At 71.5% G+C, this 55,888-nt stretch carries 50 protein-coding genes, 1 other RNA gene and 2 pseudogenes (1 of these 53 only partly in view); 29 read left to right on the top strand and 24 right to left on the bottom strand.

The window, feature by feature from the left end:
* Together HW837_RS26060 and HW837_RS26065 are read left to right on the top strand one after the other, a co-directional pair.
* A protein-coding gene (locus HW837_RS26060) for a hypothetical protein (protein WP_193382446.1) crosses the window boundary here: on the top strand, positions 1 to 959 show its 3' portion. The gene continues 4 nt to the left of window position 1, outside the view; only the last 959 of its 963 coding nucleotides appear in the window; its start codon lies off the left edge, out of view; its stop codon occupies positions 957 to 959.
* A 9-nt stretch (positions 960 to 968) separates the two neighbouring features.
* Entirely contained in the window at positions 969 to 1,436 is a 468-nt protein-coding gene (locus HW837_RS26065) for a hypothetical protein (RefSeq protein WP_045557971.1), read from the top strand.
* A 154-nt stretch (positions 1,437 to 1,590) separates the two neighbouring features.
* On the opposite strand, the gene HW837_RS26070 is transcribed toward HW837_RS26065, so the two are convergent.
* The 7 genes from HW837_RS26070 to HW837_RS26100 form a co-directional block, all read right to left on the bottom strand.
* Positions 1,591 to 2,319 carry a hypothetical protein gene (locus HW837_RS26070; RefSeq protein WP_045557972.1) on the bottom strand — a complete coding sequence of 243 codons (729 nt, stop codon included), beginning with the start codon at positions 2,317 to 2,319 and terminating at the stop codon, positions 1,591 to 1,593.
* A 287-nt stretch (positions 2,320 to 2,606) separates the two neighbouring features.
* Positions 2,607 to 3,056 (bottom strand): aggregation-promoting factor C-terminal-like domain-containing protein, encoded by a 450-nt coding sequence (locus HW837_RS26075; protein ID WP_193382447.1) that lies wholly within the window; start codon positions 3,054 to 3,056, stop codon positions 2,607 to 2,609.
* Between the two features lie 310 nt (positions 3,057 to 3,366).
* Entirely contained in the window at positions 3,367 to 4,203 is an 837-nt protein-coding gene (locus HW837_RS26080; protein WP_045557974.1) for an ECF transporter S component, read from the bottom strand.
* Entirely contained in the window at positions 4,200 to 5,951 is a 1,752-nt protein-coding gene (locus tag HW837_RS26085) for an ABC transporter ATP-binding protein (protein WP_193380013.1), read from the bottom strand. The genes HW837_RS26080 and HW837_RS26085 overlap by 4 nt, the downstream gene beginning before the upstream one ends.
* Positions 5,948 to 7,171 carry an energy-coupling factor transporter transmembrane component T gene (locus HW837_RS26090; RefSeq protein WP_193380012.1) on the bottom strand — a complete coding sequence of 408 codons (1,224 nt, stop codon included), beginning with the start codon at positions 7,169 to 7,171 and terminating at the stop codon, positions 5,948 to 5,950. Before HW837_RS26090 ends, HW837_RS26085 begins: the two co-directional genes overlap by 4 nt.
* Positions 7,172 to 7,180: 9 nt before the next feature.
* A complete protein-coding gene (locus HW837_RS26095; RefSeq protein WP_193380011.1) occupies positions 7,181 to 7,873 on the bottom strand; it encodes an SCO2322 family protein in 693 nt (230 codons plus the stop codon).
* A 74-nt stretch (positions 7,874 to 7,947) separates the two neighbouring features.
* Positions 7,948 to 9,270: a prenyltransferase/squalene oxidase repeat-containing protein gene (locus HW837_RS26100; RefSeq protein WP_193380010.1), complete on the bottom strand. Its 1,323-nt coding sequence runs from the start codon at positions 9,268 to 9,270 to the stop codon at positions 7,948 to 7,950.
* Positions 9,271 to 9,567: 297 nt separating this feature from the next.
* On the opposite strand from HW837_RS26100, the gene HW837_RS26105 reads away from it, so the two are divergent.
* Positions 9,568 to 10,392, top strand: a complete 825-nt coding sequence (locus HW837_RS26105; RefSeq protein ID WP_193380009.1) for a phosphotransferase — start codon at positions 9,568 to 9,570, stop codon at positions 10,390 to 10,392.
* A gap of 27 nt (positions 10,393 to 10,419) precedes the next feature.
* Here the strand turns inward: HW837_RS26105 and HW837_RS26110 are convergent, their stop codons facing one another.
* Positions 10,420 to 11,448 (bottom strand): MBL fold metallo-hydrolase, encoded by a 1,029-nt coding sequence (locus tag HW837_RS26110; RefSeq protein ID WP_193380008.1) that lies wholly within the window; start codon positions 11,446 to 11,448, stop codon positions 10,420 to 10,422.
* A gap of 164 nt (positions 11,449 to 11,612) precedes the next feature.
* Here HW837_RS26110 and HW837_RS26115 point away from each other — a divergent pair, with 164 nt between their 5' ends.
* From HW837_RS26115 to HW837_RS26125, 3 genes are read left to right on the top strand one after another with little or no spacing between them, the layout of a single operon-like run.
* Positions 11,613 to 13,103 carry an aldehyde dehydrogenase gene (locus HW837_RS26115; RefSeq protein ID WP_045558066.1) on the top strand — a complete coding sequence of 497 codons (1,491 nt, stop codon included), beginning with the start codon at positions 11,613 to 11,615 and terminating at the stop codon, positions 13,101 to 13,103.
* Complete coding sequence (locus tag HW837_RS26120) at positions 13,103 to 13,336, top strand: ferredoxin (RefSeq protein WP_045557981.1); 234 nt, start codon at positions 13,103 to 13,105, stop codon at positions 13,334 to 13,336. The genes HW837_RS26115 and HW837_RS26120 overlap by 1 nt, the downstream gene beginning before the upstream one ends.
* A 56-nt stretch (positions 13,337 to 13,392) precedes the next feature.
* Complete coding sequence (locus tag HW837_RS26125) at positions 13,393 to 14,259, top strand: tetratricopeptide repeat protein (protein WP_093789257.1); 867 nt, start codon at positions 13,393 to 13,395, stop codon at positions 14,257 to 14,259.
* A 297-nt stretch (positions 14,260 to 14,556) separates the two neighbouring features.
* Here HW837_RS26125 and HW837_RS26130 read toward each other — a convergent pair whose 3' ends face one another.
* Positions 14,557 to 15,219, bottom strand: coding sequence for a TetR family transcriptional regulator (locus tag HW837_RS26130; protein ID WP_045557983.1), 663 nt, complete (start codon positions 15,217 to 15,219; stop codon positions 14,557 to 14,559).
* A gap of 217 nt (positions 15,220 to 15,436) precedes the next feature.
* Here HW837_RS26130 and HW837_RS26135 point away from each other — a divergent pair, with 217 nt between their 5' ends.
* From HW837_RS26135 to HW837_RS26145, 3 genes are read left to right on the top strand one after another with little or no spacing between them, the layout of a single operon-like run.
* A complete protein-coding gene (locus HW837_RS26135) occupies positions 15,437 to 16,873 on the top strand; it encodes a glycosyltransferase family 4 protein (protein WP_045557984.1) in 1,437 nt (478 codons plus the stop codon).
* Positions 16,867 to 17,634, top strand: coding sequence for a class I SAM-dependent methyltransferase (locus HW837_RS26140; protein ID WP_045557985.1), 768 nt, complete (start codon positions 16,867 to 16,869; stop codon positions 17,632 to 17,634). The genes HW837_RS26135 and HW837_RS26140 overlap by 7 nt, the downstream gene beginning before the upstream one ends.
* A complete protein-coding gene (locus HW837_RS26145) occupies positions 17,631 to 18,698 on the top strand; it encodes a prenyltransferase/squalene oxidase repeat-containing protein (protein ID WP_045557986.1) in 1,068 nt (355 codons plus the stop codon). Before HW837_RS26140 ends, HW837_RS26145 begins: the two co-directional genes overlap by 4 nt.
* 127 nt (positions 18,699 to 18,825) lie before the next feature.
* On the opposite strand, the gene HW837_RS26150 is transcribed toward HW837_RS26145, so the two are convergent.
* The 4 genes from HW837_RS26150 to HW837_RS26165 all read right to left on the bottom strand — a co-directional run bounded on the left by HW837_RS26150 (position 18,826) and on the right by HW837_RS26165 (position 22,597).
* Complete coding sequence (locus tag HW837_RS26150; RefSeq protein WP_033527342.1) at positions 18,826 to 19,113, bottom strand: hypothetical protein; 288 nt, start codon at positions 19,111 to 19,113, stop codon at positions 18,826 to 18,828.
* A 76-nt stretch (positions 19,114 to 19,189) separates the two neighbouring features.
* A complete protein-coding gene (locus HW837_RS26155) occupies positions 19,190 to 20,200 on the bottom strand; it encodes an LLM class F420-dependent oxidoreductase (protein ID WP_193380007.1) in 1,011 nt (336 codons plus the stop codon).
* A 122-nt stretch (positions 20,201 to 20,322) separates the two neighbouring features.
* On the bottom strand, positions 20,323 to 21,162 hold the full coding sequence (locus HW837_RS26160) for a DUF5336 domain-containing protein (protein ID WP_177261776.1): 840 nt from the start codon (positions 21,160 to 21,162) through the stop codon (positions 20,323 to 20,325).
* A 436-nt stretch (positions 21,163 to 21,598) separates the two neighbouring features.
* Positions 21,599 to 22,597 (bottom strand): N-acetylmuramoyl-L-alanine amidase, encoded by a 999-nt coding sequence (locus tag HW837_RS26165; RefSeq protein ID WP_045557989.1) that lies wholly within the window; start codon positions 22,595 to 22,597, stop codon positions 21,599 to 21,601.
* A gap of 226 nt (positions 22,598 to 22,823) precedes the next feature.
* Here HW837_RS26165 and HW837_RS26170 point away from each other — a divergent pair, with 226 nt between their 5' ends.
* Positions 22,824 to 23,543 (top strand): hypothetical protein, encoded by a 720-nt coding sequence (locus tag HW837_RS26170; RefSeq protein WP_045557990.1) that lies wholly within the window; start codon positions 22,824 to 22,826, stop codon positions 23,541 to 23,543.
* 151 nt (positions 23,544 to 23,694) lie between these two features.
* Complete coding sequence (locus HW837_RS26175) at positions 23,695 to 25,854, top strand: restriction endonuclease (protein WP_177261777.1); 2,160 nt, start codon at positions 23,695 to 23,697, stop codon at positions 25,852 to 25,854.
* Positions 25,855 to 25,873: 19 nt separating this feature from the next.
* Here the strand turns inward: HW837_RS26175 and HW837_RS26180 are convergent, their stop codons facing one another.
* On the bottom strand, positions 25,874 to 26,551 hold the full coding sequence (locus HW837_RS26180; protein WP_107073717.1) for a class I SAM-dependent methyltransferase: 678 nt from the start codon (positions 26,549 to 26,551) through the stop codon (positions 25,874 to 25,876).
* A gap of 209 nt (positions 26,552 to 26,760) precedes the next feature.
* Positions 26,761 to 28,269, bottom strand: coding sequence for an MFS transporter (locus HW837_RS26185; protein ID WP_193380006.1), 1,509 nt, complete (start codon positions 28,267 to 28,269; stop codon positions 26,761 to 26,763).
* A 216-nt stretch (positions 28,270 to 28,485) separates the two neighbouring features.
* On the opposite strand from HW837_RS26185, the gene HW837_RS26190 reads away from it, so the two are divergent.
* The 5 genes from HW837_RS26190 (at position 28,486) to HW837_RS26210 (ending at position 33,371) form a co-directional block, all read left to right on the top strand.
* Complete coding sequence (locus tag HW837_RS26190) at positions 28,486 to 29,034, top strand: SigE family RNA polymerase sigma factor (protein ID WP_045557993.1); 549 nt, start codon at positions 28,486 to 28,488, stop codon at positions 29,032 to 29,034.
* Positions 29,035 to 29,066: 32 nt separating this feature from the next.
* A complete protein-coding gene (locus HW837_RS26195) occupies positions 29,067 to 30,116 on the top strand; it encodes a hypothetical protein (protein WP_313895585.1) in 1,050 nt (349 codons plus the stop codon).
* Between the two features lie 235 nt (positions 30,117 to 30,351).
* On the top strand, positions 30,352 to 31,212 hold the full coding sequence (locus HW837_RS26200) for a MaoC/PaaZ C-terminal domain-containing protein (protein ID WP_045557994.1): 861 nt from the start codon (positions 30,352 to 30,354) through the stop codon (positions 31,210 to 31,212).
* A gap of 45 nt (positions 31,213 to 31,257) precedes the next feature.
* Complete coding sequence (locus HW837_RS26205) at positions 31,258 to 32,334, top strand: Zn-dependent alcohol dehydrogenase (protein ID WP_045557995.1); 1,077 nt, start codon at positions 31,258 to 31,260, stop codon at positions 32,332 to 32,334.
* A 65-nt stretch (positions 32,335 to 32,399) separates the two neighbouring features.
* Positions 32,400 to 33,371: a 3-oxoacyl-ACP reductase gene (locus tag HW837_RS26210; RefSeq protein ID WP_093789263.1), complete on the top strand. Its 972-nt coding sequence runs from the start codon at positions 32,400 to 32,402 to the stop codon at positions 33,369 to 33,371.
* 157 nt (positions 33,372 to 33,528) lie between these two features.
* Here HW837_RS26210 and HW837_RS26215 read toward each other — a convergent pair whose 3' ends face one another.
* Both HW837_RS26215 and HW837_RS26220 read right to left on the bottom strand, forming a co-directional pair.
* Positions 33,529 to 33,693, bottom strand: coding sequence for a hypothetical protein (locus tag HW837_RS26215; RefSeq protein WP_086785424.1), 165 nt, complete (start codon positions 33,691 to 33,693; stop codon positions 33,529 to 33,531).
* Positions 33,694 to 33,822: 129 nt separating this feature from the next.
* Positions 33,823 to 35,310: a hypothetical protein gene (locus HW837_RS26220; protein WP_237270360.1), complete on the bottom strand. Its 1,488-nt coding sequence runs from the start codon at positions 35,308 to 35,310 to the stop codon at positions 33,823 to 33,825.
* 194 nt (positions 35,311 to 35,504) lie between these two features.
* Between HW837_RS26220 and HW837_RS26225 the strand changes: the two genes are divergently transcribed.
* The 3 genes from HW837_RS26225 to HW837_RS26235 are packed head-to-tail and all read left to right on the top strand — an operon-like array spanning position 35,505 to position 38,707.
* Positions 35,505 to 36,380, top strand: a complete 876-nt coding sequence (locus tag HW837_RS26225; RefSeq protein WP_045557998.1) for a Nif3-like dinuclear metal center hexameric protein — start codon at positions 35,505 to 35,507, stop codon at positions 36,378 to 36,380.
* A complete protein-coding gene (locus tag HW837_RS26230; RefSeq protein WP_086787321.1) occupies positions 36,377 to 37,120 on the top strand; it encodes a zinc ribbon domain-containing protein in 744 nt (247 codons plus the stop codon). Before HW837_RS26225 ends, HW837_RS26230 begins: the two co-directional genes overlap by 4 nt.
* 21 nt (positions 37,121 to 37,141) lie before the next feature.
* On the top strand, positions 37,142 to 38,707 hold the full coding sequence (locus HW837_RS26235) for a bifunctional RNase H/acid phosphatase (RefSeq protein WP_193380005.1): 1,566 nt from the start codon (positions 37,142 to 37,144) through the stop codon (positions 38,705 to 38,707).
* Here the strand turns inward: HW837_RS26235 and eda are convergent.
* Complete coding sequence (gene eda / locus HW837_RS26240) at positions 38,693 to 39,376, bottom strand: bifunctional 4-hydroxy-2-oxoglutarate aldolase/2-dehydro-3-deoxy-phosphogluconate aldolase (RefSeq protein WP_193380004.1); 684 nt, start codon at positions 39,374 to 39,376, stop codon at positions 38,693 to 38,695. The two genes, HW837_RS26235 and eda, sit on opposite strands and share 15 nt — an antisense overlap.
* An 81-nt stretch (positions 39,377 to 39,457) precedes the next feature.
* Positions 39,458 to 40,240, bottom strand: coding sequence for a peroxide stress protein YaaA (yaaA, locus tag HW837_RS26245; protein ID WP_193380003.1), 783 nt, complete (start codon positions 40,238 to 40,240; stop codon positions 39,458 to 39,460).
* A 290-nt stretch (positions 40,241 to 40,530) separates the two neighbouring features.
* Between yaaA and HW837_RS26250 the strand changes: the two genes are divergently transcribed.
* Positions 40,531 to 42,042 carry an RNB domain-containing ribonuclease gene (locus HW837_RS26250; protein ID WP_193382448.1) on the top strand — a complete coding sequence of 504 codons (1,512 nt, stop codon included), beginning with the start codon at positions 40,531 to 40,533 and terminating at the stop codon, positions 42,040 to 42,042.
* Here HW837_RS26250 and HW837_RS26255 read toward each other — a convergent pair.
* Together HW837_RS26255 and HW837_RS26260 are read right to left on the bottom strand one after the other, a co-directional pair.
* Positions 41,993 to 42,646 carry a hypothetical protein gene (locus tag HW837_RS26255; RefSeq protein WP_313895586.1) on the bottom strand — a complete coding sequence of 218 codons (654 nt, stop codon included), beginning with the start codon at positions 42,644 to 42,646 and terminating at the stop codon, positions 41,993 to 41,995. The genes HW837_RS26250 and HW837_RS26255 overlap by 50 nt on opposite strands.
* Positions 42,643 to 43,428 (bottom strand): MerR family transcriptional regulator, encoded by a 786-nt coding sequence (locus tag HW837_RS26260; protein ID WP_193380001.1) that lies wholly within the window; start codon positions 43,426 to 43,428, stop codon positions 42,643 to 42,645. Before HW837_RS26260 ends, HW837_RS26255 begins: the two co-directional genes overlap by 4 nt.
* A gap of 191 nt (positions 43,429 to 43,619) precedes the next feature.
* Here HW837_RS26260 and HW837_RS26265 point away from each other — a divergent pair, with 191 nt between their 5' ends.
* The 4 genes and pseudogenes from HW837_RS26265 (at position 43,620) to rnpB (ending at position 46,422) form a co-directional block, all read left to right on the top strand.
* Positions 43,620 to 44,198: a Uma2 family endonuclease gene (locus HW837_RS26265; protein WP_193380096.1), complete on the top strand. Its 579-nt coding sequence runs from the start codon at positions 43,620 to 43,622 to the stop codon at positions 44,196 to 44,198.
* Between the two features lie 68 nt (positions 44,199 to 44,266).
* A complete protein-coding gene (locus tag HW837_RS26270; protein ID WP_045558006.1) occupies positions 44,267 to 45,091 on the top strand; it encodes a helix-turn-helix domain-containing protein in 825 nt (274 codons plus the stop codon).
* Between the two features lie 82 nt (positions 45,092 to 45,173).
* Positions 45,174 to 45,890 (top strand): annotated as a pseudogene (locus HW837_RS50405) (DMT family transporter); the annotation flags it as partial.
* A gap of 127 nt (positions 45,891 to 46,017) precedes the next feature.
* Positions 46,018 to 46,422: RNase P RNA component class A (rnpB, locus tag HW837_RS26280), an RNA gene on the top strand.
* 245 nt (positions 46,423 to 46,667) lie between these two features.
* Here rnpB and HW837_RS26285 read toward each other — a convergent pair.
* Positions 46,668 to 47,852, bottom strand: coding sequence for a DUF6907 domain-containing protein (locus tag HW837_RS26285; RefSeq protein ID WP_193382449.1), 1,185 nt, complete (start codon positions 47,850 to 47,852; stop codon positions 46,668 to 46,670).
* A 473-nt stretch (positions 47,853 to 48,325) separates the two neighbouring features.
* On the opposite strand from HW837_RS26285, the gene HW837_RS26290 reads away from it, so the two are divergent.
* Genes HW837_RS26290 through HW837_RS26305 form a run of 4 tightly spaced genes read left to right on the top strand, consistent with a single transcriptional unit; the run spans position 48,326 to position 53,523 of the window.
* Positions 48,326 to 48,715 (top strand): DUF6507 family protein, encoded by a 390-nt coding sequence (locus tag HW837_RS26290; protein ID WP_193382450.1) that lies wholly within the window; start codon positions 48,326 to 48,328, stop codon positions 48,713 to 48,715.
* Positions 48,715 to 51,222: a hypothetical protein gene (locus HW837_RS26295; protein ID WP_193382451.1), complete on the top strand. Its 2,508-nt coding sequence runs from the start codon at positions 48,715 to 48,717 to the stop codon at positions 51,220 to 51,222. Before HW837_RS26290 ends, HW837_RS26295 begins: the two co-directional genes overlap by 1 nt.
* Before the next feature lie 13 nt (positions 51,223 to 51,235).
* Complete coding sequence (locus HW837_RS26300) at positions 51,236 to 52,102, top strand: immunity 49 family protein (protein ID WP_313895587.1); 867 nt, start codon at positions 51,236 to 51,238, stop codon at positions 52,100 to 52,102.
* Positions 52,099 to 53,523, top strand: coding sequence for a DUF6177 family protein (locus tag HW837_RS26305; protein ID WP_193382452.1), 1,425 nt, complete (start codon positions 52,099 to 52,101; stop codon positions 53,521 to 53,523). Before HW837_RS26300 ends, HW837_RS26305 begins: the two co-directional genes overlap by 4 nt.
* Positions 53,524 to 53,914: 391 nt before the next feature.
* On the opposite strand, the gene HW837_RS26310 is transcribed toward HW837_RS26305, so the two are convergent.
* Both HW837_RS26310 and HW837_RS26315 read right to left on the bottom strand, forming a co-directional pair.
* Positions 53,915 to 54,445: a proline dehydrogenase gene (locus HW837_RS26310; RefSeq protein WP_193382453.1), complete on the bottom strand. Its 531-nt coding sequence runs from the start codon at positions 54,443 to 54,445 to the stop codon at positions 53,915 to 53,917.
* 171 nt (positions 54,446 to 54,616) lie between these two features.
* On the bottom strand, positions 54,617 to 55,132 hold the full coding sequence (locus tag HW837_RS26315; protein WP_193382454.1) for a hypothetical protein: 516 nt from the start codon (positions 55,130 to 55,132) through the stop codon (positions 54,617 to 54,619).
* A gap of 331 nt (positions 55,133 to 55,463) precedes the next feature.
* On the opposite strand from HW837_RS26315, the pseudogene HW837_RS48885 reads away from it, so the two are divergent.
* Positions 55,464 to 55,730, top strand: a pseudogene (locus HW837_RS48885) (glutamate--tRNA ligase); the annotation flags it as partial.
* Positions 55,731 to 55,888: the final 158 nt, after the last annotated feature.

Here is a 55,888-nt window from a genome sequence, read left to right on the forward strand (position 1 = left end):
CCGACGCGTCCCGGTCCATGGTGCTCTTCGTCGAGGACGGCCGATTCGAGATCGACCCGACGGAGCCCGGCGCCGACGAGAGTCCCGAGATCGAGCCGCCGCTCGGCGAGGCGGTCAACGGGATCGTCGCGGTCACCCACGACGCGGGTGAGATCCGTACGGGGATCAGAAGGGGCAACGTCCATCTCGACGTCCGCCTCCTCGACGCGGAACCCGCCGACGGGACAGCCGGCGGGGACGACTGGGACGAGGTGGTGGACACCACCTTCGTGTCCACCACCGGTTACGCCCGTATCAGCTCCTACGAACACGCCCTGGACCTCAACATCGCCCACCAGGGCCCCGGAACCTACCGCCTCCGCCTGCATGCCAGGGGCCGCGACTCCCAGCCGGGCGCGGCCCTGCGCCGCCGGTCCAAGCCGACGGCCGAGCGGTACGAGTTCCACATCTGGCCGGCCGCGGCTGCCCCCGAGGTGGTGCACAAGGCGACGGACACGGTCGGCCACGAACTGCGCGTCCGGCTCGCGGCGATGGCCGAGCGCGGCGCCGAGTGGTCGCTGGACGACTGGGTGGGCCCGCTCACCGTGAAGGTCACCGACGGCACGTTCTCGCTGCGCGACCCCGACGCCGAGACCCCGCCGCAGCAGGGCGGCTTCCTGTCGACCGCGCGCGACTGGGCCCTGATCTCCACCGGCACCGTCTCCGGCACCGTCACGGTCACCCTGCACCCCGCCGACCGCGACCCCCGGCCCGACCCGCTGCCGTGGGACGAGATCGCCGAGGCCACCGTCCGCTCCACCACCGGAAGCCTCGTGCTGTGCACCGCCGACGGCCCCACGAAGGACGACGAGGACGTCGCCTTCCACGGCCCCCGTCAGTACGGCGTCCGTGTCCACGCCCGCCGTACGCCGCACGGCGAGGACTACCTCGTCCAGACCTGGATGCACGGAAAGAGGTAGGCGACGACCATGCCCCGACTTCTGGGCCCCTGGCCGGTCCGCGTGGACGAGGGCCAGTTCTATCTGGCGCCCGAGGGCGACTTCACCCACATCCCGGCGAAGCGCGCCGAACACGCCCTCGACCGCGCCTACGACGGCGACGGCCTCCTCGGCACCGCCGAGGACGTCGCCTGCGTCCTGACCGGCATCAACTCCGGTTCCGTCCTGCTCTCGGCACTCCTCGTCGACAAGGACCCCGGGCACGACCCCGGCACCTGGGACGACATCGCCACCTCCGAACTCGTCTCACCACGCGGCGACTTCCGCGACAGCGCCCTCATGGGCGAGCGCGGCGACATCAACCTCGCGCATGCCGGCCCCGGCACGTACGGGCTCCGCCTGCACGCCAGGGGGCGCGATGCCGACCCCGACGGCGTCCAGGACGAGGACGAGCCCATCACCGAGCGGTATCTGCTCCAGGTGTGGCCGTCCAGGTGACGAAGAAGGTCTCGATCTGCCCGACAGCGACGCGGTAGAGAGCCTCTGACCGACGTCCTACGGCTCAGGTGGCTCTCCGCTCCGGGCCGGCTGATGGCGAAGGCGGCGGTCCCGGGTGAGGGGACCGCCGCCCTCAGCTGTGCCGTGGCGGGTGTCAGCGCGAGCCGTTGCCGATCTGGGAGTGGTAGGTGCGGGCGCCCTTGCCGGTCACGACCTGGAGCTTCTTGACGGGCTTGGTGCCGGCGCTCCTGTACTTGGGGGTGGCGGTCCAGTTGGTCACACCGTCGAGCGCGTTGGCCTTGAGCTCGGTGCGGGACTTGGAGGGCTTGAGGGCGAAGGCGGCGTTGAAGTTGGTGCCGTAGTTCTTGATCTTCCGGCCCTCGCCGGTGATCCGGTTGCCTTTGGTCTCGTAGGTCAACACGGTCCGCATCCTGGTGACCGAGACGTTGAAGATGCGCTGTTCCGACCAGGTGTTCAGGGTGATGGTCTTACGGTCGTCGACGCCGGGAGCCCCGGCGGACGTCCGGATGGTGAAGGTGACGTCCTTCTTGTAGGTGACGGTCTTCCCGTAGGCGAGGCTGGGGATTCTGCCGTCGTGCGCGACGGCGAACGCCTTGAGCACCTTCGGGTCCTGCAGGTAGCCGACGAATTTCTTCTGCTGGGCCGCGGACAGCTTGTCGAACCCGTGGAGTGTGTCCTTGGCCTCCTCGCCCGGCGCCTTCTTCAGCCACTTCTTGTAGGCGTCCACCGTCAGCTTCGCGGGCGCGGTGGGCTTGGCGGACTCGGCGGCGGTCTGGCCGTCGGCGAAGGCCTGGCCGGTGCCGCCCAGCAGGGCGATGGCGGCGGCTGCGGCTATGGCGGATGCGGTGATGCCGTTGCGCACGGTGGTTCTCTCCTCGTCGCGCGATGCGGGGTGGATTCGCGGTTCCTTCTCGCTGTCGCGACGAAGCTACGGGCGCGCCGAGTCCGGGCGGAATTGTCTCTTGGGGCACTGCCCCGGCGGGCAGTGCCCCAGGAGACGGCTGCCGGCGCCGCACCGCTCGGCGGCGGGTACGGCGAAGGCGGCGGCCCGGGGATCGGGGGCCGTCGCCTTCAGCTGGGAGAGCCGTGCCGGCTGCTGATCAAGCACGAGCGCCGATCAGTATCAGTTCTGATCAGTACCGGTACCGATCAGTACCAGTTGTTGGCCTGCCAGAAGTTCCACGCGCCACAGGGGCTGCCGTAGCGGTCCTTCATGTAGTCCACGCCCCACTTGATCTGGGTGGCGGCGTTGGTCTTCCAGTCGGAGCCGGCCGAGGCCATCTTGGAGCCGGGGAGCGCCTGGACCAGGCCGTAGGCGCCGGAGGACGCGTTCGTCGCGTTGACGTCCCAGTCGCTCTCGTGGTCGACGATCTTGGAGAAGCACGTGTACTCCGCCGAGTCCCCGATCATCTTCTTCGCGACGGCCTGGGCCTGAGAGGCCTCCGACGCGGCCTGGGCGGGCGCGGCGGCGAGTACGGCACCGGTGGCGGCGACGGCCAGGGTGGCACCGGCGAGGGCCTTCTTCGGGGAGGCGATGCGACGGAGAGCGGAGAGGGTCACGGGGATCCTTTTCTTCGGGGACATGGTCGTCGCGGGCATGCCTTCACCACGTGGGGTGCGGTGGGGGCGTACGTCGGCGCCGAGGCCCGGGTGGGCTCGTCGGCGCCGTTGCGACTCATCCAGAGAAACAGCCGGAGCAGGCGTCCGCAATGACCCCTTTTGCTAGTTGCCGTCGTATCCGCACGCTCGGCCCCTTCTGTGACGTGGCTCTCAAAGCCCAGGTCAACGCCCATAAGGCCGTGCGCATGTCAACCACTTCGATCTACGAGCCCGGTTCGTATGTGACGTGCACCCTGTGGGGTGGTTCACGGCTCTCGCGACGGACCGTGCGCGGCGGGGTGCCGGAGAGTCACCGGGCGGGCGGGGTGAAGGTGACCGGGCTCTCGAAGGCGGCCCTGCGGGTGGCCCGGCGCAGTGCCTTGAGGACCGGGGTGCCGAGGGCGAGGGTCAGGACGGCCGTGACGACCGCGCGGCCCAGGTCCCAGCCGAGGGACGTGGCCAGGCAGTACGCGACGAAACGCGCGAGCTTGGCGGCCGGGGCCGCGTCCGCGTCGTAGGCGACGGCCGAGGCGAGGGTGTCGATGAAGGGCCAGCCGTACAGATTCATGACCGTGCCGTACGCGAAGGCGGCGACGAAGCCGTAGCCGGCGAGCAGGGCGAGCTCGGCGCGCCCGCGCAGCCGGTGGGCGCCCGGCAGCAGCCCGGCCCCCATCGCGAACCAGCCCATCGCCAGCATCTGGAACGGCATCCACGGGCCCACACCCCCCGTGAGCAGCGCGGACGAGAACATCGTCACCGCGCCGAGCGTGAAGCCGAAGCCCGGGCCGAGGACCCGCCCGCTGAGCACCATGAGGAAGAACATCGGCTCGATCCCGGCGGTCCCGGCCCCGATCGGGCGCAGCGCCGCGCCGACGGCGGCGAGCACCCCGAGCATCGCCACCGCCTTCGCCCCGAGCCCCGCCTCGGAGAGCGTCGCGCCGACGACCCCCACCAGCAGCACGAGCAACCCGGCGAACAGCCAGGGCGCGTCCTGCGCGTGCGCGGTCACCTGCGAACCGGGATCCGCGACGAAGGGCCAGCCGAACGCCGCGGCCCCGACGGCACTGACGAGGACGAGCGCGGCGACGGTACGGGGGGAGAGGGGGACCGGGCGGGGGCGGCGGGGCGGCGGGAGGCTGCTGCTCATGGGTGCTCCTCGGGGGCCGGTGCCGGGTCCGTCGCTCGCAGGGCGCGGCGTACCTGGGCCGTGGTCAGCCAGGGCTGCGGGGCGAGGATCTTCGTGACCTGCGGCGCGAAGGACGGGGAGCCGACGACCACCTCGGCGGTCGGCCCGTCGGCCACGACCTCCCCGTCGGCGAGGATCACCACACGGTGGGCCAGCTCGGCGGCCAGTTCCACGTCGTGCGTGGCCAGGACGATGGCGTGCCCGTCGGCCGCGAGGGCGCGCAGCTGCGTGACCAGGCGTGCCTTGGCCGCGTAGTCGAGGCCCCGGGTCGGTTCGTCGAGCAGGAGCAGCGGCGGGCGGGCCGTGAGGACCACCGCGAGCGCGAGGGCCAGCCGCTGCCCCTCCGACAGGTCGCGCGGGTGCGTGTCGTCCGCGATGCCGGGCAGCAGTTCGGCGGCGAGGGCCCGGCAGGTGCCCGGCCCGGCCCCGGCGTCCCGGTCCGCCGCCGCGCACTCCGCCGCGACCGTGTCCGTGTAGAGCAGGTCGCGGGGCTCCTGCGGTACGAGGCCCACGCGGCGTACGAGGTCCGGGGGCGCCGTCCGGTGCGGGTCCAGCCCGCCCACCCGCACCGATCCGGCCGCCGGCGCCACCAGCCCGACCAGCGCGGACAGCAGCGTGGACTTGCCGGCGCCGTTGCGGCCCATGAGGGCGATCGTCTCGCCCGGGGTGACGGTGAGGGTGACGCGGGTGAGGGCATGGACGCGGCCGTGGTGGACGGAGAGGGCGGTCACCGTCGCCGGGGCGGCGTGACGGGAGGGGGCGTCAGGGGTCGGGCGTCTGCTGAGGAGGCGCCGGAAGAGGGGGGAGCGTGGGGCCGGGGAGAGCTCGGGGGCTTCTGTTGTGTGCGGGGTGCGCGTGGTTCGTGGTCGATCGCGCAGTTCCCCGCGCCCCTTGAGGGCGAGGGTTTCTCGGAGTGGTTCCGCGCGACGGCGGGCGTCCCGGACCGTCAGGGGCAGCGGGGACCAGCCCGCCAGGCGGCCCAGGTCCACCACCGGCGGGAACACGGGAGAGACGGCCATCACCTCGGCCGGGGTGCCCAGGACCGGTGGCGCTCCCGGGGCCGGGAGGAGGACGATCCGGTCGGCGTACTGGACGACCCGCTCCAGGCGGTGCTCGGCCAGGAACACGGTCGTGCCCAGGTCGTGCACGAGCCGCTGGAGGACGGCCAGGACCTCCTCGGCGGCGGCCGGGTCCAGGGCGGAGGTCGGCTCGTCGAGGACCAGCACCCGGGGGTGCGGGGTGAGCACGGACCCGATCGCGACGCGCTGCCGCTGGCCGCCGGAGAGCGTGGCGATGGGCCGGTCGCGGAGGCCGGCCAGGCCCAGCAGGTCGAGCGTCTCCTCCACCCGACGCCGCATGACGTCCGGAGCGAGCCCCAACGACTCCATTCCGTAGGCGAGTTCGTCCTCGACCCGGTCCGTCACGAAGTGCGCCGCCGGATCCTGGCCCACCGTGCCGACCACGTCGGCGAGTTCACGCGGCTTGTGGGTACGGGTGTCCCGCCCGGCCACCGTCACCCGGCCGCTCAGGGTGCCGCCGGTGAAGTGCGGCACGAGCCCGTTCACCGCCCCGAGCACGGTCGACTTCCCGACCCCCGACGGCCCCACCAGCAGCACGAGTTCGCCCTCCGGGATCTCGAAGTCCACGCCGCGGACGGTCGGTTCGGCCGCCCCGTCGTACGTCACGGACACATCCTCGAAGCGGATCACGAGGTCTCCTCCTCGGACGGGGCGGCCGTCGGCGCGGGTACGGCGAACGCCGGGAGCAGGCCCAGCAGGATCGCGGCGGCGGGCAGCAGGGGCAGGTCGGGCGAGGTGAGGGGGACGACGACGGGGTGCAGGGCGGCGGGGTCGTACGCGGCGGAGCCGATCAGCAGCGCGGCGACGGCCACCCCGGACCCGGCCACCAGCCACGCCCGCGCGCCCCAGGCGTCGGGCCGGTACCGGGTGCGCGGCGAGCGACGGCCGCCCAGCCGCAGCCCGGCCAGCGCGGCGGCGACCCCCGCGAGCAGCACGGGGAGGCCGTAGCCGCCGCCCTCGGCGGTCAGCACGCCGTACGTTCCCGCGCAGACGCCGAGCAGCCCCCCGAGGGTGAGCGCGGCGGTCGTACGGCGGACGGGTGCCGGGACCTCGGCGGTACGGCCGTAGCCCCGCGCGTCCATCGCGGCGGCGAGCGCGACCGACCGCTCCAACGCGCCCTCCAGCACCGGGAGTCCGACGTGCAACAGCCCCCGCAGGCCCCGGTCGGGCCGGCCCCGCAGCCGCCGCGCCGCCCGCAACCGCTGTACGTCCGCCACCAGGTGCGGCGCGAACGTCATCGCCACCACCACGGCCACGCCGGCCTCGTACAGGGCGCCGGGGAGGGACTTGAGGAGGCGGGCCGGGTCGGCCAGGGCGTTCGCGGCGCCGACGCAGATCAACAGGGTGGCCAGCCGCAGCCCGTCGTACAGCGCGAACAGGAAGCCCTCCGCCGTGATCCGGCCGCCCAGCCGGATCCCCTGCGCCCAGGCGGGAAGCGGCACTTCGGGGAGCGTGAACAGGGTGTGCGTGCCGGGGACGGGCGACCCCAGCACGACCGCGAACACCAGCCGGACGCCCAGCACCACCAGCCCGAGCTTCACGAACGCGGTGTACGAGCGGGCCCAGGGGGCGTCGGTGCGGTGCGTGGCCACGACGTAGCCCGCCACCGCGACCAGCAGGGCGAGGAGCAGGGGGTTGGTCGTACGCGAGGCGGCGGTCCCGAGACCGAGCGCCCAGACCCACCAGGCGAGAGGGTGCACCGAGCCCTGGCGCGACCACGCGTCCAGCCGCGCCCCCGGGCCCCGCCGTGACCCCGCGCCGGGCCGGTGCGGCGCCGCCGAGTCGGGGGACCCGCCTCCGGCAGGCCCCGACCCCGGCCCCGACCCCGGGCGTCCTGTGAACCACCGCATCGCGCCGCCCTACCCCCGGCGCCGCCGCGCCCGCCACAGCGCGGCGGCCCCCAGCGCGGCGACCAGACCCGCGCCCACGAACAGCCCGACGGACGGCCCCGACCCGTCCTCGGAGGCACCCCCGGCCGACGAACTCGGGCCCCCCGTACGGCCGTCGGAGGCGGACCCGGCGTCGGCGTCGGACCCGGCGTCGGAGGCGACCGCCTCGCCGCATCCCCGGCCCGGATAGCCGCCGATCGCGCAGAGCAGCGCGTTCGTGTCGTACCGGAGCGGCTTCGCGACGGACGCCAACGCCTCGGCCGTGGTCGCCTCGTCCGGCACCCGCGCACAGGCCGTGCGCGCCGCCGGAGGCGTCTCACCCTCCGGCGCGTCCGCCGCCGTACCGAAGTCGATGACCAGCGCGACCCGCTTCCGCCCGTCCCGCGCGGCCGTGTCCCCGCAGATCGCGGGGAAGTCGGCGGCGCCGCGCGGCTGGACGGCGTCCGACGAGTCCCGGCTCACGGCGAACCGGAAGCCCTGCACGGTCCCGTCCGTCGGCCGCGCGGTCGACGGCCCCTGCGTGGCGTACGCCCAGGCGGAACCGTCCCGCTCCCAGAAGGACCAGTAGCGGTAGGCGGCGGCATGGGCCGGCGCCGAACTCCCCAGTACGAGCAGCAGACCGCTCAGGAAGGCGACCGGCGCCGCACGCCACGGCCGGGACACACCACCCAGTGGCAGTGGCAGTGGCAGTGGCAGTGGCAGTGGAAGTGGCCGTGGCCGACGCCCGGTCGAGCCGGTCACGCCTCCGGCCGCTTCCGGCCGCCCCGCACCAGCGCGAACCCGACCAGGGCCGCGACCACGATCAGTCCGAGCCCGATCACCCACCACGCACCCGCCGGGAGACCGTCGCCGGACCCGTCGGCCTCGTCCCCGGCGGCCGTGTCGTCGACCGGCACCGAGGAGTAGTCGTCCACGTCCCCGGCCGGGCCGGTCTCCCGCAACTGTGCCACGAGGTCCGCGCCACCGAAGTCACGCGGGTCGACACCGGAGGCGTGGGCGGCGAAGACGAGCTGGGCGTACGCGGCGGGCCCGGCCTTGGCCGCCCAGACCCCGTAGTTCTTCTCCAGCCAGGCGAGCGGCTTCCCGGTCGCGTCCACGTCCCCGGCGGCGGCGAGCGCGACGACCGCGTCGGCGGTGTTGCCGTGGTCGGGCTGGTCCTTCGCGCCGGCGAGGGAGGACTTCAGATAGCCGTCGGCGGTGAGGGCACCGGCCAGATGGACGGCACCGTTGTGCGCGAGGGCCTCCGGCGAGTCACCGGAGGCGCAGGTGTCGAACGAGGCCGCGTCCTTCCCCGCGCCGCCGCGCCCCGCCTCGACCACGAATCCCTTGCCCAGGCTGCCGAGCACCGCGGCGGCCGTGGCGTCGGCGTTCGCGGCGAGGCCGCCCTTCTTGTCGGGCTGGTAGGCGAAGGCCCCGCCGTCCATCGATGCGTCGTCGTCGCCGCAGGGGAGGGCGAGGGAACGGAGGGCGTCGTAAGGGGAGTTGCCGTCCCTCTTCCGCTTCCCGGGGGTGTCGCCCACGGCGGCCAGCGCGCCGATCACGACGGACGTCGAGTTCGCGTCGCTGGGCCCGCCCGCGGTGTAGCCCCAGCCGCCGTCCTCGTTCTGGTTGTCCTTCAGCCATCGCACCGCCCGGCCGGCCTCGGCGTCCCGCCCGCCGACCGCGGCGAGCGCCTGGATCGCGGCGGCCGTGCTGTTGGTGTCGACGGCCGTCGCGGCGTCGCACTTCGCGGTCGCGTCGGCGCGGTACGCCGGGAACGCCCCGCTCGCGCACTGCTGCCCGACGAGCCATTCCACGGCCCCGGCACCGGGCTTCTCACCCACGGTGCGCAGGGCGAGCAGGGTGAGCGACTGCCGCCAGACACCGTCGTACGTGGGGTCGGTGGAGCCGTACAGACCGGTGGGTATCGCCTGGGAGGGCGAGGCGGAGGGAGCGGTGGACGCCTCGCCGGCCGGGTCGTCGGCGAGGGCGGCCGGCGCGAGACCGAGTCCGGTGCCGAGTGCGGCTGTGGCGGTGGCGGCCAGTACGGCGACGACCGCGGCGCTGCGGCGGACATTCATGATCGGCGGCTGCCTCTCCCTGACGGGGAGCCGGGCGGCACGGCGAAGCGCCGGGCGGCTCGGCTCCGTATTCCTCGACGGTGCCGTGCACCGGCGGGCCGCCGGTGACGCGAGCCGGTCACGATTCCGTCCAGGGCAGTCCGGCTCGCCGCCTCTGCCGAGGGCGGCTCACGGTTGCGGGTCAGCGCCGGATTTGCACCGGCTTCCCCCTGTACGGGTGTGATGACGACGCGGTCACTCTACCTGCCGGTAGCCACGATTCTGAGGGCCACCCGGGGGCCGCGATAGGTTCGGGCCATGCGTACGGGGAGACTGCTGGGCGCGGGCCGCACGGCCGACGTGTACGAACTCCACGCCGACGAGGGCGAGTCCGGGGCGGACGGCCCCGACGGCCTCGGCACGGTGACCGGGACCGCGGCCCCCGGCGGCGCCGCGGACCGTGACGGAGCCGACAGCCACACCGGACCCGGTGGTCGCGACGGGCGTACCGAACGCGGAGGTGGCGCCTGGGTGCTGCGGCGCTACCGGGACGGGTGGGGGGACGCGGCCGCCGAGGCCGAGGTCATGGAGTACGTACGGGGTCACGGCTACCCCGTTCCGCGCGTGCGCTCGGCGACCCGTACGGAGATGGTGCTGGAGCACCTGTCCGGCCCGACCCTGTTGGAGGCCTGCGCCGCCGGCCGGATCGCCCCACCGGAGGCCGGCGCCACCCTGGCCCACCTCCTGCGGGCCCTCCACGCCGTCCAGCCCCGACACCGCCCCGGGGTCCGGGTGCTCCACCTGGACCTGCACCCGGACAACGTCGTCCTCCCCGCGCACGGCCCGCAGGTCATCGACTGGAACAACACCGAGGAGGGGCCGCCCGGCCTGGACTGGGGTGTCTCCGCGACGATCCTCGCCCAGGTGGCCGTCGACCCGACCGACCCCCGCGCGCCCCTGGCCCACGCCACCCTCACCTCGCTCCTCGCCCACCGCCCCGCCGACACCCTGACGCCCCACGACCTGACCGAAGCGATCCACCGCCGGGCATCCACCCCGACCATGTCGTCCCGCGAGACCGAACTCCTGGGCCGAGCTGAGCAGTTGATCCTCCGGGTCATGTCGGCGGAGGCGGAGGCCTGAGCAGGCCGTAGGCCTTCAGGCTCCCCCTCAAACCGCCACGTACCGCACCGGATCGCTCCCCGGTACCGGCTCCGCCCTGCCCAGCTTCACCAGGCGGCGTACGTGGGCCTCCGCCTCGGAGACCGCGATGTTGCGGGAGGTGAAGGGGATGTCGGGCCAGGGGCGGTTCCACTCCATGCGTTCGGCGAGCTGCCAGGTGGTGAGGGGGGCGGCGAGAAGGACCAGCAGGTCGGCGAGGCGGGACTCGTGGTGGGCCAGCAACTCCCGTACGCGCGCGGCCGTATCGGTGAACGCGTACTGATGCGCCGGAAGAATCTCCGCGGCGCCGAGGCGGCCCACGCGTTCGAGGGAGTCGAGGTAGTCGCCGAGGGGGTCGGTGACCGTGTCGTCGTCCGGGTCCTCGTAGAGCCCGATGTGCGGGCTGATCTCGGGCAGGAGGTGGTCGCCGGAGAACAGCCGTCCATGACCCGGGAGTCGGGCGGGGTGCGCCTCCTCCAGGTGGAGGCAGACATGCCCCGGCGTGTGGCCCGGCGTCCAGATCGCGCGGATCCGACGGCCGGGGAGGTCGAGGAGTTCGCCGGGCACGATCTCGCGGTCGGGGAGCGCGGGGGAGAAGCCGGGCAGCGCGCGCGGACCGCGCGGCGCCCGCAGCGGCGCGAGGTGTTCCTCGGGCGCCCCCGCCGCCGTGAGCTTGTCCGTCATGTAGGAGTACCAGCGCTCCGGGCCGGTCCCCCGTGTGCGCCGCACGATCGCCGTGTCCGCCGCGTGCATCGCCACCCACGCCCCGGACGCCTCGCGCACCGCCCCCGACAGCCCGTGGTGGTCGGGGTGGTGGTGCGTGATCACGACCCCGTGGATCTCGGCGACCGACGTACCGCACGCGAGAAGGCCCGCGGCGAGCGTGTCCCAGGACGCCGGGTCGTCCCAGCCGGTGTCGACGAGCACCGGCCCGCGGTCGGTGTCCACGACGTACACCAGGGTGTGGCCGAGCGGGTTGTCCGGGATGGGGACCTCGATGGACCGTACGCCTCCGCCGTGATCGGTCACCTGTGTCATGAAGTCACTATAACTAGAACGAGTTCCACCAGGGGTGGGTGCGAGAATCCGCGGCCGCCCCCACCGGCCGACGCATGACATGGACTCCTTCCCCTGGAACTGGTATCAGTTCCCTATTCGAAACTGACGGTATGTCAGAGAAGTGGCTCCGGGAGGCGACGGCCATGACCGAACTCGTGGAACACGGACAGCTGTTCATCGGCGGGGAGCTGACCGACCCCCTGGGCACGGACGTCATCGAGGTGGTCTCGCCGCACACGGAGGAGGTCATCGGCCGGGTCCCGCACGCCTCGCGCGCGGACGTCGACCGGGCCGTGGCCGCCGCGCGCCGGGCCTTCGACCATGGCCCCTGGCCCCGGACGACCCTGGACGAGCGGATCGAGGTCGTGGCCCGGATCAAGGACGCCTTCGCGGTGCGCCACGAGGAGTTCGCCCGGATCATCAGCGCCGAGAACGGCACCCCGTTCACCTCCAGCGTGATGGTGCAGGCCCTCGCGTCGATGATGGTGTGGGACGCGGCGATCACCACCGCCCGCGACTTCACCTACGAGGAGCAGCGGGCCGGCGTGCTCGGCCGGCTCCTCGTCCGGCGCGAGCCGGTCGGGGTGGTCGCGGCGGTCGTCCCCTGGAACGTGCCGCAGTTCACCGCCGCCGCCAAGCTCGCCCCCGCCCTTCTCGCCGGCTGCCCGGTGATCCTGAAGGTGTCGCCCGAAACCCCCCTGGACGCCTATCTGTTGGCGGAGATTGCCGCCGAGGCCGGTCTGCCCGAGGGTGTGCTCTCGATCCTGCCCGCCGACCGTGAGGTCAGCGAGTACCTGGTCGGTCACCCGGGCGTCGACAAGGTCTCCTTCACCGGCTCGGTCGCCGCCGGCAAGCGCGTCATGGAGGTCGCCGCCCGCAACCTCACCCGCGTCACCCTGGAGTTGGGCGGCAAGTCGGCGGCCGTGATCCTCCCCGACGCCGACGCGCAGACCGCCGTGAACGGCATCGCCCCGTTCGCCTGGATGATCAACGGCCAGGCGTGCGTGGCCCAGACCCGCATCCTCGTCCCGCGTGCCCGCTACGACGAGTTCGCCGAGGCCTTCGCGGCGTACGCCTCCGCGCTGAAGATCGGCGACCCCCTGGACCCGGCCACCGAACTCGGCCCGCTGGTCGCCGCCCGCCAGCAGCGCCGCAGCCTCGACTACATCCGCATCGGCCAGGAGGAGGGCGCGAAGATCCTCACCGGCGGCGGCCGTCCGGCGGCCCTGGAGCGCGGCTGGTACGTCGAACCGACCCTCTTCGGCGACGTCGACAACTCCATGCGCATCGCCCGGGAGGAGATCTTCGGCCCGGTCATCTGCCTCCTGCCGTACGGCGACGAGGACGAGGCCGTCCGTATCGCCGACGACTCCGAGTACGGGCTCAGCGGCAGCGTCTGGACCGCCGACGACGAACGCGGCATCGACGTCGCCCGCCGGGTCCGTACCGGCACCTACTCGGTCAACACCTTCAGCCTCGACATGTTCGGCCCGTTCGGCGGCTACAAGAACTCCGGCCTCGGGCGCGAGTTCGGCCCCGAGGGCTACGGCGAGTACCTGGAGCACAAGATGATCCACCTGCCCGCCGGATACGAGCCGCCCGCCGGTGCCGCCGAGGGCAAGGGGGTCGGGTGATGGGCGACCGCTGGCACGTGGAGGTCGACCGCGCCCTCTGCATCGGCTCCGCCCAGTGCGTCCACCTCGCCCCGGACGCCTTCCGCCTCGACTCCGCCATGCAGTCCCACCCCGTCGAACCGGAGACCGACGCCCACGAACGCGTCCTGAAGGCGGCGGAGGGCTGCCCGGTGGAGGCGATCTCCATCGCCCTGCTCGGGAGCGGGGAGCCGGTGTTCCCGCCGGAGGAGTAGGGGCCCTACGCTCTGCGGTCGGCACACGAACGACAACACACGCGGGGCGGGAAGAAGTGCGGAAGTCCGAGGCCAAGGGGCTGATCGAGCAGGCGTACGCGGCCTGGGACGCCGAGGAGTGGCAGCGCGCCGCCGACCTCTACGAGCAGGTGCTCGCGCACTTCCCGGACGAGGGGCCGAGCGCGGAGTGGTGGTACGACGCCGCGCTCGGCCACAAGTTCCTGCGCAACTGGGACAAGGCGTACGAGCTGGGCGTCCAGGCGGCCGCCCGGGCGCCGCGCGGCGAGGGCGACCCCGCGTTCTGGAACCTCGGTATCGCGGCCACGATCCGCCGGGACTGGGCGGTCGCGCGCGACGCCTGGGCCGGTTTCGGCCTCGACGTCCCGGCCGGCGAGGGCGCGATCGAGGGCCGTTTCGGCCATGCCTGTGTGCGCCTGGACACCGGGGGCGAACGCGAGGTGGTGTGGATCGAGCGGCTGTGCCCGACGCGCGGCCGCGTCGTCAACGTCCCCGTGACCGGCGGCCGCCGCTACGGCGAGATCGTCCTCCACGACGGTCAGCCCAACGGCGAACGCGTCGTCGACGGCACGACGTTCCCCGTCTTCGACGAACTGCTGCTCTTCGAGGCGTCCGGCCTGCCCACCCTCCAGGTGACGGTCGCGGTGGGGGAGGGCGCCGACCTGGAGGCCCTGGTCGCCCTCTTCGGCGCCCACGACCTCGGCGCGGAGACCGCCGACAGCGTCACCGTGCACTGTGCCTGCTGCAGCGAGGGCACGATCCACAAGGAGCACACGCCGACCCGCACCGGCGCCCAGCGCCTCCGCCTCGGGGCACCGGAGGAGGACGCCCGACGGCTGCTGGACCTGTGGGCGGGCGAGAAGGCGATCGGGCGCAGCTGGAGCGGCCTGGAGATCATGGGCTGAGAACACAACCCTCGAAGGGTAAAAAATCCCCTTTGGGGGTTGTGTTCTCGCATGGGCGTTCTATCGTAGAAATCAGCCTACGAGGCGAGTGAGGGAGTCGACCGGAGTAGCCGACATGGGCGCGAGGTAGCAGATCCGCCGGTGCCGACGTCGACGGTCGGGCTGAGAGGCCGGAAGGCAGCAGGACAGGGCCGGAAGGCGACCCCCAGCACCTGATCCGGGTAATACCGGCGCAGGGAACCCGTCTCGTAGGTCTTTTCGCGCGCCCACTCCACTGCTCGGATCGCGTCCGCCCTCCTATGCCTGCTTCCGCCCTTCCGGGGCCGTCAGGTCGATCAGGCGGCACACCGTCTCGATGTCGATCTTCACCTGGGCGATGGAGGCACGGCCGGAGAGCCAGGTGATGAGGGCCGAGTGCCAGGTGTGCTCGATGACGCGGACGGCGGAGAGCTGCTCGGCGGTCGGGTCGGCCAGCCCCATCGCGTCGAGGATGATCGCGGTGGTCTGGTGGGAGACCTGGTCGACCTCGGGGCTGACGCTGCGGTCGGCGAAGGTGAGCGCCCGCACCATGGCGTCGGCGAGATGGGGCTCGCGCTGCAGGGCCCGGAACGCGCGCATCAGCGTCTCGGCGACCCGCTCGGCGGCCGCCTCGCCGGTCGGGGGCTTCTTGCGGAGCGTGCCGTGCATGTGCTCCAGCTGGGCCTGCATGGTGGCGACCAGCAGATGGATCTTGGAGGGGAAGTAGCGGTAGAGGGTCCCCAGGGCGACCTGTGAGGACTCCGCGACCTCCCGCATCTGCACGGCGTCGAAACCGCCCCGGCTGGCCAACTGGGCGCTGGCGTGCAGGATGCGGCGCCGGCGTGCCTCCTGGCGCTCCGTGAGGGGCGGCGAGTCCGGTCGCGCGGTGCCGGCATCCACCTTGGCCTCCAGCTTGGTCTCCACCTTGGCTTCCGCAGACATGGTTCTCGTTCCGTGACAGTCGTGACGGTCGGTGAGGATATGCGATCACAGAGCATGCCAGGGCGGGGGCCGTGGCGTGAATCACCTGATCCATCTCTCACAGCGGTACTACCAGCCGGTAGATTCGGAGCCTCTTGAACGATCAACTCTGAAACTTGTTCTAGATTACCGTCTCGTCGTAATCTCACGGGAAATCGCAGTGAGAAGGGGGCCAGGAGTGACCGCTGAGGCCAGTCGGGCGGCGTCCCGACGTGACCTTGCCGCCGACGGCGGGCGACCGCTCGACATCGCGCTCCTCACCTATAAAGGGAACCCGTTCTGCGGGGGCCAGGGCGTCTACGTACGGCATCTCTCGCGCGAGCTGGCCCGCCTCGGCCACCGGGTCGAGGTGATCGGTTCCCAGCCCTATCCCGTGCTCGACGAGGACGCCGTCCCCGCCGACGGACCGGGCGGAGTCTCCCTCACCGAGCTGCCCAGCCTCGACCTCTACCGCCAGCCCGACCCCTTCCGCACCCCGAAGCGGGGCGAGTACCGCGACTGGATCGACGCCCTCGAAGTGGCGACCATGTGGACCGGCGGCTTCCCGGAGCCCCTGACGTTCTCCCTGCGCGCCCGCCGCCACCTGCGCGCCCGCCGCGGCGAGTTCGACGTCGTCCACGACAACCAGACCCTCGGGTACGGGCTGCTGGGCGACGTGGGCGCCCCGCTGGTCACCACCATTCACCACCCCATCACCGTCGACCGGCAGTTGGAGCTGGACGCCGCCGAGGGCCGGCAGCGCCGGATGTCCGTACGCCGCTGGTACGCCTTCACGCGCATGCAGAAGCGGGTCGCGCGGCGGCTGCCGTCCGTGCTGACCGTCTCCGGCACCTCCCGCCAGGAGATCGTCGACCACCTCGGTGTGCGCGACGACCGGATGCACGTCGTCCACATCGGCGCCGACACCGACCTCTTCTCGCCGAATCCGGCCGTGCCGCAGGTGTCCGGCCGGATCGTCACCACCTCCAGCGCGGACGTGCCGCTCAAGGGCCTCGTCTTCCTCGTCGAGGCGCTCGCCAAGGTGCGCACCGAGCACACCGCCGCCCACCTGGTCGTCGTCGGCAAGCGGCCCACCGAGGGCCCGGTCGCCCAGGCGATCGAGCGGTACGGCCTCGAAGGCGCCGTCGAGTTCGTCAAGGGCATCTCCGACGCCGAACTTGTCGACCTGGTCCGCTCGGCCGAGGTCGCCTGCGTGCCCTCGCTGTACGAGGGGTTCTCGCTCCCGGCTGCCGAGGCCATGGCCACCGGTACGCCGCTGGTCGCCACCACCGGCGGAGCCATACCGGAGGTCGCCGGACCCGACGGCGAGACCTGCCTCGCGGTGCCCCCGGGAGACCCGGGCGCCCTGGCCACCGCGCTCGGCCGCCTGCTCGGCGACCCCGACCTCCGCCGACGGCTCGGCCGCGCGGGGCGCGAGCGTGTACTGAGCCGGTTCACCTGGGCCAAGGCGGCCGAGGGCACGGTCGCCCACTACCGCGAGGCGATCGCCCGCGGGGCCGCCGGACGGGCCGGAGCCGCCGGACGAGCCCGAGCCGCCGACACGGCTGATGCCGTCGAAGAAGCAGTCGAAGCAAACCGCGAAAGCGCCAACCGCGAAAGCAGGGCCACGTGCTGACCGTCGATTTCTCCAGGTTCCCGCTCGCCCCGGGGGACCGGGTCCTGGATCTCGGCTGTGGAGCGGGCCGGCACGCCTTCGAGTGCTACCGGCGCGGCGCCCAGGTCGTGGCCCTCGACCAGAACGCCGAGGAGATCCGCGAGGTCGCCAAGTGGTTCGCGGCGATGAAGGAGGCCGGCGAGGCCCCCGAGGGCGCCACCGCCACCGCGATGGAGGGCGACGCCCTCGCGCTGCCGTTCCCCGACGAGTCCTTCGACGTCGTCATCATCTCCGAGGTGATGGAGCACATCCCCGACGACAAGGGCGTCCTCGCCGAGATGGTCCGGGTGCTCAGGCCCGGCGGCCGGATAGCCGTCACCGTGCCGCGCTACGGCCCCGAGAAGGTCTGCTGGGCGCTCTCCGACGCCTACCACGAGGTCGAGGGCGGCCACATCCGCATCTACAAGGCGGACGAACTCCTCGCCAAGATCCGCGAGGCGGGCCTCAAGCCGTACGGCACCCACCACGCCCACGCCCTGCACTCGCCCTACTGGTGGCTGAAGTGCGCGTTCGGCGTCGACAACGACAAGGCGCTGCCCGTGCGGGCGTACCACAAGCTGCTGGTCTGGGACATCATGAAGAAGCCCCTGGCCACGCGGGTCGCCGAGGAGGCGCTGAACCCGCTGATCGGCAAGAGCTTCGTGGCGTACGCGACCAAGCCGCACCTGCCGGTCGCCGCTGCCGCCACCACCGCCGCCGCTGCCCCGGCGGACGCCAAGTGACGACCCCCCGGACAGAACACCTGGTCCTGCCCGGGGTCCTCACCGCAGAGGAGGCCGCCGCCACCGTGCGGGGCATCCTCGCGGTGCAGCGCGCGGACGGCGCCATCCCCTGGTTCCGCGGACACCACCTCGACCCGTGGGACCACACCGAGGCGGCCATGGCCCTGGACGCGGCCGGTGAGCACGAGGCCGCCGAACGCGCCTACGAGTGGCTGCGCCGGCACCAGAACGAGGACGGCTCCTGGTACGCCGCCTACGCCGACGGCGACGCCCACGACATCACCGACCGGGGCCGCGAGACCAACTTCGTCGCCTACATGGCCGTCGGCGTCTGGCACCACTACCTGGCCACCGGCGACGACACCTTCCTCGACCACATGTGGCCGGCCGTCTACGCGGCGATCGAGTGCGTCCTGCGGCTCCAGCAGCCCGGCGGGCAGATCGGCTGGAAGCGCGAGGACGACGGCACACCGGTGAACGACGCCCTGCTGACGGGCAGTTCGTCGATCCACCACGCGCTGCGCTGCGCGCTCGCCATCGCCGAGCAGCGGGAAGAGCCGCAGCCGGACTGGGAGTTGGCGGTCGGCGCGCTGCGGCACGCGATCCGCCGGCACCCCGAGCGGTTCCTCGACAAGGACCGCTACTCGATGGACTGGTACTACCCGGTGCTCGGCGGCGCGCTCACCGGCGCCGAGGCCAAGTCCCGCGTCGAGGAGGGCTGGGACCGTTTCGTCGTCCCCGGCCTCGGGGTCCGCTGTGTCGTCCCCAACCCCTGGGTGACCGGCGGCGAATCGGCCGAACTCGCCCTGGCGCTCTGGGCGATGGGCGAGTCCGACCGCGCGCTGGAGATACTCCAGTCCATCCAGCACCTCCGCGACCCCGGCTCCGGCCTGTACTGGACGGGTTACGTCTTCGAGGACCGGGCCGTCTGGCCCGAGGAACTGACGTCCTGGACCGCGGGTTCGCTCCTGCTGGCCGTGGCCGCGCTGGGCGGCGACGAGGCCACGTGCGCGGTCTTCGGCGGGGAGCGCTTGCCGCGCGGGCTGGACGTCGAGTGCTGTTGAGCGCCGCTGAGCCGGGGGGTCCGGCGTCGGCCGCCAGGCCGGTGGGGCTTCTCGCGCAGTTCCCCGCGCCCCTGAAAAGCAGGGGCTGCGCCCCGTGCTTTTCGGCCCGCACCGGACCCGAGCGCACTCAATGCCGGTGCATCCGGTTGGCGATGGCGTGGCCCACGAACAGGTATACGACGGCCGCGAGGCCATAGCCGGCCACCACCCGGGCCCACTGCTCGTCGAACGTGAACAGGTCGTGCGACCAGCCGGCGAGCCAGCGGGCCGCGTCATGGACGAACTGCACGAAGTCGTTCGCGCCGTTCGCGCCCAGCAGGTACATCAGGATCCACAGGCCGAGGATGAACGCCATGACATCGGCGACGATCGCGATGACCCGGCCCGCCTGATTGGAACCGCTATATCGAGACATGCCTGACGGGTTGCCCGTGAACCCCAGGCCAAACCTCGCCCGCCTCCACGAGCCCCCCTCGACGCCTCACCTACGCCTAGGAGTTGAGCTCCGCCAGCACCCGCAGCGTGTGCGGATCCGGGGCCAGCACCAGCAGGTCCGTCACCGGCCCCTTCCGCCATGCCTCCAGCCGCTCCGCGATCCGTTCGCGCGGCCCGACCAGCGAGATCTCGTCGGCGAAGGCGTCCGGCACCGTCAGCACGGCCTCCTCGCGCCGCCCGTCGAGGAAGAGCCGCTGGATGTGCCGGGCCTCCTCCTCGTACCCCATGCGGGCCATGAGATCGGCGTGGAAGTTGCGCCGGGCGTGCCCCATCCCGCCGATGTAGAAGCCGAGCATGGCCTTCACGGGCAACAGCCCCTCGGCGACGTCGTCGCAGACCTTCGCCCGTGCCATGGGCGCGATGAGGAAGCCGTCGGGCATGTCGGTCAGCGAGGCCTCGTAGACATCGGTCCGCGAGGGCGACCAGTACAACGGCAGCCAGCCGTCCGCGATCCGGGCCGTCTGCGCGATGTTCTTCGGCCCCTCCGCGCCGAGCAGGACGGGGAGATCCGCCCGCAGCGGGTGGGTGATGGGCTTCAGCGCCTTCCCGATGCCGGTGGCGTCCGGGCCGTCGTAGGGGAGGGGGTGATAGTGCCCGTCGAGCTCAACGGGCCCTTCCCGCCTGAGGACTTGGCGTACGACGTCGACGTACTCCCTGGTCGCGGTCAGCGGCGACTTCGGGAACGGCCGCCCGTACCAGCCCTCGACGACCTGCGGTCCGGAGAGCCCGAGCCCGAGCAGGGCGCGCCCGCCGGAGAGATGGTCCAGGGTCAGCGCGTGCATCGCGGTGGTGGTGGGCGACCGGGCCGCCATCTGCGCGACCGCCGTGCCCAGCTTGATCCTGGAGGTGTGCGCCGCGATCCAGGTGAGCGGTGTGAACGCGTCCGAGCCCCAGGACTCGGCGGTCCACACCGAGTCGTAGCCGAGCCGCTCCGCCTCCTGGACGAGCGGGACATGGTCCGCCGACGGGCCGCGCCCCCAGTAACCGAGTGCCAGACCGAGCCGCATGTGCCTGCCTCCTGACGATCCGTCAGTTACATGTGCGGGGAGGCGACTGTACGACAGCGGCCCCCCGCCCGGAAGAGCGAGGGGCCGCTGTACGGCTGTACGACTGTCTGGCGAGGTGTGGCTCAGCCGCGCTGGATGCCGCTGGTGTCCTGGAGGACACCGCGACGGCCGTCCTGCGTCTGGGCGACCAGGTTGGGACCGCGCTGCTCGACCGCCAGGTACCAGGTGCCCGGCGCCAGTTCGGCGATCGCCGACTGCGAACCGTCCTCCGCGAACAGCGGACGGGCCACGGGCACCGCGAACCAGAACGGCGAGAAGTCTCCGGCCGGCGGCTGCGGCGCCGCCGCCTGCTGCTGCGGAGCACCACCGAACGGCGCCCCCGGACCCGGCTGCCCGGGCTGACCCGGCTGCGGCTGACCCGCACCGAACGGACCCGGCGCACCGGCGCCCGGGTAGCCGTAACCACCGGGCGGCTGGGCCCCGTACGGCTGCGGCGCGGCAGGCCGCGGAGCACCGACGAGAGCGGCCTTGAGGGCGGGGACGAGGGGGGTGGCGATGGCGGCGGCGGCCAGCAGCAGCGCGGCGATGAGGCCGAGGATGAGACCGGCGCCGGAGTCGGGCTCCGAGCCGCCGAAGGTGCCGAACAGCTCCTCCATCGCTCCGAACGGGTCGATGATCGACCAGAACGAGGTCCACGCGGCGAAGATGGTCAGCGCCACCCCGAGCTGGCCGACGTCCAGGCCGATCACCTTGGGCGGCTGCGGCAGCGCACGGGCGATGACGATCAGCACCGCACCGATGATGCCGGCGACGTACACGCTCATCACCAAGCCGAGGTTGTCCCAGGCATTGGGGATGTCGTCGCCGGAGCCGTCGAACGTGTCGAGGAACGACGCGATGAACAGCAATACCGCTGCTCCGATCACGACGCCGTCGCCTCTGGTGAGGGAGCGGATATTCACTTCAGGTCCTTCGTCAGTCGTCTCGTCATCGGTGGAGGCGTCGCCGTCACCATGTCGCCGTCAGGCCGTGGTGGGAAGCGCGGGGGTGGCCCCTCATCGTAGGGACGACCTTATCGTCCGACCGACGTGGGTGTCCGCCGGGATCACCGCGGTGATCACGACCCGCCCCCTACCCGCGCAGAAAACTCACGAATCCCTCAGAGGTTCCCCTGCCCGCTTCCTGGCCGCCGGGCACCGCTGGTCAGCGGAGCCTCGTCATGGATATCGCGTATCCCCGCGCACCCGACGAACTCGGAGGGAACCGTTGACAGATTGAGACCGCGCGCACGTCATTCCGTGGCACTGCGGCTTTGTGTCCGGAGTTCGAAGTCCCGAGCGGGAAGTCCCGAGTCCGCAGTCCCGAAGTCCCGTGTGTTTCCCCGAAAGGGAAAGTTGTTCAATTTTTCAGGAAGCTCGTGATGCCGTCGGAGATTCCCCGGGCCGCCTTCTGGCGCCAGGTGCCGCTGGTGAGCAGGGACGCGTCCTTGCTGTCGCGCATGTTGCCGCACTCGATGAACACCTTCGGGACGGTGGAGAGGTTGAGGCCGCCGAGGTCGGTGCGGGTGACGAGGCCGGTGCCGTCGCCGACGTAGTTGGAGGGGGCGCTGCCGGTGGCGCGGACGAAGTAGCCGGCGATGCGCTCGCCGAGATCGCGGGACGGGGCGACGATGGGCCGGGTGTCCGCGGCGCCCTCGTGCACCGAGCCCGGCAGGATGACGTGGAAGCCGCGGTTGCCGGACCCCGAACCGTCCGCGTGGATCGACACCACCGCGTCCGCCTCCGCCTCGTTGCCGATCCGCGCCCGCTCGTCGATGCAGGGTCCCCAGGCGCGGTCGTCGTCCTGGGTGAACTTCACGGTGGCGCCCTCCTGTTGGAGCAGCGTGCGCAGCCGGCGGGAGACGTCCAGCGTGAACTCGGCTTCGAGATAACCGTCGTTGGTGGTCGTCCCCGTCGTGTCGCACTCCTTCGCGTGCGTCCCGATGTCCACCTTGCGGTTGATCTCGGCGGTGTGCTGGAAGTTGCCGGGGTTGTGGCCCGGGTCGATGACGACGACCTTGCCCTTCAGCGGCCCGGTGGCGGCCGGCGCGGAGGCGGCACCCGAGGGGCTCGCCTTCTCCCCGTCGCGGCCCTCCTTGTCGCCGCCACCGCCGCCGGCCTCGCCCTTGCCGGCGTCCGTGGTCGTGTCCCCGCTCGCCGGGGGTGTGGTCGCCGACCGCGTCTGCGGCACCTTCGCGCTGTCCGACCCGCCGCCGCCCCCGGAATCCCCGGCGACCTGCCAGACCCCCCACCCGGCCACCGCCCCCACCACGACCGCGGCCACCGCCACGGTCAGCGGACGGCGCAGGGCGGAACGGCGGGGCTGGGGCGGATCGAAGTCCGGGCCTACGTACGACACGCCTGCCACCTTACGGGTCGGGCGGCCCACCGGCGGGACGCCCCTGCCACGGGCTGGACGGTGCACTGGCGGGACGCTCCCGCCACGGGCCGGGGCGGTGCACCGGCGGGACGTCCCCGCCACGGGTCGGATGAGCGGCGCACCGGCCGGACGCCCATGCCGAGCGGCACGCCCGCGCTGCGGCGCCGACTGGACCCGTCGCCCGTCGGCAGGTCAGAGTACGAGGATGATCGAGGTGGTGATCGCGGTCCTCGGGGCCGTGGTGGGGGCTGCGGCGCTCGTCGTGAGTATCGCCGGACACCGTCACAACGTCCGTCAGGCCGGCCGGCTGGCCGAGCGGGAGCGTCGTGTCGAGGACCGCGAACGCGAGGCGGACCAGCGGGAGAAGCTGATCCAGTCGTCGATGCTGCACGTCACCATGGACAGCAGGCCCTCGGTGCTCGCGGACGGGTACGCGCGATGGCGCCTCGAAGCGGTCAACACCAGCAACCAGCCGCTCGTCCAGGTCGCCGTCCACTACGACGACGTACGCCTCGACGGCCGCGAGATCCTGGCGGCCGGCGGCCGGCTCTCCGTCGACCTGCCGATGACCTCCGCCACCGGCTCGCCGCCCTCACCCCTGCTCTGCTCCGTCGAGTTCACCGACTCCTCCGGCAGCCGCTGGCGCCGCCTGGCCACCGGCCGGCTCCAGCCGTGGGCGTCCGGTACCGGCGACGAGACGGACTGGCAGCCGCCCGTCGCGCCGATCGTCGGGCCCCTGCCGGTCCCCCTGCTCAGCGGCCGACCCGCGGGCCTTCCCCCCGAGGGCGCCCACTCGCCGCGCCAGGCCACCCCGCCGCCCGCGCCGCCCCGTCCCCTCTCGACTCCGGCGTACCGAGCGGCGGTCGTCGCGGTGATCGTGATCGTGGTGGCGGCCGCCTACCTGCTCGTCCGGTACATGGGTTAGCCGACGGGGAGCCGTTTCCGTTCCCGCTGCGCGGCGCCGGGGACCGGTAGGCGTGCGCGCCGTCGCGGGATAAAGTCGTGCGATTACGTCCGGTTGTGTGGGGGCGGGGCCTCGCGGGCGGTCGGGGCCCCGGTGGGAGGGCCTGTAGCGCATGAGTCGTCGCTCCAGCGGGTTGGCCGGGATCTGGGCCGAGGCACAACGCCAGCAGCAGCGTCAGTCGGAGGAGCGGGCCAGGCAACAGCGCGAGTACGAGCGACAACAGCGCGCGTACCAGCGGGAGGTGGCCCGCAGCCAACGCGAGCAGCAGGCGGCGTACCGGCAGCAGCGCGAGGCCGAGGCACGACGGCGTACGGAGGAACTGGACGCCCGGGTACGGGCGTTGGAGTGCCTGTTGGCCGAGGGCTGCCGCGCCCCGGCGTTCCGGGCCGCCTCCCTCACCCGTTCCGAGCGCCTGGAGCCGTTCTCGCCGGGGCCGCTCGGCCGACCTGTACCCATGCCGGACCCCAACCACTATCAGGCGCAGGGCGGTTGGGGCGCCCAGCGGCGCGCCCAGGCCGAGGCGCGCGCCCGGTTCGAGCACGACTGGCACGCCGCGCAGGCCGCCGAGGCCCAGCGGCAGGAGCAACTGGCCCGGTACCAGCGGCAGTACGAGCAGTGGGCGGAGGAACAGCGGTCGGAGATCCGGCGGCACAACGCCGGACTCGCCCAGATGGCGACCGCACTGCGCGACGGTGACCCCGAAGCCGCCGTCGACTACTTCTCCGCCGCCCTCTACGCCTCGTCCGCCTGGCCCGAGGGCTTTCCCCGCGGTGTCCGCGCCGCCTACGACCCGGCGGCACGGCAACTGGTCCTGGACTGGGAGCTGCCCAGGTACGACGTCGTCCCCGAGGCGAAGAACGTCGTCTACATGCCGAGCGTCGACCAGGACAAGGAGCGCCCGCGCCCGGTCACCCAGCGGCGGGCCCTCTACCGCGACGTCCTCGCCCAGTGCACCCTCCTGGTGCTCCACGAGCTGTTCGCCGCCGACGAGTTCGGCGCGCTGGAGTCGGTCGTCCTGAACGGTTTCGTGGACGACCACGATCCGGTGACCGGACGCCGCGCCGAGCTGTTCCTGGCGACCGTCACGGTGCCCCGCCCCGTCTTCGCCGCACTGCACCTGGCGCAGGTGAGCGCCGTCGACTGCCTGACGGACGGCCTGCGGGGCCAGTTGTCGGCCCGACCGGACCAGCGCACCCCCGTCCGCCCCGGACGCCGGCCCGACGACGTGGGCGACGGTGTCGTCACCCACGGCGGCGAGGAGGAGCCCGACCTCCTGGAGATGGACCCCCTCGCCTTCGAGTCGCTCGTCGCGGAGCTGTTCCGGGCCATGGGCATGCAGGCCGTCACCACCCAGCGCTCGGGCGACGGCGGGGTGGACGTCGACGCCCTGGACCCGACACCGATCCGCGGCGGCAAGATAGTGGTCCAGGTCAAGCGCTACCGGAACACCGTCCCGCCGAGCGCCGTCCGTGACCTCTACGGCACGGTCCAGGACGCCGGCGCCAACAAGGGCGTCCTGGTGACGACGTCCAAGTTCGGCCCCGGCTCGCACACCTTCGCCAACGGCAAACCGCTGGAGCTGATCTCGGGCCGCGAACTCGTCGACCTGCTCCATCGGCACGGGCTGCGGGGGCGCCTGGGCACCGGCGAGCGCCCCGCGCCGGTGTCGCCGACCGATCCGACGGTGGTGCTGCCCACGCTGCCCGCCCAGCGGACCTTGGTGGACATGACGGCGGTGACGGCCCCGGACCCGGCCCCGGACCCGGCGCCTTCGTCCGCGGGCCACGAGGACTACAGCGTGCTCGGCATGTACTGGACGGGCGGCGTCGCGCTGGACGTCTGCGCCCTCGTCTGCCACGGCAACCGGGTCCTCAGCGACGACCACTTCGTGTTCTACAACAACCTCCGCACCCCCGACGGCACGGTCCGCGCCGTCCCGCCGACGGCGCCCGACAAGGCCGCGATCCGGGTCTCCTTCGACGCGCTGCCGGCGGAGGCCGACCGTCTCGTGCTGGTGGCCGCGATCGACCCGGCCGCGAACCCCGACGCCGACCTCTCCGGCTTCACCGACGCCGGGATCCGCCTGCTGGACCCCTCCCGCGCCGAACAGGGCCGCCTGGACGTCTCCGACGGCCGCCCCGCCGAAACGGCCCTCACCCTCGGCTCCTTCCGCCGCCGCCCCAACGGCGACTGGGACTTCGTGGTCGGAGGGAAGGGGTACGCGGGGGGCCTGGAGGAACTGGTCCAGGACTACGGCATAGAGGTGGCGTAGCCGGGCCCCGCCCTGTGCTTCAGATACCTGTGTCCGTCCGACGCAGCACCCGGAGGGAGTCCGTGGCCGAGACCTCCGTGAAGGCGCCGGAGGCCAGTGCGCGGAGGTAGACGCGGTACGGGGCCTGGCCGGTGAACTCGTCCTCGGGGTCGGGGAAGACGTCGTGGATGACGAGGAGCCCGCCCGGGGCGATGTGCGGGGCCCAGCCCTCGTAGTCGGCGGTGGCGTGCTCGTCGGTGTGACCGCCGTCGATGAAGACGAAGGCCAGAGGGGTGCCCCAGAAGGCGGCGACCTGCGGGGAACGGCCGACGATCGCGACGACGTGGTCCTCCAGACCCGCGCGGTGGAGGGTGCGGCGGAAGGTGGGGAGCGTGTCCATGCGGCCCACCTCGGGGTCGACGGTGGACTCGTCGTGGTACTCCCAGCCGGGCTGCTGCTCCTCGCTGCCCCGGTGGTGGTCGACCGTGATCGCCGTGACCCCCGCCTCCCGGGCGGCGTCGGCCAGCAGGATCGTCGACCGACCGCAGTACGTCCCCACTTCCAGCAACGGCAGCCCCAGACGCCCGGCCTCGACCGCCGCCGCGTACAGCGCCAGCCCCTCTCCGAGCGGCATGAACCCCTTGGCCCCCTCGAAGGCCTCGACAATCTCCGGCTTGGGCGCCGGCACGGCCGGGTTCGAGGTGGCTGCCGCGGACATGGGTCCTCCGTGTAGTCGTACAGGTGCTCGGCCGTAGGCCGTCCGGGGCGCCCATGCTGCCATGCGCGGTATTCGAGGGTTGGGCGCCCCTGAAAGGCCTCCGGCCTTTCGGCCTGAAAGAAGCCGGGGCGCAGCCCCGCTTTTTTCAGGGGCGCGGGGAACTGCGCGACCAGCCCCCACCGGACCCGCAGACGCCATCGCCACGGCCCCTAACGGGAGGCAAGGACGACCTGCCCCTCCCCGGAGACCGCGTCGGACCCACCGGCCCCACCATCACCGCTCGCACGAAGCGTCAGCGTCGGGCGCCGGCTCGGCAGGAACAGGGCCAGCAGAAGGCCGACGGCCACCGCGGCCGTGGCGATGAGGAACGAGACGCGGAACCCGTGCATGGTCGGGATCGCGACTCCACCGACCTCGTTCGCCGTGTTCGCCAGCACCATGCCGACGACGGCGCTGGACACCGACGTACCGATGGACCGCATGAGTGTGTTGAGACCGTTGGCCGCCCCCGTCTCGGACGGATCGACCGCACCGATGATCAGCGCCGGGAGCGAGGAGTAGGCGAGGCCGATACCCGCGCCCAGCACCACCGACACCACCACGGTCTGCCACGCCGCGCTCATCAGGCCGAGCCCGGCCCCGTACCCGATCGCGATGATCAGCAGGCCCAGGATGAGCGTGCTCTTCGGCCCGTACTTGGCGGAGATCCGGGCGTAGAGCGGCGCGGTGAACATCATCGTCAGGCCCAGTGGAGCCACGCACAGACCCGCGACGATCATCGACTGTCCGAGGCCGTAACCGGTGGCGGTGGGCAGTTGGAGGAGCTGCGGGAGGACGAGGGAGACGACGTAGAAGGAGACCCCGACCATGATCGAGGCGAGGTTGGTGAGCAGGACCTCGCGGCGGGCGGTGGTCCGCAGATCCACCAGCGGCGCGGCGATACGCAGCTCCAGCAGACCCCAGAGCAGCAGGACCACGGCCGACGCGGCGAAGAGCCCGAGCGTGGTCGCGGAGGTCCAGCCCCAGTCACTGCCCTTGGTGATCGGCAGGAGGAAGAGGACGAGGCCGAAGGAGAGACCGACCGCGCCGAGGTGGTCGAAGGTGCCCTCCGCGCGCGTCTTCGTCTCCGGAACGGCGACGAGGGTGAGCACGATGGCGAGCACCCCGAGGCCGGCGGCGCCGAAGAAGAGGACGTGCCAGTCGGTGTTCTGCGCGACCGCGGCGGCCATCGGCAGCGCGAGTCCGCCGCCGACACCGATGGACGAGCTCATGAGGGCCATGGCGGAGCCGAGCCGCTCGCGCGGCAGCTCGTCGCGCATCAGCCCGATGCCCAGCGGGATCGCGCCCATGGCGAAGCCCTGCAACGCGCGGCCGACGATCATCGGAACGAGCGCACTGGTGAAACCGCTGATCAGCGCGCCGACCACCATCACGGCCAGGCTGGCGAGCAGCATGCGGCGCTTGCCGTAGAGGTCGCCGAGTCGGCCCATGATCGGCGTGGACACGGCGCCGGCGAGGAGGGTCGAGGTCAGTACCCAGGTCGCGTTGCCGGCCGAGGTGTCCAGCAGCTGGGGGAGGTCCTTGATCACCGGGACCAGCAGGGTCTGCATCACCGCGACCACGATCCCCGCGAAGGCCAGCACCGGGACGATCGCTCCGCCGGCTCGCGGGGTGCGCCTTTCGAGGGTCGGCGGTGACGGTGTGTGCTGCTGAGTCATGGAGCGGGGCCTCCTGGCCGGATGAAGGTATGTGCCGTCTGAACCTCGTGCGCCTGGGCAACTATTCCGTTGTTTCGGGTGACTAACGAAAGCTTGACTTGCTCATGGAGAAGTGACGGGGCGTCAGGGCGGATCGCGGGGCCCCGGAATCTTCTCGCGGGTCGAGGCAACGAATTCGAGCCCTCATGGACTGTTAAAAGCATCTAGGAGGTGCTCATGGGGGATCGGAAGCAGGCCAGGGATGCTCGGGACGAAGGGTTCCAGAGCTTCCTCGTCGGCCGCTGGCCTCGGCTGATGCGGACGGCGTTCCTGCTCACGGGGGAGCAGCACGCCGCGGAGGACCTGGTCCAGACGACGCTGGAGCAGGTGTACGTGGCCTGGCGCCGCGTCGGCTCCACGGACGACCCGGACACCTACGTCCGGCGCGTGATGATCAACGCCCACGCGCGGAGGCACCGCAGACGACTCAAGGAGTTCCTGGCACCCCGGAGCGACACGGACCTCGTGCCGGAGCTCCCCGACGGCGATGACCGCATGGCCCAGGCCGACGACCGTGGCGCCCTGCTGACAGCCCTGTCGCAGCTCCCGCCACGCCAGCGCGAAGCCGTCGTCCTTCGGTACTGGGAAGACCTCAGCGAGAGCCAGACGGCCGAGGCGATGGGCTGTTCCGTGGGGACGGTGAAGAGCAACGCGTCGAAGGGGTTGGCGAAGCTCCGGGCCATACCGGGACTGATCGAGATGGCGACACAGGGGAGCCGGACGTGAGGGGCGCGGGAGATGCGAGGGATACGAGGGACGTGAGAGGTGTGGGACGCAGCGGCGGCGCGGGCGGCACGGACCGTTGGTCGGACGGGAAGGCGAAGCAGCAGATGAAGCACGGCGACGAAACGCATGGTGACGGCATGGGCGGCGGCAGCGTGCGCGATGACGATCTGGACGGCGGCAGCATGCGCGATCACGACCTGGACGGCGACCTCACGCGCCGCGACCGTACCCGCCGCGACCGCACTCACGGCGACCTCACCGCCCACGACCTGACCTACGCCACTCCCGTCGAGAGAGACATCGCCCTGCTCCTCGCGGACGCGGCCCGTGAGGTCGAGGTCGGCATGGCTCCCTATCAGGCGGTCGTACGGGGTGGCAGGCGCCGCAGAGCCCGTCGCTGGGCGGTGGCCGCCGCGGCGGCCGTGGTGATCGCGGGCACCACGGGCACGCTCGCGCTGGCCGGGGCGCCGGGCGGGGGTGACGGCGGGGGACGCGTGGTGCCGGCGGCGACTCCGGCGACCCCCGAGGCCCGCAGGATGCACGAACCCTGGCGGAGCACACTGGCCGAGGGGCGGGACCAGGGCACGGTCTGGCGGGTGGCGATAGACGTCTGGGAGGCGCCGAGAGGCAGGGGGGAGGCCGCCCGGCAGCTCGCCGCCGCGGGCCTCTTCGGGGACGTGCCGACGGGCGTGGACGGTGCCGCCGACCTCGTGGGCAAGAGCTGGCACTTCGTACATCTGACCGTGGGCGAGAACAGGACGGTCACGGTGCTCGACGGTGAGGCGGACCCCTTCTCCGGCACGGACCTGGAGGTGTTCGCGACAGTCCTGCCCACCGGCGACGAGGGCGCAGGCGACGCCTCGAAGCGCCTGGTCGTCGGCCAGGTCGCCCCCACCGCCCAGGAAGTGCGCGTCACCTGGTCCGACGGCACCTCGGTCGACGTGCGGCGGAACAGGGACGACGGCTGGCACGCGGACCTGCGCAACCCCCGCATGGTCCACCCGAAGGGCGCCCTGGCGAGCTGGTTCGTGGCGCTGGCGCCGGAGGGGGCCGGGTACGAGTCGGCGAAGGTGACCGGATGAGCCTGAGACGGCCCCGGCTCTCACCTGTCCCTCCCTCCTCACCGGATCTGACGTACTGTCAGGAGCCTTCACATGTGCACGAGGCTGGGCTATACAGAGGGTCGCCGGACTGGAACGCGTTCTAGGTGGGCGGGTTCCGGGTCGGCCGTGACGACCTCGGTGCGGCCGCTGGTGCGGACGGTCGTACCGAGGTTCCTCAGCCCACGCCACCCGCCCCGGACCGCCCAGGAGCCCCATGCCCATCGACGCAGCCAAGGCGCTAGCGGCAGACCCCCGTTCCGCTGAGATCGCGTGGACCCGGAAGGACGTCCTGCTCTACCACCTCGGTATCGGCGCGGGCACCCCCGCGACCGACCCCGACGAACTGCGCTACACGCTGGAGTCGCGGCTGCACGTCCTGCCGAGCTTCGCGACCGTCGCGGGCGCCGGGTCACCGGATGTGATCGGCGGACTGAACGCACCCGGTGTCGACGTCGACCTCGCCAAGGTCCTGCACGGCGGCCAGCGCGTCGAGCTCCACCGGCCGATCCCGGTCGAGGGGCGCGCGACGGCGACCTCACGCGTGGCGGCGGTGTACGACAAGGGGAAGGCGGCCGTCCTCGTGATGCGGACCGAGGTCGCCGACGCCGAGGGCCCGCTGTGGGTCAACGAGGCGCAGATCTTCGTACGGGGAGAGGGCGGCTGGGGCGGGGAGCGCGGCCCGTCCGCCCGGCAGGAACCACCGACGACCCCGCCCGACAAGGAGGTGGAGCGGACCGTCCGCGAGGACCAGGCACTGCTGTACCGCCTCTCCGGCGACTGGAACCCGCTGCACGCCGACCCGGAGTTCGCGGGACGCGCCGGGTTCGACCGGCCGATCCTGCACGGGCTGTGCACGTACGGGATGACGTTGAAGGCCGTGGTGGACACGGTCCTCGGCGGGGACGTCGGCCGGGTCCGCTCGTACGGGACACGGTTCGCGGGCGTCGTCTTCCCGGGCGAGACCCTCCGTATCCGGATGTGGCGGGCGGACGACCACACGGTGCGGGTGACGGTGACCGCCATCGACCGGGACGACGCCCCGGTGCTCGCGGACACGCTCGTCGCCCACGCATGAGCAGCGAATCAGCGGATCACAGGTACTCCTGAGGGGAGCTGCACCATGCGCGCAGCCGTACTGCACGAGATCGGCCAGGACAAGCTGGACGTGCTCGACGACGTCGAGGCGGTGGGCTTCGGGCCGGGCAGGGTGAGGATCCGGGTGCGGGCCACCGGGCTGTGCCACTCGGACCTGTCCGCCATGGCCGGGGTGCTGCCGCAGCCCGGACCGTTCGTCCCCGGGCACGAGGGCGCCGGCGAGATAGTCGAAGTCGGGGAAGGCGTGAGCCACTTGAAGCCCGGCGACCGCGTCGTCGTGTGCTGGCTCCCGGCCTGCGGCACCTGCCCCGCCTGCAAGCGCGGCCAGACGCAGCTCTGCCTCGCCGGATTCCTCAACGCCGGCACACCCAACTTCAAACGGCCCGCCGGGGACGTCTTCGGCTTCGCGGGCACGGGTACGTTCGCCGAGGAGGTCGTCGTCGACGCGGGCTGTGCCGTGCCGATACCGGACGACGTGCCCTTCGACATCGCCGCCCTCATCGGCTGCGGCGTCACCACCGGACTCGGCGCCGCCCTCAACACCGCCGATGTGGAGGCCGGTTCGTCGGTCGCGGTCATCGGCTGCGGCGGGGTCGGCATCTCGGCCATCCAGGGGGCCCGGCTCAAGGGCGCCGCCGAGATCGTCGCAGTCGACCCGGTGGTCTCACGACGCGAGGCGGCGCTCAAGTTCGGTGCCACCAGGGCGATCTCGCCGGAGGAGCTGGCCGACGCCAAGCAGTCCGTCACCGGCGGGGAGGGATTCGACTACGTCTTCGAGGTCGTCGGACGCTCGACCACCGCCCGCACCGCCTACGAGGCCACCCGGCGCGGCGGCACCCTCGTCGTGGTCGGCGCGGGCGCGCTGGACGACTTCCTCCAACTCAGCATGTTCGAGCTGTTCTTCGACGAGAAGCGGATCCTGCCCTCCATGTACGGAGGAGGAGACGTCCTGCGCTCCTACGAGCGGGCCATCGCCCTCTGGCGCGCCGGCCGTATCGACCTGGCGGGGCTGATCACCCACCGGGTGCCGCTCACCGACATCAACGAGGCGCTGGACCAGATGCGGACGGGCGTGGCGCTCCGCACCTGCATCGAGATCTGACCTGTGACTCCATGACTCGTGACTCCGGCTCGCGAGTGAAGCGGCTTCGGCGGAAGGACTCGGCAGTGGCATTGCCTCTTGAAGGACTGTCCGCGATCGTCACCGGCGCGGGGCGGGGGCTCGGCCGGGCCGAGGCGCTGGAACTGGCCCGGCTGGGCGCGGCCGTCGTGGTCAACGACTACGGGCGGCCGGGTCGGGACGGTTCCGGTGAGGTGTCCACCGGTCCCGCCGAGGAGGTCGCGGCGTCGATCCGCGCGGCCGGCGGTCAGGCGGTGGCGCACACCGGGGACGTCTCCGACCACGAACAGGCCCGGGAACTGGTCACGTTGGCGGTCGCCCGGTTCGGCAAGCTCGACATCCTCGTCAACAACGCGGGCATCCTGCGCGACCGGATGGTCTTCTCCATGTCCGAGGAGGAGTGGGACTCGGTCGTCCGGGTACACCTCAAGGGCCACTTCAACACGATCCGCTTCGCCTCCGCCCACTGGCGGGCCCGGGCGAAGTCGGGCGAGGGCGGGCCGGTGTACGGGCGGGTGGTGAACACCTCCTCCGAGGCCTTCCTCGCCGGGTCCGCGGGTCAGCCCAACTACGCCGCCGCGAAGGGCGGGATCGTCGGGCTGACCACCTCCACGGCCCTCGCCCTCGCCAAGTACGGCGTCACCGCCAACGTCATCTGCCCGCGCGCCCGCACCCGGATGACCGAGGACGTGTTCGCGGGTCTGCCGGGCGCGCCCGACGGCACCGATGCCGGCCTCGACCCCCTCGCCCCTGAGCATGTCGCCCCCCTCGTGGGGTATCTCGCCTCGCCCGCCGCGGCACGGGTGAACGGTCAGCTCTTCGTCGTCCACGGCGGCATGGTGGCGATCGTCGAACGCCCGCGTGTCCAGGCCAAGTTCGACACCAAGCAGGACGCCTTCACGTACGACGAGCTGGACGGCCTGCTCACGCCGTACTACGTCGACCGGCCGGAGGGGGAGACGTTCGCGGCGGCAGAGGTGCTGGGCCTGCGGCACGGGCAGGGGGCAGAGGCCGGGTAGGGGGCGTAGTACCACGCCGTCAGCCCTCAGTCACGCTGGGCCTTGAACGGGGCCGGCCCCGCCCGTTGGTGTCGGGCGGGGCCGGTGCCATCGTGTGGTCGGTTCCGGTGTCGAATTGACGTTTCTCCAGAGGTGACCACGAGGACTTCGTCACCGATCAGGCGGACGTCGTCGTCTCCGTGTGTTCGGCCGGCTTGCGGTGGCGTCCGCGAGGGCTCGTCTTCTCGGCTTCGTGGGCCGAGATCTGGCCCCGGTGCCGGCCGTGGCCTCCCACCTCGTGGGGGTCGGCAGTGGGCGGCTGGGTTGTGTGCACGTCGCTCATTGGAAGTGTTCCCCGTCGAATGATCTTCTTACCGGCGGGTGATTTTAACGGGCCGCCCTGCTCGTCCCGAAGCCGCCCGAGCGCGTGTCGCCCGCGTCGCGCCCACCTGGCCCGCGCCCCCCACCCCCTTCACCCGACGGTCATCTCCTCGGGTACCCGTCCCTCCAACGGCGCCTGCTGCAACGGCACCGGCCGGGCGACGACGACAGGCGCGGACGGCTCCGCACCGACCGACCGCCCATCGACCGACCGCCCATCGACCGAGCGCTCATCGACTGACGGTCTGACGATCCCGGCGGAGCCGGACGGGTCGGCCCCCGAGCTCCCGGCGCCCGACGGCCCCGCGCCCACCGCCCCCGCACCCACTGCCCCGGTACCGGGACACGACGCCTCCTCCCGGGACTCCGCCGAAGCGTCCTCCGGCTCCTTCCCCCAGGGCACCCCCACCCGAGCCACCCCGCACCGCACCACCCCGGTCGCGTACGGCAGGTGCAGCACGCCCTCCCGGCTCCAGAGCCCGGCCCCGGTCAACCAGCCCTCGGGGGCGGGCAGATGGAGGATCCGGCGGGCGGATGGGCGCCAGACCCCCACCCAGCTGCCGCGCGGGCCGTCCACGCGCAGCGCGACCGCGCAGCTCTCGGGGGTGAGGATCTGGCCCGGCTGGATGGCGAAGGGGGTGATGCGATGGCCCTCGGGCGCCCGCAGGCACTCCGGGAAGCGGACCGGGAGCGTACTGCCCAACACGCCCCAGCCGAGCCGGTCGTGGCCGGGGGAGGGCGCGTCCGAGCGGATCAGGAGCAGTCCGCTGTCGGGGTCGGCGAGCAGGACCCGGTCGTTGCTGTCGTCCGCGATCTGCAACAGCGGCGAGACCGCGCCGCCCTGCTCCACATCGACGACCACCGACTTCGTCCGGCCGCCCGACTCCTGGTCCAGGGCGAGCAGCCGGCCCGCCGCGTCCAGCCAGATGCCGCCCGAGCAGCGGCCCGGCAACTGCGCCACCAGCTCCGGCCCGAACGTTCCGCCTGCCACCAGCCACACCGCGGTCGCCGTCCGGCCGAGGGCGAGGGCGTACGCACGCTCCCCGCACGGCGAGGGCGGCAGCAGGCGCATCCGGGTCGTCGGGACGGCGCATTCGACGGCGCCGAGCGGGAGTTCGCCGGTGCCGGGTCCGGTGGGATAGAGGAGCGAGAACAGGTGCAGGTCGGCGGCCACCCGGTGGATGAGGACCCGGCCGTCGGTCAGGGGGAGCACTTCCGTGCCGGGCTCCTCCGGCTGGTTGCCGGGCAGCGGGACGGCGTACGGCTCGTGGCCGTCGAGGGTCCAGCGCTCGGGGAACCAGGACTCGCCGTCGAGCGCGAGCCGTGCCGCGTACGTCCCGTCCGCGGTGATCACACAGCCGGGCGGCGGGGGCTCGTCGCCTCCAGCGCTTCCGCCCGGACCGCCGCCTCTGCTGTCGTACTCGTCGTACTCGTCGTACTCACCACTCGCACCACTCGCACCACTGTCACCGCTCTCACCGCGGTCTCCGCTTGGTGGGTCGGTGTTCGTCCCGTCGTTCTCCCGTCCCGCGTCGTTCCCGTGGCCCGTGGTGGGGGAGGGGGGTGTACAGGCCGTCATGTTTCGATCACCTCCGGCGACGAAGCTAGTTTTCGTACGCACAGACGTGGGACAACCCGCACCCCCTTCACACATAAGGGTGCACGTCCGGCGATTCGCCTGAGGGAACGGCGACGGATGTGCTGGTCGACGGGTGGCTGGTCAAGTGACCCGTGGCCGGTCGAGGACAGGAGGAGTGCAGGTAGCCTTTGTGCGTGCCCCGTCTGTCTGAAGTCATCGCCGCGCTCGACGCCCTCTGGCCGCCCGAGAGGGCCGAGGGGTGGGACGCGGTCGGCACGGTCTGCGGCGATCCCGACCAGGAGATCGGCCGCGTCCTGTTCGCCGTCGACCCGGTCCGGGAGATCGTCGAGGAAGCGGTGAAGCTGGGCGCCGACCTGCTGGTCACCCACCACCCCCTCTACCTGCGTGGTACGACGACGGTCGCGGCCTCCACCTTCAAGGGCCGTGTCGTGCACACCCTCATCAAGCACGACATCGCGCTGCACGTCGCCCACACCAACGCCGACACCGCCGACCCGGGCGTCAGCGACGCCCTCGCCGGCGCGCTGGACCTCAGGGTCGTACGCCCCCTCGTACCGGACCCCGCCGACCCCGCCGGGCGGCGCGGTCTCGGCCGGGTCTGCGAGCTGGACCACCCGCTGACCGTGCGGGAACTGGCCGCGCGGGCCGCCGAGCGGCTGCCCGCCACCGCGCAGGGCATCCGGGTCGCCGGCGACCCCGAGGCGCTCGTCCGCACGGTCGCCGTCAGCGGCGGCTCCGGCGACAGCCTCTTCGACGACGTACGCGCGGCCGGCGTCGACGCCTTCCTCACCGCCGACCTGCGCCACCACCCGGCCTCCGAGGCCGTCGCCCGCACCACGGAAGCCGCCCACGCACCTCTCGCGCTGCTCGACGCCGCGCACTGGGCCACCGAGTGGCCCTGGTGCGAGCTGGCCGCCGCCCAGCTCGACGAGATCTCCGACCGGGAGGGCTGGGACCTGCGCGTCCACGTCTCCAAGACGGTCACCGACCCCTGGACCGCCCACGCGGCGTCCGCCACCGCCACCGAATCACTGGGAGCCCCCAACTGAACGCCGCGCCCGCCGACCAGATCCGACTCCTCGACGTCCAGGCCCTGGACGTACGCCTCCAGCAGCTCGCGCACAAGCGCCGGTCGCTGCCCGAGCACGCCGAGATCGAGTCGCTGACGAAGGACCACACCCAGCTGCGCGACCTGCTCGTGGCCGCGCAGACCGAGGAGAGCGACACCGCCCGCGAGCAGACCAAGGCCGAGCAGGACGTGGACCAGGTGCGCCAGCGCGCCGTCCGCGACCAGCAGCGCCTGGACTCGGGTGCCGTCTCCTCCCCGAAGGACCTGGAGAACCTCCAGCGCGAGATCGCCTCGCTCGCCAAGCGACAGGGAGACCTGGAGGACATCGTCCTGGAGGTCATGGAGCGCCGGGAGTCCGTGCAGGAGCGGGTCGCCGAGCTGACCGAGCGGGTCGGGGCCGTCCAGGGGAAGGTCGACGACGCGACCGCCCGCCGGGAGGCCGCGTTCGAGGAGATCGACGGCGAGGTGGCGACGGTGACCAAGGAGCGCGAGGTCATCGCGGCGTCGGTCCCCGCAGACCTCCTCAAGCTCTACGACAAGCTGCGCGACCAGCAGGGCGGCATCGGCGCGGCCAAGCTGTACCAGCGCACCTGCCAGGGCTGCCGCCAGGAGCTGTCGATCACCGACTTCAACGACGTCCGCAAGGCCGCCGCCGACACGGTCGTCCGCTGCGAGAACTGCGGCCGCATCCTGGTGCGCACGTCCGAGTCGGGTCTCTAGAGGGGGCAAGGGGCTTTCGGCGTGCGGGAGTTCATCGTCGAGGCCGACGGCGGTTCCCGGGGCAACCCGGGGCCCGCGGGCTATGGTTCCGTCGTCCTCGACGCGGTGACGGGCGAGACGCTGGTGGAGGCCGCCGAGTACATCGGGATCGCCACGAACAACGTCGCCGAGTACCGGGGCCTGATCGCGGGCCTCAAGGCGGCGCGGGAGCTGGATCCGGAGGCCTCCGTCCGGGTCCGGATGGACTCCAAGCTCGTCGTCGAGCAGATGTCGGGCCGCTGGAAGATCAAGCACCCCGACATGAAGCCCCTGGCCGCCGAGGCCGCGCGTGTCCTCCCGCCCGGGCGCGTGACGTACGAGTGGATGCCGAGGGAACAGAACAAGCACGCCGACCGCCTCGCCAACGAGGCGATGGACGCGGGCAAGCGGGGCGAACAGTGGTCGGCCGCCACGTCCACGGCGGACCTGGACACCAGCGCGGCGCGAGCCGCCGCCGCGATCGCCGCTGCCGCACCCGAGCCGTCGGGCCCGCCGGGTGACGCGACGGCGGGCGCGGCGAAGGTGCGGGCCGCACTGGCGGGGACGAGCCAGGCGGGGACGAGTCGGGTGGGTGCGAGCCAGGCGGGCGCCCACACCGCTGCCGACGACAAGACCGCCGAGACCGTCGCTGACCTGACGGCCAAGGCCGCCGCCGACCCGGCTGCGAAGGCCGCCGCCGACCTGACGGCCAAGGCCGCCGCCGACCTGGCTGCGAAGACCGCCGCAGACCTGGCTGCGAAGACCGCCGCAGACCTGGCTGCGAAGACCGCCGCCGACCTGGCTGCGAAGACCGCCGCCGACCCGGCTGCGAAGACCGCCGCAGACCCAGCCGCCGAGGCGGTCACCGACCCGGCCGCCAAGGCTCCTGCCGACCTCCGCGCCGCCAGGAACGTCGCCTCCGTCGCGTCCGCCGCCCCCGATCTCGGCACCCCCGCCACCTTCGTGCTGCTGCGCCATGGCGAGACGCCCCTCACCCCCCAGAAGCGGTTCTCAGGGAGCGGGGGCTCGGACCCGTCCCTCTCCGACGTCGGCCGATATCAGGCCGAGCGGGTCGCCGCGGCCCTCGCCGCTCGCGGGACGATCCAGGAGGTCGTGTCGTCGCCACTGGCCCGCTGCCGCGAGACCGCTGGGATCGTCGCGGCCCGACTGGGCCTGAAGGTGGCCGTGGAGGACGGGCTGCGGGAGACGGACTTCGGCGCGTGGGAGGGCCTGAGCTTCGGCGAGGTGCGGGAGCGCTACCCGGACGACATGAACGCCTGGCTGGCCTCCCCGGACGCCGAACCCACCGGCGGCGGCGAGAGCTTCGCGGCCGTCGCGCACCGCGTCGCGGCCACCCGCGACGAGCTGGTCGCTGCGTACCGGGGCCGTACCGTCCTGCTCGTCAGCCACGTCACGCCGATCAAGACCCTCGTCCGCCTGGCCCTCGGAGCACCCCCGGAGTCCCTGTTCCGCATGGAACTCTCGGCGGCCTCCCTGTCGGCCCTCGCCTACTACGCCGACGGCAACGCCACCCTCCGCCTCCTCAACGACACATCACACCTGCGCTGAACGACGGTCGCCGAGGCCGGCCGCCTCCCGCGCCAGCCTCTCGATCCGCGCCCAGTCCCGCGCGGCCACGGCGTCGGACGGCAACATCCAAGTACCGCCCACACAGCCGACGTTGGGGAGGGCGAGGTACTCGGGCGCGTTGCCCGGCCCGACCCCGCCCGTCGGACAGAACCGCGCCTGCGGCAGCGGCCCGGCGAGCGACTTCAGATACGTCGTACCGCCCGCCGCCCCGGCCGGGAAGAACTTCATCTCCTGCACCCCGCGTTCGAGGAGCGCCACGACCTCCGACGCGGTCGACACCCCCGGCAGGAACGGCACCCCGGACGCCCGCATCGCCGCCAGCAGCATGTCCGTCCACCCCGGGCTGACCAGGAACCGCCCGCCCGCCGCGACGGACTCGGCCACCTGCGGAGGCGTGATGACGGTGCCCACGCCGACCACCGCCCCCGGAACCTCCGCCGAGATGGCCCGTACGGCGTCCAGCGCGCCCGGCGTCCGCAAGGTCACCTCGATCGCAGGCAACCCGCCCGCGACCAGCGCCCGCGCGAGCGGCACGGCGTCGGCGGGGTCGTCGACGACGACCACGGGCAGCACGGGCGCCAGGTCGAGGACGGAGACGCGTGAGGACCAGGGCGAATGCGGAGTGGGCGAAGGCGGCGAGGGCGACATGCAGTCATCCTGCCCGGGGGTAACAGCATGCACAACGAACGTTGCACATGCTGCAATGCCGCAATGGCGCAGCGGAAGGTGTCAGTGGACCTCGTCCACCAGCACATCCAAAGTCCACGCCCGCCCAGCCCCAGCCGGAGGCTCCACCTCCACCACATACCCGAGGTCCCGCAGCGCCTCCACCAGCTCCGCCGGCCCCTTCGGCGCGATCCCGGCGGACAGCAGGCTCCGTACGATGCGCCCCTTGGTCGCCTTGTTGAAGTGGCTGACCACCTTCCGCGTGGGCGCGTGCAGCACCCGTACGGTCGCGGTCCGCCCGGCCACCTCGCCCTTCGGCTTCCAGGCGGCCGTGTACGCGGAGGACCGCAGGTCGAGGACGAGCCCGTCACCGGCGGCCTCGGGCAGCGCAATCGCCATCGGCGTACGCCAGTGCGTGCCGAGCGCGCCGAGGCCGGGCAGCTTCACACCCATCGAGCAACGGTAGGAGGGGATCCGGTCCGTCACCCGGACCGCGCCCCACAGCCCCGAGAAGACCAGCAGCGAACGCGCCGCCCGCTGCTTCGCGGCGGTCTCCAGGGTGGCCAGGTCGAGGGCGTCGTACAGCACGCCCGTATAGACCTGCCCGGCCGGCCGCGTCCCCGCCGTCAGCAGTTCCGCGTTCTTGGCGACCTCGCCGCGCAGCCCCTCGCTCAGCCCGAGCACCTCGCGCGCTTTGTCCTCGTCACCGGCGCACAACTCGACCAGCTCACCGATGACCGCCTCCCGCGCCTCGGTGAGCGCCGGCAGAGACAGCCCCTCCAGCTTCAGGGGAGCGCCACCCGAGGAGGGTGCCTTGCCTTCGGACGGGGGCAGCAGGACGAGCACGGGTACTCCTTGTTCTCGGGGCTCCGCGACAGCGTACGGGGTCCCCGACAGACCGCCGGGCTCGACCGACGGGCTCGACCGCAGGGACCAGCCGCAGGGACCGACCGCAGGGACCAGCCGCAGGGACCGACCGTCGCTGCCCCGCCTGCCCGCCTGCCCGCCTGCCTCGCCTGCCCGCCTGCCCGCCTGCCCGCCTGCCCGCCTGCCCGCCCGCCGTGCGGGCGACGCGTCCCGGAGGATTGGCCCGCCGCCGGGATGCCACCCGCCCCACCCCGCCCTACGCTCGTCCCATGCCCCGCCGCCATCTCCGCGTCAAGGGCGCCCCAGAGGCTCCCCTGCGGGCGGCCCTGCGCACACTCCGCGCGGAACTCGATGTGCCCGGCGCCTTCCCCCTGGAGGTCCTCGTCGAGGCCGAGCACGCCGCGAAGTCACCGCGCCTGCCGTCGTACGACGCCACGGACCTTCCCCTCTTCACCATCGACCCGCCCGCCGCCACCGACCTCGACCAGGCGATGCACCTGTCACGCAGGCCGGGACCCGGCACCGGCGCGGGCCCCGGGTCCGGCGGCTACCGCGTCCGGTACGCCATCGCCGACGTCGCCGCCTTCGTCACCCCCGGCGGCGCACTCGACGCCGAGGCCCACCGCCGGGTGACGACGCTCTACTTCCCCGACGACAAGGTCCCCCTGCACCCCGCCTGTCTCTCCGAGGGCGCCGCCAGCCTGCTGCCCGGCCACACCTGCCCGGCGGTCCTGTGGACCCTCGACCTGGACGCGGACGGCCGTACCGAGAGCGTCGACGTCCGCCGGGCCCTGGTCCGCAGCCGGGCCGGACTGAACTACACCGACGTACAGAAGAAGATCGACGACGGCACCGCCGAGGAACCCCTCGCCCTGCTCCGGGAGATCGGACAGCTGCGCGAGCACCTGGAGGTCGAACGCGGCGGCATCTCCCTCGCCATCCCCGAACAGGAGATCACCGAGCACGCCGCGCCCACTGCCGCTCCTGCCGGTGCCCACCAGGCCGATCCCGCCTACGAGTTGACGTACCGCGCCCCACTCCCCGCCGACCGCTGGAACGCGCAGATCTCCCTCCTCACCGGCATGGCCGCGGCCGACCTGATGCTGGCCCACGGCACCGGCGTCCTGCGCACGCTCCCCGCTGCCCCGGACGGCGCGGTGGGCCGCCTGCGCCGTACGGCCGACGCCCTGCGCATCGACTGGCCGCACCACGTCTCGTACGCGCACCTCGTCCGCTCCCTCGACCCGCGCGAGCCCCGCCACGCGGCCTTCCTCCTGGAGTGCACGACCCTGCTGCGCGGCGCGCACTACACACCCTTCCGCGACGGTGACCTCCCCGACATCACCACGCACTCCGCCGTCGCCGCCCCCTACGCCCACTGCACGGCCCCCCTGCGCCGCCTCGTCGACCGCTACTCCTCGGAGATCTGTCTGGCGGCGGCAGCCGGCACCCCCACCCCCGACTGGGTCCTGGCCGCCTTCGACACCCTGCCCGACGAGATGGCCGGGGGCGCCCGGCGAGCCGGCCGGGTGGAGCGCGAGTGCGTGGACCTCGTCGAGGCGGCGCTGCTGAGGGACCGGGTCGGGGAGGTCTTCGAAGGATGCGTGGTGGACGTGGAGGAGGACCGACCAGCCATCGGCACCGTGCAGTTGGAGTCCCCGGCGGTCATCGGCCGACTGGCGGGAACCCCCGGCGTCCGACTGCCGCTGGGGGAGCGGCTGCGGGTACGGCTCACGCAGGCCGAGCCGGGAGCGGCGAAGGTGCGCTTCGTTCCGGCGTGAACTCCCGCACCTCTCGTACGAGTTGATCGGACTCGTCGGCGTGGAAGCGCACCAGTCGCACTTCCCTGCGACGGCCGAAGAAGGTCAAGTAGGCGACGGGCTCGGCCAGTTCCATGGTGACGTTGGTCTGCGACCCGACCTCCATGTTGAGCTCGCCGTCCCGTTTCTCGTGCGTCGTACGCAGCTCACGACGGACGGAGGAGATGGCGCTCAGGGGGACGCGCAGATCCACGGTGGCGAAGCGCCGCAGCCGCAGGGTGGTGCCGGTGAGGACGTGGGGGCGGGTCACGGAGGCGGCGTGGAGCCCGGCGACGATGAGGACCGTATAGAGGTCGAGGAAGAGGAAGACCGAGTGCACGAGCGGAAAATCGCGCAGCAGGACGGACACGGTCACGGTCTCGACGACACACACGAAACCGAACCCGAACATCATGGCGCCCTGCCCCCGCGCGTACCCGTACGCCCGCGCCCCCTCCTCCCTGACCCCGTGCGGCCACCGCGCCACCCAGCGCACCAGGCTGGCCAGCAGCACGAGTTCATGACGTACGAGGGAGTGGGCGACGCGGTAGGCGCCACTTCCCTTCCTGGTCCCGATCGTCCTCACGGGCGGTCCTCCCTCAGTATCCGGAGCGTGCGGCGGATGGCCTCCGCCTGGGCCGGGGCGAAGTCGGCGTAGAAGGCACGCAGGAAGCTGCCGGTGCCGCCGTCGCCCTTGCTGTTGTCGAGGTCGATGCCGGTGTCCTGCGGAACCATCTCCGGCGGGATGAGCCCGGCCAGTACGCGGGCGGCTTCCCCGACCCGGGGGTCGTCGGGCTCGGCGTCGGCGAGGGCGTCGAGCAGCGCGTACGCCTCGTGCGCCCGCTCCACCGCGCCCGGAACCGACATCATGCTCTCCAGCCCCGCGAGCATCTCCGCCCGCACCTCGGGAGTCGCGGTGGCCTCCAGGAGGGCGAACACCTCACGGTCCTTGGTGGCCATCGGAGAGTGCGGTGCGGGCCCGAACTTGCCGAAGAGGGCGGCGAGTTCAGGTGAGACGGGCCCCTCGGCCGGCAACCGCCCGGCGCGCGCCTCCTCCATCAGGACACGCAACCGCCCCCGCCGCTCCCGGATCTCGTCCTCCTGCCGCGCCAGATCCTCGTCCAACTCGCCCAACACCTCGACGAGTTCACGCCCGGCGTCGTCCGCGAGCACGTCCCGCACCTCGGCCAGCCCGAGCCCCAGCTCCGTCAGCCGCCGGATCCGCGCGAGCACGACCATGTGCCGCAACGTGTAGTCCCGGTACCCGTTGGCCCGTCGCTCCGGCTCCGGCAACAGCCCGAGATGGTGGTAGTGCCGCACGGCACGCGGGGTGACCCCGACCGCCGCGGCGAGTTCTCCGATCCGCATACGCCCAGTAGAAACGTTGACGCTGCGGCAGGGTCAAGCGACGGGCCCGGTCGCCGTCAGTGGCCGGACCGGGAGATACGGACTGTGACCGGGATCATGTGCCACGATCGAGGGAACGGTTCCCGATCTCACGGCCAGGTGATCAGCCGATGTCCCAGTCTGGCGAGCGACCGAAGAAGGAGGGACGTGACATGACTGCCATGGCCCACGAGCCGCCCTCACAGGAAGACGTCCTGCTGGAGGGCTTTCTCGCCCTGGACACCCCGGAGGGATTCCGGGCGGAGCTGATCGAGGGGGAGATCGTTGTGACACCGCCGCCGGACGGGGAACACGAGAAGTACATCAGCCGGATCGTGAGGCAAGTGATCAAGCGATCCGGCACCGACATGGACTTCTCCGGGAACAAGGGGCTGATCCTGAGGAGCGGGGAGGCCTGCCCCAAGAACCACATGGTCCCGGATGCCACTTTCGCGCCCTTGGAACTTGATCTCTTCGGGAGCGCCGGACCCTGGATGCCCTGCGACGGTGTCGCCATGGTGGTAGAGGTGACGCCCACCAAGCCCAAGGCCGACCGTGAGGCCAAGCGCCGCTGCTATGCCCGTAGCGGCATCCCTTTCTACCTGCTGGCTGATCGTGACGCGTCCCAGGTCACACTTTTCAGCAGCCCGGAGAAGAGCGACTACCGCGAACACTGCACCCGTGCATTCGGCAAACCGCTCTCCCTCCCCGAACCCTTCGCCTTCGACCTGGAGACCTCCGACTTTCTCTGACCCGCCCCGTCCCCGCCGGGCGTAGCCTGAAGACCGACGGGGGCGCAGCGGAGCGGGGGGCGGCAGCGGTGAGCACACACGGCGAGACCCGCTGGACCCGCACCACCCTCGGCCGCCCCGACCACCCCCTGGACCTCCTCACGGCGCGCTTCGACCGACACCGCTACGCCCCGCACACACACGAGGAATTCAGCATCGGCATCTGCGTCCAGGGCGCCTCGTGCATCGACTACCGGGGCGGCGCCCTCACCGTGGGGGAGGGCTCGATCGTCGTCCTGGCCCCCGGCGAGGTCCACACCGGCGAGTCGGCCTTCGGCACCTACGCCTACCGCGCCCTCTACCCGGCCCCCGCCCTCCTCACCGACGGCATCCTCGGCGGCACCCCGCACTTCCGCGACCCCGTCGTCCACGACCCCGAACTCGCCGCCGCCCTGCGCACCGCCCACACCGACCTGAGCACCTGCCCCGACCCGCTGGAATCCGAGTCCCGCCTCCCATGGCTGCTCACGGCCCTGGCCCGCCGCCACTCGACCTCCCTCCTCACCCCCGACCGACTCCCCGGAGCCGACACGATCGCCCTCGCCGTACGCGACCGCCTGGCGGACGAACTCCTCTCCCCGCCGTCCCTCGCCGACCTGGCCACCGACCTGGGCCTCTCCCGCTACCAACTCCTGCGAGCCTTCCGTACGACGATGGGCATGCCCCCGTACGCGTGGCTGGCCCAGTACCGGGTGAGCCGGGCCCGGGGCCTGCTGGAGGCGGGCGCCCGCCCGGCGGAAGCGGCGGTCCAGGTGGGCTTCGCGGACCAGGCGCACATGACGCGCTGGTTCAGAAAGGTGCTGGGAGTGACACCGGCGGCGTACCGCAACAGCGTTCAAGACCTACGCCGCTGATCCACCGGACACTCTCCTCATGACTGCACGCGGCTGGTTCCTCTTCTCCCTGATGGGAGTCCTCTGGGGCATCCCCTACCTGATGATCAAAGTGGCTGTGGACGAGGTCTCCCCGTCCACGGTCGTCTTCGTACGCTGTGCCCTGGGCGCGGCCCTGCTGCTCCCCTTCGCGATCCGCCAGGGGAACCTGATCCGCGTGGTCCGACAGCACTGGCGCCCGATGCTGGCGTTCGCCGTGATCGAGGTCATCGGTCCCTGGTGGACCCTGACCGACGCGGAACGCCACCTCTCCAGCTCCACGGCCGGCCTCCTGATCGCGGGCGTCCCGATCGTGAGCGTGCTCCTGGCCCGCTTCTTCGGGGACACGGAACACCTGGGAGCCCGCCGCATGACGGGCCTGGCCCTGGGCCTGGGAGGCGTGGCGGTCCTCACGGTCCCCCACCTCACCGGCGGAAACGTCCTCTCCCTCACGGAGGTCCTGATCACGGTGATCGGCTACGCGACCGCACCCTTGATCATGGCCCGCCACCTGAAGCAGGTCCCGACGCTCCAGCTGATAGCCCCGGTACTGCTCCTGGCGGCCCTGGTCTACGCCCCTGCGGCGGCCCTGACCCGCCCCTCCACCCTCCCGTCGACCTCGGCCCTGGTGTCTCTCGCCGCCCTGGGCGTGATCTGCACGGCCCTGGCCTTCGTGGCGTTCCTGGAACTGATCCGAGAGGTGGGCCCGACCCGGGCGACGGTCTTCACGTACGTCAACCCGGCGGTGGCGGTGGCGGCGGGGTCCCTGTTCCTGGATGAACACCTCACTCCCGCGATCGCCGCCTCCTTCGCCCTGATCCTGGCGGGCTCGTTCTTGGCGACGGCATCGAAGGCACCGACGGGACCGACCCCTCGCTCCCGGCCGGTAGCATGGTCCACACGGCAGACGAGCCGGGCGGACGGCCGCGTGGAGTCCCCCTAGGGGGCTTCCCGAGGAACGTCCGGGCTCCACAGGGCAGGGTGATGGCTAACGGCCACCCGGGGTGACCCGCGGGACAGTGCCACAGAAAACAAACCGCCGGGGACCTTGGTCCTCGGTAAGGGTGAAACGGTGGTGTAAGAGACCACCAGTGCCCAGGGCGACCTGGGCAGCTAGGTAAACCCCACCCGGAGCAAGGTCAAGAGGGGCGCCGTAAAAAGCGCTCTGCGCGGACGTTCGAGGGCTGCCCGCCCGAGTCCGCGGGTAGACCGCACGAGGCCGGCGGCAACGCCGGCCCTAGATGGATGGCCGTCTCCCCGGCCGCCGCGAGGCAGCCGGGCGACAGAACCCGGCGTACAGCCCGACTCGTCTGCCGCTGCCTGCGGCTTTGCCTGAGAAAGGGCCTCTGATCTGCGACGGAGGCCCTCTCTGATCTTTCAGGAGCTTGCCGCGTTAGGCGGCAAAAAGTCCCTCGGAAGTCCCTCAGGCAGAGCTGAAAGTCCCTGAAAAGTCCCTGGAGCGGAGGGCCGCGCGAGGCCTCTGGGCTGGGGGTTCGCGACAGCTGCTGGAGCATGGCGCTGGAGCCGCGGGCATCGTGGCGGTCCTGGCCCGGCGGGGTTACGCGGCCTCGGCGTCGGCCGTCGTGTCGTCCCGCGCGGCCCATTCGGCGCGGGCTGCGGTGAGCCGAGGGTGCATGGCGCGAAGCTCTTCCAGCTGCCCGGCCACCGTTTCGATGAACTCGGCCAGCTGGTCCGGACCCATCGGGCGGGTGTACATGTCGGCGGCTACTTCGACCAGTACGTGCGGGACTCGGTAGGCCGGGCTGACTGTCGAGTCCGGACTTACGGCGAGGTGTGCGCAGAGCACCTGCCAGGACTCGTACTCCTCGTAGGCCTCGGTGTATTCGGCAGAGGCCACAGCGCCGTACATCTGGTGGTGTACGTCGGCCGGGTGGGGCCTGCCCTTCATTTCAAAGGTGTGGTCCGTCGTGCACCAGGACGGGCAGGTGACGGTGTGCCGGGTGCCGTATCTGTCGTCGTACATCCAGGTGCGGTCAAGCGCTGCGGCCGTCTCGCCGGTCCGCCCGGATACCAGGCACGCGAGCTGCGTACGTGCGGCCCGGAGCTTCGCCAGGTGCGCGCTCATGTCGCTGATCAGTTCGTCGACCTCTCCGAGGTCGAGCGTCGGCCAGTCGCCGCCAGCCACGAAGTCCAGGCCGGGCGTTTCGTCGTCTACCTGGGACAATTGGAACGCCATGATGCCGTCCCTGCGCTGACAGGCGTAAGGGCGGTGAGCACCCATGGCGATTAGCGGGCCGTGGTGAAGGTGTTCGCGCGGGTCCTCGTGGTCCCTGGGGTTTCCATCGCAGAACGAGACGCCGGCGGGGCAGGCGGTCATCTGCGGAGTGCCCGATGGCTCGTGGCTGGCAGAGACCTCCACCTTGTCCGCGAGGGTCTCGAGCTCGTCGGCGAACCTGCGAAGCTCCGTCGCCTTGACGCGGGCCTCGGCCGCAGTCGTGTCCGTGTCGGCCAGACCGATGATCGGCTTCGAACCAGACAGATCCAGAAGGTGCGCATTCAGCAGCTCCCGGCCGTCATTGCCCTTGACGGTGTGCAGGGTTCCGAAGTGGTCGTAGTGGTTGCCGGTTTCTGTGCACCAGTCTGGGTGGACAGTGCACGGCTGCCGGTCACTGGGCTCGAGGCTTGCCTCGGTCGGGGGCATCGAGGGGGCGTCGGCAAGCTGGAGGGCCCGGGCGGGAAAGTCCTCGTCGCTCTCAGTAGCTGTTGTTGCGATGATGCTCACGCTTCTCTCCTTGTTGCAGAAAGGCTGGGGCAGAGACGTTGGCCTGTGGGCGCGACTGTCGAATGCACGGCTGTTCTGCTGCTTCGGTCCTCGTGGTCGCCCAGCCTCGCCAAGGTCAGGCACCTGCCTCTCCGTTCGGGCGGCACTTGCCTCAGAACTGGCTGCTCGGCGGTAGACTGCGCGGCTTTTGCGGCGAAGCGGAGCACGGTGGGGCGCTGTGTAGACAACGTGATGTCGGCGAAGTAGTGGCGACGCTTCGGTTGAAGGGGGGCGAGCAGGCGCCCGTTCTCGCCGTGTGAAGTGACTGGTTCCAGCCTCATGCCGCAGCACGATGTTGTGTCCGCAGTGGCGTACGCGAGAGCATGTTCGATGATCGATGAGACGTTCGTCTTGTCGGGACAGTCGGTGCGGCGGCAGGGGCTGACGCTCTGTATCGGGTGGCTCTTGGCGTGTACGGGGGTTGGGAGAGCGGTGTGACGGGGTGGGACATAGACCCGGTCGGGGTGCGCGGTGTTCTGGAGACGTCGGGTACGCATGGGAAGAACCTGTCGGAGGCGGGTTCGGCGATGCAGGGCAACCTGGAGGAGGCCGCCTCGGTGGCGGGGATGATCACCAGTCAGTACGGGCCCTACACCAGCACCGTTGGCGTGGTGGGCGCGGCGCTGGGGGAGTTTCTGCAGCAGTGGAGCCGTGACCTGCTCTATATCGCCGAGCGGGCGTCCAAGTCGCTGAGCGGGGCTGCGGAGGCCACCGGGCACTACGTCGAGGGCGACCTGACTCTGGCGGCCAACGCACAGCGTGAAGCGGCCAAGGAACCGAAGGTCGAGCTGCCTGGGGTCGATTCGCCGGCCAAGGGTCAGTGATGGCGGACGAGGCGAAGCTGATCGACCCGTCGGGGATACCGCAGTTCCTCGGGGATCTGTCCACCCTTGGCATCGACGTGATGTTGCTGTACGCGAACGCGGGTCAGTTCCGGGCTTCGGGCGCGGATCTGCACACCGCCTTCCAGGGGTTGTCGGCCTTCTACCGTGCCCCGGAGGCCCATGACCTGTTCTCCTCCACGCAGCCGGTGAAGGCGAAGGCGGACGCGTTCGCGGACGATCTGGAGAAGGTCGCTGGCGCGTTGGATGAGTATGGTGTCGAAGTCAGGCCGCTGGTGGAGAAGTTGGCCACCCTGAAGGCGGACGCGCGGACGTTCGTGGACTCGGTCGCGGGGGACGACGACTGGCGCAAGGACAAAGACAAGGTCGACATCAACAATGGCTTATGGCGCGAGGTCAACCAGACAGTCGCCGCCTTCCAGGCCGCTGAACGCGCCTGCTACAACAAGATCACCGCCCTCGTCGGCGGCACCACGCTCACCGTCGATGACGGTTCGCACGGCGAGAACATGTACGGCTATCGCGCCGAGGACCTCGATCACGCCGGGGAGACCCCGTGGGGCGCGGCTGTCGAGCAGGAGTACGAGGGCTGGGACTGGTTCACGCACACGTCCGGGCAGGTCTGGGACGGTTTCTGGACCGACGGTGTGATGGGCACGGTCCATGGCGTGGGCACCCTGTTCGGCGCGGACGGCTCGGACGCGGCGGGCGAGGCGTGGACGGGCCTGGCCAAGCTCGGCACTGCCTCCTTCCTGACCAGCGCCACCCTCGGCACCTGGTGGCTGGTGCCCGACGACAAACTCCCCTCGTGGCTGCGCGATTCCCGCACCACCTACAAGCAGACCGTCAAGGGATTTGTCGCCTGGGACACGTGGGAGAGCAACCCGGCCCGGGCTGCTGGCGCCGTCAGCTTCAACGTCCTGGGCCTGCTGGGCACCGAAGGGGCGGGCGCGGCGGCCACCGGTGCCGGCCGGACCGGAGCGGCCGCTCGTGCCGTGTCGGTCGTGGGCAAGGTCGGCCGGGCCGTCGACCCGTTCACGTATGTCGGCAAGGCGGGCAAGTTCGCCTACGTCAAAGTCGGTGACGCCTTCAGCACATTGAAGAGACTGGACTCCGGGGCAACACTGGACCTGCTCGAGCGAGGCGATGCCCTCCGGTCGCCCAAGGTTCCCGACAACGCGATCCCGTACGTCGACGACGCGACCGGAAGGGTCGTCTACCTCACCGACAAGGGCCACCTGCTCAACGCCGACGGCACCCTTCACCAGCACGCCTCCCAGGCCAAGGCTGAGCCGTCGGCCGCCGCCCGCGCCGGGGACGACTCCACGTCTCGCGCCCCGGTGACAGGAACCCGGGAGCCAGAACTCGTCGGTGCTCACGCGGGGACGAATTCCGTCGCCGACGTGGGCCGGACGGGCGAGCGCGCTCCGGGCAATGGTGTCGGGCATGGTTCGGGAGACGGTCCGGGAACGGGCAGGGGGACCCCAACCGGTTCCGGTCCTGGACATGGCGGGCCGCATGACCGCGCCACACGGTCGGCAGGGCCCGATGAGCGTCGGGCGGATCGGGCGGACGGCGACGGCTCCCGTGACGAAGGACAGCGGAAGCTGACTCCTGCCGAGCGCAAGGCCATTCAGGACGAGCATGTCCGGAGGGCCAACGAAGACCCGGAGTGGCGCAAGAAGCACTACGACACCCTCGGACGCAGGAGACCCCATATCGGACTGGTGGACGGCGTCGAACTTCCCCAGCTCGCGAAGGATGCGCAAGGGCGCTTCGTGGCCAAGCACGACCTGCCGAGTGGTCCGTCCGAAACCCGGTTCGGTGCGAAGCCGCTGCCGCGGAGTACCGCCCCCGACGACGTACTTCCGAGGCTCGACAGAAGGACCGCTGACCGTCGCGCCTATATGGACCTCATGAACGCGCAGAAGGCCTTCGACGAGACGCCCTCGACATCGAACCGCGAGGCCCTTGCCGCTGCTCAAAAGGCCTATGGAAAACAGCTCGGAGACGTGCCTCCGAACAGCAAGATCTCCGAGAAGCTGGGTGAGGACGCCTCCAGGCTCCACGCCGTTCGACGCGAGTTCCCGGCCGCTCAGGAGATCGACCTCCCCAAGACGCCCACCGGGGCCCACATGTTCGACGGCGCATACAGGCTTGAGGACGACAAGATCCTGATCGTTGAGGACAAGGCGCCGGGAAACGATCTCCAATGGCGACAGGGACGAGCCGACCCCGAGGATCCTGGGCGACCGCACGTCGGCGACGACGGCGGGGCGGCCGGTATGCGAGTGAAGCAGGGAACGTATCTGTACCTGCGGACCATCCTGGGCGAGATGACGAAACGTGGCGGTCGGGACGCCGAACTCGCGCGAGAGTTCAGACAGGCGCTGAAGGACAGGAAGTTGCAGTACGTCCTGGTCAAGGTCCAGGAGCCGGACGGCACCCTCTATGCTGGCGTCGTGATCGAACACATGAAAATCAACTGAGAAAGGGAGGGGCGTGGTCATCCATATTTCCCGTCACGACTTCCCCGTGGACAACGTGGCCGAAGCCATGGCGCCGATCGTCCAAAGCAACGACGAAGCACTTGCTGAACTCGAAACGTCAGAGTTTGACCGCTTCGATGCCTTGGACTATTCACTGACTGTCGCCAAATGGAACTGCCTGACGGATCCCTCGGGTGAGGAATTTTCGACGTGGGAGACCTGGGTCACCGCGATGCAGGTCGGATCGGGCCTGTTCATCTCTGGAGCGGCTGCGGAAGGCCCTGTCCCATGCCGTATCGGAGGAAAAGGTGAGATCAAGAACCTTCCGGCAACCGGCCCGCAGGAATATCTGCACGCCGGCAACTGGCTCACCACGTACTACTTGGCGGTGATCTGCCGGGAGAACGAGCGTCTCGACCAACTCGCCCGTGTACCCGTCTCATTCCTGCGCGCGTCAGGTGTGGAGTTCGACGAGTACATCTACGCCTGGGTGGAGACCCTGCAGAATGCCTGGTTCGGCCGCCCGGAAACCTGGAACACCCTGGCCGCCGCGATTGATGGGACGGACCCCGAAGCCCCCCACATTGCCAGTGCCGAACTGATGCTGAAAATTCTCTACCCGCCGCTGGAGATCTTCCACCGCTACCAGCGGCAGGAGCCGGAGCCGTTCAACACCGCTCTTGCGGAAGCACTCACCTGGCATCGCGAGTACTGGACCGAGAACGAGACACGGTCAAAGAGCAGCGAAGGCCTGGTGGCTCTGGCCCCATTGGCCGTCGCCTGCATGGCGTTCGACGCGGACATCCCGGTCGACGTCGAATCCGCGTACCTGCCCAAGCACCTTCTCGAACGTTCCTGGGTGGGCGAGTTCCCGACGTGACCAAAGACGTCATAGCCCTCACCCCGAAGATGCCGGACACCCGCTCCTTGATCGCCGGCCTCTCAGCAGGCGGCCTCGACCTGGGGCTGACCTCTACCGGTGACGGCGGCGTCCTTCAGCTGTGCACAAGCGTTGGCCGTCCGCTGGTTTCCGTCGAGGCGCCGCTCCTGGTCCACATACCCGGCGAAGCGGAACGCCTCCTCGGCCCCGATGTGTCAGCGCCCCCGCCGCCGTACTGGTGGACCGAGACGCGCGCCTCGACCTCGGTACCCGAAGCAGAAGCTCTCGCTGAATCGTTGTGCGGACGCCTGACCACGCTGCTCGGCGGGACAGTGTGGCCACGCGCCGCAGGTACGACACGCGTGGTGGCCATCCCGCAGGACCAGTCGGCCGATGACGCACAGGAGGTCGTCGCCCCCTCCGCTCCCACCGTTCCCTCGGTCGACGTCCTCACCGACTCCACGGCGGTCGTCATCTCCGACCGCCCCGTCCTCGCCTTCACCACCTGGCTCTCCGAAGTGCTCCGCACCACGAGCGCCACCAGCCGAGCCCTGCACCTGGTCACCCCACCCCAAGCCCGGCTCACTCTCCCCCTGCGCACGGCGCTGCGGGGCGCCCCCAACCGGTGGGTGGTCCAGGACCCGGTTGGCGGTTACTACGACGGCCTGTCCGGTGTCCCCCTCGCCTGGCAGCAGGGCACATTTCTCCCGACCGGCACCACGGTCGCCGACGCGTTCACCCGCCACACCGAGCCCACCCCGGAACGCCAGCTGACCCTCACGTTCCGCACGCTCCACGCCCCCACCGCCGACCTGGTCCTCGGCCGCGGTCTGGAGACCGCCTGGCGCCATCTGACGGGCTCGGCGCCGGTGGGGTGGAGTACATCGGAGCCCGTCAACCTGCCCTGGTCACCACGCCAGTTGACGGATCTCGCCCGCGAACGGTCACCTGCTCCGACCCACCTGGTCGCGATCGGCGCAGCGGATCATCCGTCCATCGCCACACTCCGCACAGCGCGTACGAAGGCCGGCGTCGCCCAGGACATCACGCTCACCCTCGGATACACGTCCGCTGCGGACGTCCCTCTGGACACCGTCGAATCCCTTGCAGCCGCGCTGGTCGACGAGCACGGCCTGGTGTCGATGCTCACCACGCTCCGAGCAGCTCGCGCGGACCTGACGCTGACCCCGCGTCTGGAAGCCCCGCCCATCCCGGTGTCCTTCACCCTCGGCGCCCGGGACGTCAACGCCATCGGCCTCACCCACGCCCGAAGACCACCCCTCGCCCCGCGCCCGCGACAACTCGGCACACACACGCACCCTGCCCTGCACTACCTCTTGAGTGACGGAACTGACTCCGGGGCGTGGACCGCGCTTCAAGATCTCACCGCCCACCTCAAGGCCGCTCCTGGAGCGGGGTGAATCGGCCTGATGAGGAAGAGCCTCGTCCAACTTCGAACCCGCAGATTATTGGGGCTGGTTGAGTCAGCGATCTCGTACTCGTGCTGGTCGCGGGTGGTTGTCTGCGCCCGAGATCGTCTGTCAGCGTGCGACTTCGGTGTGGGTCAGCACAAGCAGCGCCCGCAGCAGCGTGGTCGCGTAACGGGCCGACAGCCGAACCTGGTGATGATGCGCAGCACGTTTGTTGAGTGTGCAGGCAGTGGCGCCCCGTCGAGGGCGTCTACGACGTCGCTACGCGATGAGTGGCTTTTTGATCTTCGACTTCACTGATCAGCCCGCACCGAGTTGCGCAGCAGGTCACAGCACTGAACGACCTCACCTTGGCGAATCGCTGGCGAGCCCAGGACCGCGACTAGTAGACGCGTATCCGGCTGTCGCCGAGGACGTCGGAGGCCGCCGCTCGGAGGCTCTTCACGGCCTGGTACAGCAGGTGCTCCCGCTCGGCGGCGAGCGCGGTGTCCGCGGCCTTGCGGGAGGTGTCTTCCGCGTGGGCATCACGCACCATCCGTCGCATGACCTCGGCGAGGTCGTCGGCCGCGTGGACCACACTGTAGAGCGCCTCCACCACGGAAGGCGGACCCTCGAGGATGACGAACTCGGCGGCCCGGTGGACGCCGCGGACCTGGGCTGCGAAGCGCTCCATCTTCTCGTCGACGTCCCGCAGGTCCGGCCGGTCCGCCCGCAGCGCGTCGCGCACTGCGTCCAGGGCGACATCGCGGTCGTACACGGCGCTCAGGTAGCTCGCGTAGGCGTCCCGGCGGTGCTGCCGGCGCCACTGGCCGAACTGCGAGCGCGCCGCCGCGCGCCCGGTGACCATCGCGGAGCCGAGGGTGGCAAGTGAGCCTACGGCGGCGCCGAGCAGCGCGGTGAGTCCAGCGTCCATGGCACCATTTTGCCTACGTCCAGGCCCAGTTGAGGCGCGACCAGAAGCGAGATCAGGTTGCGGGGCGGGGTGAGCGCCAGGCCGGTCGGGTTTGCGACCGGAGTCCGGTGAGTTGGCAGGTTGAGCGCGGCCCGTTCATACGGCGAGCACCGGCCGACCCACGCTGGTCCGTCACGTGAACCAGGCGTCCGGCTCATCCGGAACGGGTCGGCCTCGCTCCGGAGCGGCAGCCATGATCGTCTCTAGATATCCGGGCAGGGCCGGTGCGGGACTGATGTCGTGCGCATCGATGATGCCGTCCATAAGGACAACCGCAGGCCCGACTTCGTTAGGGTCGGCGCGCGGGTACCGCGTGATCAGGCTCCACCAGCCGCCATGGATGCGAACAACCCGCTTCGGCTGCTGCGACGCCCAGGAGTCGTACACCGCTACTGCCTTCACAGCAGCCGGATCTTCTGTGGCGTATTCGGCGGCATACTCACCGAGTTCCTGCAGCAGCGCAGCCACGAAGGGGTGCTGCAGGGGAGTGGGCACGACGAGGTCGACCAGGCGCAACTCGCACGGGTCAGGATCGGTGATGCCGTCGTTGTACTCGTCCCACAGATACCGCTTGCGGTACGCATCCCAGGTGCGCCAGTCCGCAAGCTCCCGGATGAGCCGATTGGCCAGCTCGTCGCGGGTGGACAAGACTTTGTCCTGTGTCGGAGCCACGGCAGCGGATGGCGGCGTTCCCGACCCAGGCCCGAGCGGGCCATGCTTACGGCGTTTGCCCATGCCACCCACTCTGGCACCGCCGCAACGTCAGCGGGAGGGGGCATTGGTGTGCGAGCCCAGTCACACACCAATGCTCAACTCGCCATCTGAAATGCAGAGTCACAGCTCTCGGTAGCACGGGCAGCGCGCTGCTCGCGCACTACCTGCTCGCCCATAACGTCGGTAACACGACGGTGCGCCCGACGAGCGGCGGCGCGAGACGGTGTACTACCGACTCCATGCGAGCATCCACCCTGATCGATGGCGTGCGATGAAGGGCGATCCAGTGGCCCTCCTGACCACGGCCCGTGCCAAGTTGGGACGGCCGACTGGATCAGCCCCGAGTCCCTCAAGGAGCCGGTCCTGACCGCCGGCGAGGGGCACAGCCTGAAGCTGGGCAAGGCCCAAGCCCTGGTACGCGTCGCCGTAACGGGCCGCACGGTCGGCCTCTCGCTCTTCGAGTCTCTAGAGGCTCGGCAAGGACCGCACCCTGGCCCGGATCGACGCGGCTCTCGAGAAGCTCGCCGGCTGACCACTTCTGTCTGGTTCGAAGCAGCTCAAGCCGCTTGGTGCTCGACTCGTGTACATGCAGAGCAATGCTCAAGACCTGTGGATCAGCCCCGGGCGGAACGCGGAAGGCGTACCTTCCCGAATGATCCTGTGATGGTCACCGAGTAGGCCCGCGTTCGC

Origin of the sequence: Streptomyces caniscabiei, assembly GCF_014930365.1 — a bacterium.
Lineage (GTDB): Bacteria > Actinomycetota > Actinomycetes > Streptomycetales > Streptomycetaceae > Streptomyces > Streptomyces caniscabiei.

Excerpts from the sequence above, each read along its gene's own strand:
- HW837_RS26065 (WP_045557971.1), top strand. The coding sequence starts at position 969 with ATGCCCCGACTTCTGGGCCCCTGGCCGGTCCGCGTGGACGAGGGCCAG.
- HW837_RS26075 (WP_193382447.1), bottom strand. The coding sequence starts at position 3,056 with ATGCCCGCGACGACCATGTCCCCGAAGAAAAGGATCCCCGTGACCCTC.
- HW837_RS26080 (WP_045557974.1), bottom strand. The coding sequence starts at position 4,203 with ATGAGCAGCAGCCTCCCGCCGCCCCGCCGCCCCCGCCCGGTCCCCCTC.
- HW837_RS26090 (WP_193380012.1), bottom strand. The coding sequence starts at position 7,171 with ATGCGGTGGTTCACAGGACGCCCGGGGTCGGGGCCGGGGTCGGGGCCT.
- HW837_RS26100 (WP_193380010.1), bottom strand. The coding sequence starts at position 9,270 with ATGAATGTCCGCCGCAGCGCCGCGGTCGTCGCCGTACTGGCCGCCACC.
- HW837_RS26105 (WP_193380009.1), top strand. The coding sequence starts at position 9,568 with ATGCGTACGGGGAGACTGCTGGGCGCGGGCCGCACGGCCGACGTGTAC.
- HW837_RS26110 (WP_193380008.1), bottom strand. The coding sequence starts at position 11,448 with ATGACACAGGTGACCGATCACGGCGGAGGCGTACGGTCCATCGAGGTC.
- HW837_RS26115 (WP_045558066.1), top strand. The coding sequence starts at position 11,613 with ATGACCGAACTCGTGGAACACGGACAGCTGTTCATCGGCGGGGAGCTG.
- HW837_RS26120 (WP_045557981.1), top strand. The coding sequence starts at position 13,103 with ATGGGCGACCGCTGGCACGTGGAGGTCGACCGCGCCCTCTGCATCGGC.
- HW837_RS26130 (WP_045557983.1), bottom strand. The coding sequence starts at position 15,219 with ATGTCTGCGGAAGCCAAGGTGGAGACCAAGCTGGAGGCCAAGGTGGAT.
- HW837_RS26150 (WP_033527342.1), bottom strand. The coding sequence starts at position 19,113 with ATGTCTCGATATAGCGGTTCCAATCAGGCGGGCCGGGTCATCGCGATC.
- HW837_RS26155 (WP_193380007.1), bottom strand. The coding sequence starts at position 20,200 with ATGCGGCTCGGTCTGGCACTCGGTTACTGGGGGCGCGGCCCGTCGGCG.
- HW837_RS26170 (WP_045557990.1), top strand. The coding sequence starts at position 22,824 with ATGATCGAGGTGGTGATCGCGGTCCTCGGGGCCGTGGTGGGGGCTGCG.
- HW837_RS26175 (WP_177261777.1), top strand. The coding sequence starts at position 23,695 with ATGAGTCGTCGCTCCAGCGGGTTGGCCGGGATCTGGGCCGAGGCACAA.
- HW837_RS26180 (WP_107073717.1), bottom strand. The coding sequence starts at position 26,551 with ATGTCCGCGGCAGCCACCTCGAACCCGGCCGTGCCGGCGCCCAAGCCG.
- HW837_RS26185 (WP_193380006.1), bottom strand. The coding sequence starts at position 28,269 with ATGACTCAGCAGCACACACCGTCACCGCCGACCCTCGAAAGGCGCACC.
- HW837_RS26190 (WP_045557993.1), top strand. The coding sequence starts at position 28,486 with ATGGGGGATCGGAAGCAGGCCAGGGATGCTCGGGACGAAGGGTTCCAG.
- HW837_RS26200 (WP_045557994.1), top strand. The coding sequence starts at position 30,352 with ATGCCCATCGACGCAGCCAAGGCGCTAGCGGCAGACCCCCGTTCCGCT.
- HW837_RS26205 (WP_045557995.1), top strand. The coding sequence starts at position 31,258 with ATGCGCGCAGCCGTACTGCACGAGATCGGCCAGGACAAGCTGGACGTG.
- HW837_RS26215 (WP_086785424.1), bottom strand. The coding sequence starts at position 33,693 with ATGAGCGACGTGCACACAACCCAGCCGCCCACTGCCGACCCCCACGAG.
- HW837_RS26220 (WP_237270360.1), bottom strand. The coding sequence starts at position 35,310 with ATGACGGCCTGTACACCCCCCTCCCCCACCACGGGCCACGGGAACGAC.
- eda (WP_193380004.1), bottom strand. The coding sequence starts at position 39,376 with ATGTCGCCCTCGCCGCCTTCGCCCACTCCGCATTCGCCCTGGTCCTCA.
- HW837_RS26250 (WP_193382448.1), top strand. The coding sequence starts at position 40,531 with ATGCCCCGCCGCCATCTCCGCGTCAAGGGCGCCCCAGAGGCTCCCCTG.
- HW837_RS26260 (WP_193380001.1), bottom strand. The coding sequence starts at position 43,428 with ATGCGGATCGGAGAACTCGCCGCGGCGGTCGGGGTCACCCCGCGTGCC.
- HW837_RS26265 (WP_193380096.1), top strand. The coding sequence starts at position 43,620 with ATGACTGCCATGGCCCACGAGCCGCCCTCACAGGAAGACGTCCTGCTG.
- HW837_RS26295 (WP_193382451.1), top strand. The coding sequence starts at position 48,715 with ATGGCGGACGAGGCGAAGCTGATCGACCCGTCGGGGATACCGCAGTTC.
- HW837_RS26310 (WP_193382453.1), bottom strand. The coding sequence starts at position 54,445 with ATGGACGCTGGACTCACCGCGCTGCTCGGCGCCGCCGTAGGCTCACTT.